This window comes from Martelella mediterranea (genome assembly GCF_021021415.1).
In the GTDB taxonomy this organism is placed as follows: Bacteria; Pseudomonadota; Alphaproteobacteria; order Rhizobiales; family Rhizobiaceae; genus Martelella; species Martelella mediterranea_C.
This window is the reverse complement of the sequence record NZ_JAINWJ010000054.1, coordinates 1-45,247: the sequence shown is the minus strand read 5'-3', so window position 1 is coordinate 45,247 and position 45,247 is coordinate 1. Positions and strand designations below refer to the sequence as shown.

Here is a 45,247-nt window from a genome sequence, read left to right as displayed (position 1 = left end):
TGTGCGAGCGATGCTCGACGCCAGGCATGATATCGCGCTTTGCCGCGCCATAGGCTTGCAACTTGTCGGTGATCATGACGCGAGGTGAATGCTCCTGTCTTTTCATAAGCTTTCGCATAAGGCGTTTGGCGACCTCATCAAGATACCATTTGTCGCCGAGCTTGCCGGCGGATCGCGTCCGGATATCATTGGCGAAATGCCTGCCGAATTTCTCCACCCAGAGACGCACGGTCTGGTGCGAAACGATGATCCCACGCGCCGCCAGCAAATCTTCGACCATACGCAGACTGAGCGGAAAACGAAGATAGAGCCACACGGCATGGGCAATTACTTCAGCTGGAAACCGATGGTGACGATAAAGGCGATCACGGGCGACTTGGGTCATGCTGAACGATCGCACAGGTCGATCGCCGACGGGTTAACATTACGGTTCCGCTTCTTCATAAGTCCGTCCTCAATGGGCCAGCCTCTAATCCAATCCGGAGGAAATTACTCGTGGCAGGTCAGTGTGACGGGACCGGCCGTCAAAGCGCCCCGGCCGCCCAGAGCAGGCCGCGGGTCAGGATCAGCCGCACATTGGGGATTTCAAGCTCGTCGGCTGTGTGTCCGAGGGAGGAATAGAACACCCGGCCTTCGCCATGAGTGGTGGTGAACACCACCGGCATGACGACGTTCTTGCGCCAGGGGTGGAATTCGCCGGAAAACGTGGTGGTCGCCAGCACCTCCACGGCCGGATCGTAGTTCAGGTAGTATTGTTCCGATGTATGTTCGAAGCGCTCGATCCCCTCCATGATCGGATGATCGGGCCGGGTGACGTCGACCTGATAGGTTATGATGTTCCCCGGATGGGAAACCCAGTAGCAGCTCGCGGCATAGCGGAAGGGCACGCTTGCCCGAAAGCTGGTCGCAAGCCCCATGTGGTAACCCGCCAGCCCCGTGCCCGCCCGCACCGCGGCGATCAACCGGGCCATCTTTTCCGGTTCGAGAACGCCATCCGTGATAACCGGAACCACGAGTGCATTGGAGCCGACGTCATCGGCGCCGAGCGCATCATAATCATCGGTCACATGGACCGCTAAGTCGTGCTCCTCCAGGATCTGGCGGACGACCTCGGCGCCTTCCCTGGGTGTATGCAGTTCCATTCCTCCGTAAACCACAAGCGCCTTTCGCTTCGTCATAGCGATCTTCTCCTCAATTCCTGATCATAGTCCGAGGCCCACAGCCTGCGTGCGATGGACGCCCTTCGGGACATAGTGGAAGACATCGTCGCGCTTCAAAAGCTTTGCCGCCAGATGGATGACCGAGAGCCACATTTCCGTGCCTTGCAGGCCGGGTTCCTGTCCATCGGCAAAGGCGAAGCCTTCCCCCTTCCGCCAGCGCGATGGCGCGCGGGCGATGATGGCGCGGGCGACGGCCTCGGCCTCGGCCCGGCGATGATCCGTGAGGTCGAGGCAGATCAGCAGCGGGTGGATGGTATCGAGCAGATTGCAGGCGGTATAGGTCAAACCGCAAAAACCGTCATGGTTGCGATAGTTGGCGAGCACGGAATTGATCGCGGCCTCGGGATGGGGCACAGGCAGGCCGAACTGCGCATAGGTGCCTCTCGTCAGGCGATAGAAACCATTGACCGGCAGCAGCAGGCCTTCCGAGGCCGTCGGCGCGCCCCACAGGCCGGTGCTCCTGTCGACATGAAGCGACAACCAGCCGAACAGCGTTTCCCGCACCCTGCCGGTCGAGAAGTAGCGCGCGTTGAAATAAAGGGCGGTCCCGATCGCATCAACGCAGGCTCCGGCCGACCACGCATTGGTCCGCCAGGGAAGGCTTTCCTGCCAGGCGCAGAGATCGGGAGCATCGAGCTCGACGGCGGCAATCCTGTGATCCGGGCGGTTGCCGAGCACTTCCAGCGCATAGCCAACTGCGAGGGTGTTGTAGAGCGCCAATCCGTCCTCGCGCAAGGGAAGGTCCGGCCGCGGCGGACGGCTGGGGTCGGGGAAAAGTCCCGTTTCGGGATCCTGTATCGCCTTCAGCGTCTTAATCGCGGCTGGAATGTCGAGCCCTTCCGGACGTTCATCGAGGCCCGCCGCGATTTCGATCGCATCGCAGAGGTGTCGGATGCTTGACCGCTCCTGGCCGTCGGCCTCGCGTGAGACATAGACCCCGTCGCGCAGGTTCCTCTGGAGGATCGTGCGCCATTCTGTCCTGATGCTCGCGCCCACGGATCGGAGGGCCGCTTCGATGTCGGTATTCGATTTCTCACCGCGCCGGCGGATCGGCTTTGCCGGCACGCCCCCGGCAATCGTGAAGGGCGGGACGTCGCGGGTGACCGTGGCGCCAGCGGCGATGACGGCGCCGCGTCCGATCCGTACGCCGTCAAGCACCACCGCATTGGCGCCGACCCACACGTCGTCCTCGATGACAATGCCCTGGGTGTCATGCGGCTGTCGCGCGATCGGGACATCGGGATCTTCATACCCATGGTTGAAGCCCATGATCTGGGCATGCGAGGCGATGCGAACATGATCGCCGCAGGTCACCTTGCCGGCAAGGCAGGCATAGGCATTGACCGTGCACTCGGCACCCAGGGTAACGTCGCCCCGGACGATGGCATAGCCGGCGATATAGGACTGAGCGCCCAAGACAAGCCTGTCGGTGAACACCGCGGCTTTTTCCGCGATATAGGCCGTGCCGTCGATTTCGGCATCCGAAGTTTCCGCCAGACGAGCACAGCGCGCCCGGTGGGTGGGTGAATCGATATCGTCCTGCGTCCGTTCCCACGTCAGGAACTGCAGCCGCGCCTCGCGGGCGGCCGTGCCGACGCCATCCTCAAGCGCTGAATTCATGCCGACCGCTCCAGCAGCTCGGGTTGGATTGCGTGTTCCAGCGGGTGACCGGAAATGAACCGTTCGATCTCGCTCACCGCCATCTCGCCCAGCCGCAGCCGCTCCAGCCCGCCGGCGCCTGCAACATGCGGGGTCAGAAACACATTGGGCAAAGTATAGAGAGGCGACCCGGTCTCGAGCATTTCGGGCGCCGTGACATCGAGAATCGCACTGATCCGACCACTTTCCAGTTCGCGGATCATTGCCTCATGATCGACCAGCATACCGCGCGCCGTATTGATGAAGGTGGCGCCATCCCGCATCCTGGAAAACTCGGCGGCGCCAATCATGTGCCGCGTCGCGGGCAAGGCGGGGGCATGCAGCGAAATCGTGTCCGATCCCCGCAGCAGACTGTCGAGATCGACGAGCGTGATCCGTTTGGCGATCGGATCGTCCGCGGTCACGTAGGGGTCATGGAGCAGGATTTCGACGTCCAGGATTTCGAGCAGTTCCGCCACGCGCCGGCCGATCCGCGAGGCGCCGATCAGTCCGACAGTGCGCCGGTAATTGCCGATCGGCCCGCTCATCAGCGGCCATGACGACGACCCGTCGCGGTCCCGGCGGTAGGCATCGCGCAGATCGAATACCTTCTTGTTGGCGAAGATGATCGCCGCCAACGTGTATTCGGCCACAGGCACGGCGTTCGCCGCCGCGGCGTTGGTAACGGCGATGCCGGCGGCATAGACCGCCTCGCCGATGGTATACTTCACCGTTCCGGCCGCGTGAGCGATCAGGCGCAATCGCGGCGCAAGCCGCAAAACATCCTCCCCGACAAAGGGGGAACCCCATCCGGTGACCAGAATATCGGTCTTAGCCAACAGATCCCGTGCCTGCTGTGTCGTGAAATCCTCCATCGGGGTTACGGAGAGGATCTCGCAGTGCCTGCCGAGCCGGTCGTACAGCCGTTCATCGAAGACATGCTGGGTCTTCTCTGCGGCCATGGCGAAACTCACACGTGGGCGCATCAGTATCTCTCCGCAATATCGATGGCGCTGACCGTGACACCGTCCCGCTTGAACAGCGCCTCCAGTTCACCGATGTCCGGCAGTGGCGGTGCCTCGCCCGGATCGATATCGCCAAGTGTTGCCGAAACAGCGGTCGCCAGCACGGTCGTGCCGGCCGGAATCTTGCCGAGGAGCTGGGGCACAAGGGTCCTGGAGACGACCAGATTGGTGTTCGGCAACGCCTTCTGCACCCGACCCTCCCGTTTCCCGCCAGACGAAAGATCGAGGATCTGGCTGAGGTCGGTGTGCGAGCGCGCGCGCGCGAGGCCATTCTCCTCATGACATTGGTCGACATCGAGATCGGCGCGTCCGATCGCGAAGCCGCCCTCGGTCGCATGCAGCGCGCGCGGCGTTTCGATCCGATGCACCCGCACATGCCAGTTCCCGGCCGGGACGAGCCAGGTTTCGACCGTCACGTCGTCCCAGGGTTTCCAACGCGAAAACAGCGTGTTCCCCGCGATTTGCGCCACTTCGTTATCCTCGCGGACGCGGTAGTGGCGCATATCGTCGGAAAGCGCCAGCATGCCGTCGAAGGCGCCGCGCTCATAGCCGCGCTCGTCGGCCTCGACCGAAAAGCCATAGCGCGAGGAATAGACAAACTTCGCGTATTTCTCGGCGCCGTGTCGCATCTGGTGGTTCTGCTGGCCGCTGGAAAGCGCGACGACATTGCCCTTTTGATGCTGCATCACCATGCCCGGGTGCCGGAGCGGAACCGGATCGCCATCGAAACCGGCCTCGGTCTCTTCCGCTTGCCAGAACGGGTGATCCGCGCCCAGCGCCAGTGGCAGGAAGGCCTTCAGCGCCCAGTAGGGGGAGCCCGCCGAATTGTAACTCTCGCTCATGAACAGGTTGGGATAGCCGTAACCGACCGACAGCACGCCGTCGCGGTCGGCAATCGGATAGCGCGACCACCACCTCAGTTGCCGCATGAAATGGCCCTTGATCTCGCCCCAGGGCAGCGCCTCGACATCGGCAAAGGCAAGCGCGCCCCAAAAGCCGCCGCAGGCGAAGCGGTAGGTGAGGCTTCGCCCGAAGGCGAGCGTGCCACCATCGTCATCGAACCAGTGGCGGATGTCCCTGGCAAACAGCGCCGCCCGCTCGCGATAGGCCTCTGCCCGCACATCTCCGGGTTCGGCGAGCTTCGCGTAGATCAAGCCGTAGAAATGCATGGCGAAGGGGATGTAGTGGTCGACGCGGCGGACATTGCCATCGCGATACCACCCGTCGCCCAGATAGAAACCGTCGAGCTCCTCCAGATATTGCTCCGTCAGTGTCCGGTCGAAATCGACGCCGACCCGCGTAAGCCCCATATCGACGAGAATGCGGAAAAACTTCCAGTTGTTGTTGGCATAGGCATAGCGGCGCAGCTGCTTCAGATAGGTGGCGATATTGTCCTTTGCCCTTCCCGGCAGCGGGTCCCACACCTTCTCCGGCACCATCCGCAGCGTGAAGCCGATTGCGGCCATTTCGACCATGCGTTGGTCTGTGCGCTCGACCGTGCCCCAGAATTCCGGGTGGTCGGGATCCATGCCGTTGGCAATGCCATCGCGGAAATAATCCCAGTAATCGAAGGAACCGCCGCCGGCCGCATAAGGTGTCAGTCCCCAGAGCGGACGTGCGAAGCCTTCGACATCGGCGGCGATGCGGTCGAAATGGGCGGCGTTTCCGCTCAGCCGGACGCGGGCGCGGCCTTCGGAGAAAAACGGCAGGAGCGGATTGAAAAGCGCGTGCAGCGCCTGCTCGACATCGCCTCTCGTCTTGAGCGGATTGCCGTAGAGCGGATTTGCGGTTGTGGGATCGTAGGTCATCTAGGCATAGGTTCCTGTAGCAGGGCTGTCCGAAAAGGCGCCCTTGAGTTCAATTGTCTCGGCAAAGTGACAGGCGGCCTCGCTCGGGCCGCCATTGATCGGCCTCAGCGCCGGCTTGTCCTTGCGGCAGCGGTCTTCGGCGAATTTGCAGCGCGTGTGAAACGGACAGCCCTCCAGGCGGTCGCCGAGGAAGGGGATCTCGCCCTTGACGGTGTCGTGCCGTTTTCCACGCCGGGTCGGGTCGGCGATCGGCAGCGCATCGAGCAGCACTTCCGTATAGGGATGGCGCGGCCGCTCGAACAAGGCCTCGGTCGGCGCGCTCTCGACCACATGGCCGAGATACATCACCACCACCCGGTCCGCGAGGTAGTTCACCACGCCGAGATCATGGCTGATGAAGATGTAAGTCAGGCCAAAATCGGCCTTCAGGTCCTCCAGAAGATTGAGGATCTGCGCCTGGATCGAGACGTCCAGCGCGGAGACCGCCTCGTCGGCGATCACCAGTTTCGGCTCGAGCACGAGCGCGCGGGCAATGCCGATTCTCTGGCGCTGGCCGCCGGAAAAGGCATGCGGGAAGCGCTGTAGCGCATCCCGTGGAAGGCCGACCTTTTCAAGCGTCGAGACCACTCGGTGTTCCAGCTCCGCGCCGCGGGCGGCCTTGTGGATGCGCAGCGGCTCGGCCACGAGGTCGAACACCCGCATATACGGATTGAGCGAGGACATCGGATCCTGGAAGATCATCCGGATATCGCGCCGCCATGGTTTCAACTGCCGCTTCGAAAGGCCGGAGAGTTCGACCGCGCTGCCCTCTTGCGGATGATAGGTCACGCGGCCACCCGAGGGATCGACGGCGCGCACGATGCAGCGGCCGAGCGTGGTCTTGCCGCATCCGCTCTCGCCGACAATGGCGAGCGTCTCCCCCTGACCAACCGTGATCGATACGTCGGAGAGCGCGGCAAGCGTGATCGGGTCTCCGAAAGGTCCTGCCCTCAAGGTAAACACCTTCGAAAGGTTTTCGACTTCGAGAAGTGCGGTCATGCGTGACCTCCATGGGCAATGCTCTCGCCGGCCATCGTCCCCTGTCTCAAACCCGACACGGCGGGGGCGTCATCATGTGTGAGCAGATGGCATCGCGCCCAATGCGCCTCGCCGGTCGTCGTGCGCTCGGGATAGTCCCCGGCGCAAGGGGCGAAGGCATGGGGGCAGCGCGAGGTGAAGGCGCAGCCTTTCGGCCGGTTGCGCGGCGACGGCACATTGCCTTCGATCGGCGCCAGCCGTTCGCGTTCCGCACGGCGGACCATGCGCGGAATGGAGTTCATCAGCGCCCGCGTATAGGGATGCTGCGGCGCGCGGAACACGTCGAAGACATTGCCCTGCTCGACGACATCGCCGAGATACATTACCGCGACCTCGTCGGCGATCTCGGCAACGACGCCGAGATCATGGGTGATGAACAGCATCGCCATGCCGTATTCTTCCTGCAATGCCCTCAAGAGATCGAGGATCTGCGCCTGGGTCGTGACGTCGAGCGCCGTCGTCGGCTCATCCGCGATCAAGAGGTCGGGCTTGCAGGCAAGCGCCATGGCGATCATGGCGCGCTGGCGCAGGCCGCCGGAAAGCTGGAACGGATAGGCATCCGCCCGCTGGCGCGCGCCCGGAATGCCGACCTGGTCGAGGAGATCGACCGTGCGGACCCGTGCCGCCTTCTGGTCGATCCGCTCATGAATCATGATCATTTCGTCGATCTGGTCGCCGATCGTGTGCACCGGCGACAGCGAGCTCATCGGCTCCTGAAAGATCATCGAGATCCGGTTGCCCCGGATCGCCCGCATCGCCGGGCTGTCGGGTTTCAGCGATACGATATCGACCGGCGCATTGCCCTCTGCCCGGAACAGGATGCGTCCGGTTCCGATCCGGGCGTTCCTGTCGAGCAGCCGCAGGATGGTGCGGGCGGTGACGGACTTGCCGCAGCCGCTTTCGCCGACGAGCGCCAGCGTCTTGCCGCGCGTGAGGGTGAAATCGACCTGGCGGACGGCTTCGATATCCGCCTCATCGGGCGAGGAGAACACGATGCTGACATTCTCCATCCTGAGCAGTTCTGCTTTATCGTCCATAGGGGTCTGCGGCATCACGAAGGCCGTCTCCTAGAAAGTTCATGGCAAGGATCGCGACGACAACGACGACACCCGGCGACAAAAGCCACGGCGCGCCTGCGAGTGTGCGGATGTTCTGGGCGTCCTGCAGCAGCGTGCCCCAACTGACGATCGGCGCCTGCAGGCCGAGGCCGAGGAAGGAGAGCGCCGTCTCCGCGAGGATCATCCCCGGAATGGCAAGCGTGGTTGCCGCGATGATGTGGCTGGTAAACGACGGCACCATGTGCTTGACGATCACCCGGTAGTCCGATGCCCCGTCAAGCTGCGCCGCGGTGACGAAATCCTCGGTGCGCAGCGCCAGGAACCGGCCGCGCACCACGCGGGCAAGTTCCGTCCAGCCCAGCATCGACAGGATGACGGTGATCGCGAAATAGGTCTGCAGCGGCCCCCAGTCGCGCGGGAAGGCGGCGGCAAGCCCGAGCCATAGCGGGATCGTCGGAAGCGAGCGGATGAACTCGATCGTCCGCTGCACGATGCCGTCGAAAAGGCCGCCGTAATAGCCCGAAAAGCCGCCGATGATTACGCCGAAGAACAGGCTGAGGATCACGCCGACCAGGCCGATCGACAGCGAAACCCGCGTGCCATAGACCAGCCGGCTGAGCTGGTCGCGCCCGAGCCTGTCGGCGCCGATCACGTAGAAGGGCGCGCGCGGTTCCAGCGTGCCAAAGAGCTTGCGGTTCATCGGGATGAAACCCATCAGCTTATAGGGCTCCGACGGCACAAAGAAGCCGACCGGATGACGGACCTCAGGGTCGATCGTGAACACCCGGCGCAGGGCCTCGGGATCGATCTCGGTCTTGTAGCCGTTCACATAGGGTCCGAACTGAAAGCCGCCGTCCGCATCGCGGGCGATGAAGTGGATACCCTGCGGGGGCGCATAGGTGTAGCGCGGATTGTAGGCGCCCGGCGAGGTCGGCGCGACGAACTCGGCGAAGATCGCAACCAGGTAGAACGCGATCACGATCCACAGCGAGACGAAGGCGAGCTGGTGCTGCTTGAAGCGGCGCCAGGTCATTTTCAACTGCGTTTCCCGCCCCGTCAGGGTGGCTTTCGCCGTTTTTCCAACCGCCGCCGGTTCGGACATGTCCGTGGTGATGGTCATGTCAGCGTCCTCCATAGCGGATGCGGGGATCGATCCACGCCAGGATCAGATCGGAAATCAGCGTGCCGATGACGGTGAGCACGCCGAGAAGCATGATGATGGCGCCGGCGAGATACATGTCCTGGGTGGTGAGCGAACGCAGAAGCAGCGGACCGGCCGTCGGCAGGTTCATCACCACCGAAACCACGACCGAACTCGACACCAGGGTCGGCAGCAGCCAGCCGATGGTCGAGACCAGCGGGTTGAGCGCCACGCGCACCGGATATTTCAGGATCGCCCGCCATTCCGGCAATCCTTTGGACCGGGCGGTCGTGACATAGGGTTTGGTCAGTTCGTCGAGCAGGTTGGCCCGCATCACGCGGATCAACTGCGCGGTTCCAGCGGTTGAAAGAACCAGGACCGGCGCCCAGGCATGCGCCAGGAAATCGAGAATGCGTTCAAGGTCCCACGGCGTACCCTGAAGATCGGGCGAATAGAGGCCGCCGAGCGTTTCGCCGAAATAGATGTACCAGAGATACATCAGCACCAGCGCGAACAGGAAGTTGGGAATGGCAAGCCCGACAAAGCCGCCGATGGTGGCGAGATAATCGCCGAGCGAATATTTGCGCACCGCCGCATAAATGCCGATCGGCAACGCCACGAGCCACATGACCAGCACGGCCAGACCCTCGACGAGTACGGAATTGCCGAGCCGTCCCCAGATCAGGTCGGTGACCGGCGCGCTCCATTCGAAGCTGTTGCCGAAATCGCCGTGCAGCACGCCGCCGATCCATTTGAAATACTGGACAATGAAGGGATCGCCGAGACCATATTGCCGGCGCAGCGCCTCGATGGTCGCCGGATCGATCCGGTCGCCGGCGGCACTTAGCTCCGCCATGTAGCTTGTCAGATAGTCGCCTGGCGGAAGCTGGATGATCGCGAACGAAACGAACGAAACCGCCCAGATCGTCAACACCATCGCAATCAGCCGCCGAACAATGAAACCGAGCATGAAACGTGCCCTTTCTGCAGGTTCCGGGCGGTTCCTCCGCGGCACGCGGGCCGCGGAGGAAGAGACACCCGGGAGGAGGCGTTCGGATGCTAGTCGAAGTACCACTGCTGCGGGTCGTAGGGCGCCGGCGTCGGAAACAGCCAGGCATGCTTCATCGGCTCGTAGACATTGCGCAAATTGTTCTTGGCGATGTAGTAGCCGTCCGGGGCCAGGCTGACACCGATGACCGGAAAGTTCTCCTTGGCGATGTCAAGGATCTGCCGCATCAGGGCTTTACGCTCTTCAGGGTCGGGTGAGGCCTTGAGCTGGCTATAGAGTTCCATCTGCTCCCTGGCCCAGTCCACCGGTTCGGAGGCGATTTCCGGGTCGGTTCCGTTGAACCATGACTGCCACTGGAAGGCCCAGGCGGACTCGGCATTGGCCGGGAAATAGTAGCGCGGCTCCTGAATGACATCGAGGCCGCCATCGCCCTGCCAGACCTGGGCGTCGAAATCGCCGCTCGGACGCTTGTCGTAGAACAGCGTGCGGTCGATATTGTTGATCTCGAGATCGATGCCGACCTCGCGCAACTGCAGCGACATCAGCTCCAGCATGTCGATCCATTCCGGGCGGAAGGCGGAGATCACATCGACGGTGATGACCGCCGGCTTGCCGTCGCTCATCAGCCGGATGCCCTGGCCATTCGTCTCGGTCAGTCCGGCTTTCTCGAGGTGCGCGATCGCGTCCTCGGGATCATACGCGGTATACTGCTTGGCCATCTCCTCGTCATAGAACTCGGATTCGGGACGCGGCGCCACCTGATAGGGTTCGCCCTGGCCGGTGAACACGGTGTCGATAATTTCCTGGCGGTTGATCGCCTCCGACAGCCCGATCCGGAAATCCTTGCTGTTATAGAGTTCCGCCTTGACCGGGTCGGAATGGTTGAGGTTGAGCTGGAGCACCAGGGTCGAGGACTGCGACGGCACATTGGCGCCGAGCCGGTAATCGCCCTGTTCCTGGCCGTCATAGAACAGCGGCCGGTTTGCCACCGTGGTGATATGACGGTCGGTGAAATCCATTTCGCCGTTGAGCGCCATCAGCGTCAGTTCTTCCGCACTTTCGCTGACCCGCATTTCGAGCCGATCTATGTAAGGAAGCTGATTGCCGTCAGGATCGGTCTTCCAGTAATAGGGGTTGCGTTCGAACACCACGCGGCTGGCATTCGCCGTCCACGGCTCGTCAATCACCCAGGCATTCATGAACGGCAGGTCGGGATTGCTCCACCGCTGGGTTTCCTGGCCGAAGGCGCATTTGTCCTCCATCATGAAGGCCCAGTTTTCATAGCCTTCGTCCTTGGCCAGTTGGTCGGCGTTTTCGTTCTCCGCCGGGTAAAACTGCCCGCAATAGGCCTTCTGCAGCGAGACCAGGGTGATTCCATTGACCCCGGCCAGCTCGTCGAGCAGCAGCCCGTTCGGCTCTTCGAAGGTGTAGGTGAAGGTCGTGTCGTCAACGACCTCAAGCGTGACCGGGTTGCCGGGATCGGTCAGGAACAGACCACCGACGGGATAGTCGGGGTCCTGGATGAGGTCGCTCGCGAAGGCGATATCGGCACTGGTGAACGGCGTGCCGTCAGACCACTTCAGACCCTCGCGCAGGTGAAACGTATATTGCCGCGCGTCCTCGCTGACCTCCCAGCTCTCGGCAAGATTGGGAATGATCTCATCCCATTCGCGATTATAGCGCACCAGCCCGTCATAATTCAGCGTGCGCGAAATCCAGGCGTTGTCGCCGCGCCCGCGCAGGCCGGAACGCCAGGTGCCGCCGTATTTGCCGATGCTATCGACCGGTTCCACCACCAGCGGATTTTCGGGCAGGCGCTCGTCCACCGGCGGCAGCGTGCCGTCTTCGACCAGCGGATCGAGCATCGGCGCCTGCTGCGCGGCGAGTGCTGCGCCTGAAAGCATCATTACAGCGGATGTCGCGAGCACGGAGTGCCTCACCGACCGCCGCACACGAATTGCATAAGCCATGTTCTTTTCTCCCTCGGGATCCCTCCCCGGACCCCGTCTCTTCTGGAACGGAGAAACCGTATTCGCAAAAACGCAAAATATCAACACCAATTCATTTATTTGCATTTTTTGCATAAATCGCGACAACGGTTCGCGACCACATTCTGCAAGTTGTTGTTATTCTGGGTATTTTCAGGATGAAGCCGCAAATGGCGAAGATGCGCACGGCGCTCGCTTGCCGCCATGACGACCTGTTGCGGAAATTTTCCGGCGTCCGCTCCCCGCGATAAAGCCGGTATCAGGCGATCACGTGAACCGTGCCGCCCACGACCAGAGAGACGCCGATTTCCATCTGCTGGATCGCCGTCTCGCCCTCGAGCTGATGCGAGAGCAGCCGGATTGCGCCGCGCCCGATCGCCTCGCGATCGACACGGATCGTGGTAAGGCGCGGTGAGGTCATGGCCGCAAGCGGCAGATCATCGAAACCGATGATCGAGAAACCCTGACCGGCCGAGGCAAGACCGCCCTTTATCCCCTCCATGATTTCCACCGCCGCAATGTCATTCCAGCAAAACAGCGCCGTGGCATCATGCTTCCGCCCGGCGATATCGCTCAGCAGTTCAAGATGTGTACGATCCTCGCCGCAAACCAGCACGGCCTCGCTGCCCGGCACATCCGCCATAGCCGTTAAAAAACCGCGCCGCCGCTCGAGAATGGTCGGCCGGTCGCCATAGGTATAATGCAGGATCTTTCTGTGGCCGGACGAAAGCAGGTGCTTTGTGGCCATATATGCCCCGTAGAAATTTGCAGGCGCCACCGAACTGATGCGCATGAGCGGATCGCTGCCGTTGACGAGCACGGCGTGGACATCCTGCTCCCGGCACCACACGGCCAGTTCATCGGTCGCATCGATCCCCGCCAGCAATACCGCGCCGGCGCCGGCCTCCTTTACGTGACGGTCTATGAGGTCCAGATTGACCGTTCGCTCGCTGATTACACGAACGTCGAGATCAAGCCCGCAGGCCCGCGCCTCGCTTCGCATGGCATCAAGAATGCTGACATAGAAGCTCGAAAGCCCTCCGGTGGCATTGGCAAAGGGAACGAGCGCGACCACGCGGCGATCCATCGCCCGCAGGCCCGGCATATGCTTGGATCGGTACCCCATCGTCCGCGCCATGCGCTGTACATCCCGCCGAACCGCTTCGGATATGCCCTCCTCATTCGCCAGCGCACGCGAGACCGTGCTGACGGAAACGCCGAGCCTGGCGGCGATGTCGGTCTGGTTGGGTCTGCGGGTGGTCGAGGCCATCTTTGCTCACTGTTGTCATTGTCTGATTATCAATTACGCAATTTTTGCATTTTTTGAAAGCCCCAATATGAATCGTCCAACGCTCTCCGTAGCCAGCGGTCGACTCGTCATTGGTGTTTAGAGCTTTTCAGCTCCACAGAAGCGTATCCCACATTTGCCAATAGTTTGAGCGCTCTCTGCGTTTGATGATCATGACAAGGCATCCGATGGTGCACCCATGCGTCGCGCGGTTCACCTCTGAACTATCCGCATCCAGAGCTTGAACTTGGCGAAAGCCTGCTCGATCGGATCGAGATTGGGGGATATCGCGACAGAAACGAGAGCCTTTCGCCTGCCACACTGCGGATGGGGCGGCGAGATGAAAAAACCTGACGTCACTCTTATACTGATCGCGTTTTGGCGGTCGCAGCATGTTCGGCTTGCAGCAGGGCTGGCATTGACCTCGGGCCTGAAAGATGAACCCTGGCACGAATAGGCGTGTAGTTGCCTGCCCGATATGGCTTTCGAGACAAACAATGACGAAAATGTCGAGATGAGAACAGCGGTGCAAAAGTCGGCCACGGAAGCGACGGAATAACTCGGTCGCGGGCGAAGTAAAATCCGGCCACCTATTTTCCTTCTGCAATGAGCGCAGGAGGGAGAGAGGATCTACACCGTGGAACTTTATCTGAAGGTTCGTCTGGCGGTCTCGGAAGGGATGAGCCGACGTCAGGCAGCCAAACACTTCAACATATCCCGCGACAGCGTAGCCAAGATGCTGTCGTATTCGACGCCTCCTGGCTATCAGCGACAATCACCAGTCCGGCGACCGAAGCTGGACGCGTTTGTTTCGACGATCGACCATTGGTTGGATGAAGACAGACAAGTACCTCGCAAGCAGCGCCATACGGCCAAGCGTGTGTTTGACCGGCTTCGCGACGAATGCGGGTTCACCGGCGGCTATACGATTATCAAGGACTATATCCGCGAACGGGAACAGCGCTGTCAGGAAGTGTTCGTGCCGCTTTCTCATCCGCCCGGCCATGCGCAGGCTGATTTCGGTGAGGCAATGGTCGTGATCGGCGGTGTCGAGCAGAAGGCCCGGTTCTTCGTGCTCGATCTTCCGCATAGCGACGGCTGCTACGTGCGGGCTTATCATGCTGCGGTGGCCGAGGTCTGGGTCGATGGCCACGTCCATGCGTTCGCCTTCTTCGGGGCCGTGCCGCAGTCGATCGTCTACGACAACGACCGCTGCCTTGTGGCGAGGATCCGGCCTGATGGCACGCGCAAGCGGGCGACGCTGTTCAGTGGGCCCACTACCTGATCCGGGATCGCTATGGCCGCCCCGGAAAGGGCAATGACAAGGGCAATGTCGAGGGCATCGTGGGCTATGCCCGGGGTAACTACATGGTCCCATCCCGCAGTTTGCGACCTGGGACGCGTTCAACGCCTTTCTGGAAGAACAGTGCCGGAAGCGCCAGCGCGACAGGTTGCGTGGTGAGAGCGAGACGATCGGTGAACGGCTGCAGCGCGATCTGGCTGCCATGCAGTCCTTGCCGGTGTCGCCCTTTGACGCCTGCGATCAGGCCAGCGCCAGGGTCACGGTCCAGTCTCTCGTTCGCTATCGGAACGATGCGCTCATTCAAAGTGCCGGATCGTCTCGTGCGCGCGGCGATTCGGTGACTATTCCGTGCCCGTCGCCTATGGCCACCAGGACGTTTGGGTCCGAGGCTATGTCGACAAGGTGGTGATCGGTTGCCGCGGCGAGGTCATCGCTCGCCATCCCCGAAGCTTTGATCGGGAGGATGTCATCTTCGAACCCGTGCATTACCTGCCGAGCACAACCGTCGAGACGACATCGGCGAAGGCGTAGATGGGCCTCCTGTCATCGGGGAAACTGAAGGAGCCGACGATGAAAACAGCAGTTATCACGGGAGGCGGGACCGGCATCGGTCTTGCAACGGGCACGCGCCTGATGGCGGAAGGCTATCGTGTGATCGCCGGCGGCCTGGATGCTGACGACGATATGACCGAAGGGATCGAGTTCATCCGCACGGACGTGACCTCACAAGCCGATCTTGCGGCATTGATGGACCGGGCCGACCGGATCGACGCGCTTGTCAATTGCGCCGGCATCATCCGCCAGTCCGCCGAATGGGAGCCAGAGGTTTTCCGCCAGGTTATGGAAATCAATGTGACGGCAAGCCTTGCGGCTGCGAATCTTGCCAAGGGTCCGCTCGAGGCGGCAGGCGGATCGGTGGTCAACATCGCGTCAATGTGGAGCTTCTTCGGCTCTGCAGGTTCGCCGGCCTATGCGTCTTCCAAGGGCGCGATCGTCTCCCTCACCCGGTCTCTGGCTGTCGCCTGGGGCAGGAACGGCGTACGCGTCAACGCCGTCGCACCAGGCTGGGTGACACTCGCATGGGCACAGGCGCGAAGAACGACCCGGAGCGCGAGCCCAGGATCACGGCACGGATCCCGCTCGGTCGCTGGGCGGAACCGATGGAGATCGCGAATGTGATCCATTTCCTGGTGTCAGACGAGGCGTCCTATGTCCACGGCGCGGTCCTGCCGATCGACGGCGGCTATTCGATCGCCTGATATAGCGAACACTCGGGATGCTGGAGTTGCTCGCATCCCGAGGTTTGAGGTTACGCGTTTCCCCGCTTCTTGATGCGGGTGACCTTGGCCTACGACGAAATGGTCATGCCGCAAGGTTGCAAATGTTCCTCCTTGGCTGGTTAAGTTCACAGACGCGTGTCTTATGAATAATTCGGCTTTCGCTACGCGGCGGTCAGTGGCGGTGGTCGGATCAGTACGGGCTTGGTCATGAACCGCAAGGAACATGGACCGTATTTGAGTGTGATCGGCCGCCGTCTTCGCTCGAGGCCTGAACGGAAACGCAGCAGCTTTTGGCTCTGCATGACAAGCATAGGACACGCGAAAATGATGAACGATAGGATCGGTATCGATATTTCAGAAAATCGGCTCGACGCCTCTCGCCTGAGTGACAAGGCTTTTAGCGGTTGAGGATATTGTAACCGGTCTTGCGGGATATCCCGAAATCTCGGCACAAATCGCTCATACCTTCTCCTTCCAGTAGGCGGGCAACAAATCGTAGGCGTTCTTCCACAACCGAACTTCTCCCCAAGGCATCGAGACCTTCCGCAAAGCGAAAAGTGTTACCCATGTCTCCGGTACAAAACGTCACCTATATCTTGGGTCGCTCAGGCCCCCTGACTCAGGGGTCGCCATTTTCCCGTTCTTCTATCTGCAGGACGTGAGATTCTGGATTCTGAAAGCCTGGTTCGATCCCGGGACGGGAAGCCATTCATCAAAACGCGCGGGAAAGGGCGGTGTTACACAAAGCCTGCCTGGGATGCACATTGCGGGTGCGGCCATGTAGCTGGACGGCATGGCCGAACCTCCGCTCACCTGCTCCCGAACCCTGAACTAGCCCGCCTACAACACGTCATTGCGGAAGCGTGGGTCGCTGACCTTCGATCCGTCGACATCACAGAAGTGCAGCACTCCGATTTCCAAGAACCCATTGGCGATGCATTTCAGGCTGACGGCAAAAGCACCATCCCAACGTTGACTGTACCGGCCAGCCGGTATAGTCAACGTTATGAAGGAGACGACCATTGGCACGAAACACCAAGAGAGAACTTCTGGAAGCCGCGGCCCGAGTCGCCACGAACAAGGGGATCCAGTCACTGACACTGGAGGCGGTCGCCAAGGAGGCCGGCATCAGCAAGGGCGGCCTTTTCTACCACTTTAAGACGAAAGAGGATCTGCTCTCGGCGATGGTCGAAGCTTTCGTCGAGGTGACTGAAAATAGGCTACCCCGTCCCGACGATCCGGATGCCGCTCCGGGCGCCTGGCCTCGCGGCTTTCTCGATGCCTGCCTCACCAAGAAAGATGCCGCTGTCGGCTCCTATAGCCGCTTGTCGGTCGCGGTAATGGCAGCCGTTGCCAACGATAAGGCGCTTCTCAAGCCGCTCAGCGACCGCCAGCCGGACTGGCGCGCCGCGCTCAACGATAGCGGCATCCCACCCGTCACAGCACACATCGTCCGACTTGCCGCCGACGGTCTCTGGATCAACGAAATCCTCTCGATCCCCATCCTCAGCGATGGAGAGCGAGAGGATGTGATCGCGGAGCTTCGACGCATGACCCATTCGAACGCGAAAAGAGAGGACAATTCTCATGAAGAACCGAACGACCGGTAGCTTCCGCAGCCTGGAGGTGAACGAAGGCGATGTCCTGCCGTCCCACCGTCAAACCTATCCCGCGATCCCTACCTTCTACCGCGGCATCGAGACCCAGTTTGTCGAGATGACAGTCGATCCCGAAGTGGCCGCCGCGCACGTTCCCAAGCCGCTTGTCGCCGATCCCAGCGGGGCCGCAATCGGTATCGCGCTGAAGATCCCGATGTCTTCATACGGCCCGTTCAACGAAGCCGGCATCCATCTCAAATGCACGCTCGACGGTGAGCCCGTCTGGTACAATTCGCACCTCTTCCTGAACAATGTGACCGCCATCTGCGCCGGCCGCGAGCGCTGGGGCGTCGCGAAGGAGTTCGCCGAGATCAGCTTTTCCGATCATGAGAACGTCCGCGTTTGTGAGGTCGTCAAGGAGGGCGCAACCCTTATGCGATTGTCCACGACCTGGGATGCTCTGGCCACGCCCGGTGAGCTTCCCGACATTACGCCGAACATGAACCTGAAGATCATTCCGCGCGCCGACGGCCCGGGCGCAGCGATCAAGCAACTCGTCGAGTATTGCTCGGAGGAAGTCGGAGAGTCGACGCAGATGTCCGGGCTCGGTCACGTGGAGTTTCGCAGCACCGCCAAAACAGACCTCGCTCCACTGAATCCGGTCGCGCTTGGGCGAGGCTTCTATCACCGCGGCGACCTCGCGGAACTGCACGGCAAGATCCGTCTCGACTATCTCGCCAACGGATGAAGGATTATACCATGAAGATCAAACTATTAAGCATGTCCGCAGCCGCCCTGCTGGCGCCTCAGATCGCCGCCGCGCAGATCGCCGATGCCTGCACGAACATCACGATCGCCGACGGCGGATGGACCGACAACGCGGCGCAGAATGGGTTTGTCACGAATGTTCTGAAGGGCCTTGGCTATGAGCCCGAAATCGAATTTCTATCGCTCGGTGTACTTTTGGAGGGCATGCAAGGCGGAAGTGTCGACGTCTTTCTTGCAAGCTGGACGCCGAACTCCGACGCAACCCTGAACCCGTACATCGAGTCTGGCGCAATCATGAATGTCGGGTACAACCTCGTCGGAGCTCAGTACGCCCTCGCCGTTCCGCAATACACCTATGAAGCCGGCTTGCAGAACTTCGCCGACATCGAGGATTTCTACGACGAGCTCGACGGAAACATCTACGCACTGGAACCCGGCAACGATAGCAACAACGTTATCGTCCAGATGCAGAAAGAGGGTGCATTCGGTTTCGACAGGTTCAATCTGGTGGAATCGAGCGAGAGCGCAATGCTGTCCGCCGTGGAACGCGCCGTACGGCGAAACGAGCCCATCGTATTCGTCGGGTGGTCGCCGCATCCGATGAATACACGTTTCGACATGGAATATTTGGGGGGCGGAGATGATTATTTCGGTCCAAATTACGGTAGCGCCAAGGTCTGGACCGGGCTGCGCCCCGGCTATGTCGAGCAATGCCCGAACGCCACCCGCTTCTTCAAGCAGTTGCGATTCACCGTGGAGAGCCTCAGCGTCGTCATGAGTGAAATTCTCGACAATGACGCCAATCCTGAAGTTGCCGCGCGTACTTGGCTGCAGGAGAACCCGGAAATTCTCGATAGCTGGCTTGATGGGGTCCAGACCGTCGACGGTCAACCCGGCCTGGAAGCCGTTCGGGCCAGCCTTACCGAATAATCAGTAATCAGACTCGGCAAGATAAAACACCAAGGGCGGCGACGGCCGCCCTTCTACCCACACCTCCGTTCTGGCTCTAAGGCCTCAGTCGAATATCGGCAAGTATGACTCCTTGCAGTCGATCGCTGCGGATGACACGAAGGCCCACTGTGGGCCGAGAGTGCCGCCGCACGCAATGTAGGTCAATGTCCGCTTTGCCGTCTGGCCATTCGGAAATCTGCCTGACGGGTTACGCCCTCCATGCCCGATGTTTTGGAGCCAACTTCTTGTCGAAACTAGAAAATCGATGCCGCTATAGCTGTTAAACGATGGGGTCGTAGGCTCATATCCCTTCAAGACCTTTCGGGTGGGTACTATTCTGCCATTATTCCGTCACCCTCTCACGAGAGTGGGTCAGGACAGATGCAGTGGCCGTCTTGGAAACGACGCCGTTCATTCCCTGCATGGTGCCTTGGGCGGCCACCTCTGCATCCACGGTCATGGTTTCCTCGAATCAGGAGATAGTCGATCAGGCGAACAGTGTCGAACCAGCCGAGCCTCTGACCGGCCTCGACAAGCACATGATGCGGCCAAGCGTGCTGGCGCGAACAGATCGGAAATCCAGTCCGATGCTTAGATCAACGCACCCTCCTTGCCATGCAGATCGGCCAGCTTGTTTCATTTTGATGTCAACCATCGACCTTTAAGTCGGGCGTTGAGGGATCAAAGGCGTTCTGGGCGGGGGCATCCTGTCGGTTGGCTGCCCGCTCTCTTTCTTGCTCCTTTTCTCCATCACGGTGCGATTTGATTGAGAAGAAGATTGTCGCGCCCAGCACGCCAATCTTGAATATCATGAGGACTATAGGAACCCAGTTCATCGTTTTTGACCCTTTCACTTTTTGTGTTGTTTTACGACGTCGATTGCGAGATTGTGCGGCCTCGGGCGACCTGGCGGGCATTGCCTCACCACACCGTGACGCGCTGTGTGCTGCCATCCGGCCTGTGGCGCAGTGCTGCCGGGAAAGCGCCCGCGATGCGTTCGAACTCCGCGAATGCCCTGTATCGTCCCTCAGGTTTCAGCTCTGAGAGCAGGGCCTGAAACGTGTCATCGTGATTCACCAACCTGCGCTGCGGGGCCATGTTCCAACTGTCGGCGGGATGCTCGTGGAGCCATACAATTTTCTGAAGCGTAGTTCGCGTATGCGCCTATTACAACCAATTTCACCCATACAATTCCCAAAATGACATACAAGCCGATTTATAGAAAGTCAATTTATATAGCGCGTACATAGTATTACGGCGCAATCTGGTAGATTCTTATCATGTTTTCTTTACACGTAAAGCCATACAATATAATAATTTGTATGGCTTTTGGAGTTTGAGGCGATGTGGACACCGCGACTGATCGAAGGCGCCCGGATGAAGGCAGTCGCGATCCAGAAGGCGCTTTCAATCGCGCCGCTGGCCATGGACAGCGAGGCCTGACGTCTCGCAGGGCGCGATCGCCTCGATGAAACGGCTGAGCGCCAGGAAAACTCCGAAGACACCGGATAGACCGCGACTTCGCGCAGGAGCGGATGCGACCGGATTGCATTCTCGACTTCAAACGCCGATATGTTCTTTCCGCGACCGCGGATGACGTCGTTTGCCAGGGCTGGTTCGGAATTGAACGGAGAGGATTGCTTTGTCAGATTGGGAGCCGGATATCCGCACCTTGAGGTGTTTCGTCACTGTCGCCGAGGAGCGGAATATCACGCGCGCGGCCAGTCGCCTGAACATCGCTCAGCCGGCGCTTAGCCGAAAGATCGCCAGCCTTGAGAATGACCTGAAGGTAACGCTGTTCGAGCGATCTGTCAGAGGCGTGGAAGTCACGCCCGCAGGAAAGGTCCTGCTCGACCGTGCCTATACATTGTTCGGTCAGCTTGCCCAAACGTATCATGATCTGACGGCAAGTTCGGAGAGACCGGCCGGCACTGTCGTTGTCGGAATGCCGCCTACACCGGGCGAGTTTATCTGTCCTCCTTTGCTTGAGCGGATAAAGGAACGGTTTCCGGATATCGTGCTGCGCTTTCAAGAAGGCTTCAGCCGGGAGCTGGAAGACCTGTTGCTCAATGGCCAGATCAGCCTGGCGGTGATGCATAATCCGCCCGAACGTACCGATATTTCCAGCCAGGAGTTGCTTGTCGAAAAACTTCACCTGATCGGATGCACGGGATCGCTCGAGAGGCCCTCATACACATTGGCTGAGGCGGCGGCGCTCCCCCTGATCATGCCCTCACGCTCCAACTACCTGAGGCTGCTGGCTGATCAGCATGCGGAGAAAATCGGAACCGCGCTGAATGTCGTTCAGCGTGTTGACGGCATATGGCATCTCAAGGCGCTCGTGCGGGGCGGACACGGTTACACGCTATTGACTTTCGGCGGCGTCCTGACGGAATTTCACCTCGGGACGCTGTCAGCAGTGCCCATTGTTGCGCCGGAAATCGAATGGAGGTTATGCACGGCGATCAAAACCGATCGGCGACACAACCTCGCCGTCAGCGCGGTCGAGGCCGTCATAGCCGAAATCGTCCGGGAGCTTGTTGAGCGTAATATCTGGCACTAATCATGCCCCACCAGCATGGAAAGCATGCGGAATTGGCATTTTCGGCATGCCTTGCGATTCATTAGTATTTCTCCTGAACAGTGGTTAGAGGAACCACTGAGTTGGGAGGGAACCAAATGAAGCTACTCATTTCCATTGCTGCCGTTGCCAGCATTATGGCAAGCGATGCGCTTGCCGACACCTACAAGTGGGTTACCTACAAGCCGCAAGGCGCCGGCGACGCCCAGGCGATCACAACGCAATGGTTTGCCGACCAGTTCGCCGAACGCACAGGCGGCAAACATGAAATCGAGATATTCTGGGGCGGCTCCGTCGCCAAGACGCGCGAAATTCCCGAAACGCTGGCCGCAGGGGTCGGTGACTTCGGTGACGTGGTGACGCCTTATTTCCCGGACCTCCTGCCACTCAACAACGCCATTGGTTTCTACATTCCGCAGCCGATGGATTCTCTGGGCGTCGGCGAGGCGATGGAGGAGTGGCATGCACGGTATCCGCAGTTCAGCGAGGAGCTTGCCGAGCAGAATCTGCACGCCGTCGGCTTCCGGCCGTTGGAAAGCTATGGTCTTCTCTGCACGAAGCCGGTTCGCTCGCTGGACGATATGAAAGGGTTGCGCATCCGCTCTTACGGTTTCGCCTATCCTGCGCTGATCGAGGCGATGGGCGCCATTCCGGTGTCGATTTCGACCGCCGACGCATACGAAGCGCTTCAGCGCTCGGTGATTGATTGCACGCCAATCGGCCCGGCACTGGCGCGGGGATGGAAATATGACGAAGTTGCCAAATACTACATCGAAGCGCCGTTCGGCGCCTCCTTCGGCCATATCATCGCAATGAACCTTGATAGCTACAACGCGATGGACGATGAGACCCGCGCTGTGATCGATCAACTGGGACATGACTACCTTCTGGAATACAGCCGCGAGCTCGACGAGGATGCCACGCGTGTTCGTGAACTCTGGAAGGGCGATCTCGGCGTGGAGGTCATGGAGTTTCCGGCAGGAGAGCTCGAAGCTTTGGTTGCCGATGAAAGAGTTCAGGCTGTCCGGGAAGAATGGATCGAAAAGGCCGAGGCCCGGGACGTGCCGGTCGATGACATCGTCGAGAAACTGACATTCTGAAAACCGAATGTTGGCGCGGGCACTTCCCGCGCCAAAGTCTCAGGAGAGATCCGATGCAATTCATAACGAGCGTACGCGCCGGCTTCGGACGCGTGCTGAACCTATGCGGCCTTATTGCCGGCGCTGCACTGATGGCCGTCATGTTGCTGGTCGTGGCAAATGTGCTGTTGCGCTATCTCTTCAACATGCCGGTCGGGGGCACCTTGGAACTGACGGAAGGGGCGCTTCCGTTCATTATTTTCCTGTCCCTTGCGATGACGCAATACGAAGGCGGGCACATCAAGGTTGTCCTGCTGACCCGCAAACTGCCGGAACGCTTGCAGCGAGCTCTTCTCGTTCTGGCGATGCTGGCCGGCGCAGCACTGTTTGCCTGGGCAACCTATGCCGGCTGGAAATTAACGGCGAAATCAATTGCCATAGGTGAAATCGAGCGCGGCTCGATCCGCTATCCATTGTGGCCGGTAAAAGGCGTGATTGCCTTTGGCATGGCGCTTCTGACCGTACAATTTTTGATCGATGCGGCTGCGGCCGCGCTCGGCGGCGCGCTTCCCGATACAGACCCGGAGGAAATCGAATGAGCAATATAGCTATTGGGCTTCTGGGAACCCTGTGCCTCTTTGCCGGCATTCTGCTCGGAATTAACGTTATGGTGGTGTTGGGGCTTGTGGGCGCACTGGGTCTTGCGGCACTGGTGGGGTTCAACGCATCGACCGCGATCCTGTCCACGGTGTTCTTCGACACCACGCATTCCTTTCACTTCTCCGTCATTCCGCTATTCCTTCTGATGGGCTTTTTCGCCATGCGGGCAGGCTTGGGCGAAGACCTTTTCGAAGCCGCTTCAAAATGGCTGGGCGGCCTGCGAGGCGGTCTCGCCATCTCGACCACGCTCGGTGCAGCGGCTTTCGGGGCGGCCTCCGGTTCGTCAGTGGGTACCGCAACAGTATTCACCAAGCTCGCGCTGCCGCAAATGCTCAACCGCGGCTACGACAAAAGACTGGCCTCCGCATCCATCGCCATCGCCGGCACTCTGGCGGTGATGATTCCGCCTTCGGCGCTGGTCGTGGTTTACGGCATCCTGACCGACAGTTCGATCGGCGCGCTTCTAATCGCCGGCTTCATCCCCGGCATCCTCTTCGCCCTGATCCTGTGCCTGTCGATCTGGCTTCAGGTGCGAATGAACCCGGAACTGGCGCCGATGGACACCCAGACCTACTCGCTTCGCGAAAAGGTTCTGGCGCTGCGCATGGCAGGCCCGCTTGTGCTGATTATCGTGGCGATCGTGTCGGGACTGTATCTGGGGATATTCACGCCAACCGAAGCAGGTGGCGTCGGAGCCATGCTGACGCTTGTTCTGGCGCTGATCAGGCATCGCGGTTTCAAGGGCATCGCCCTGAAAGAGACGCTGATGGAAACGATGCGCACCACGGCCATGATCTTTGCCATTCTGATGTGTGCGCTGGTGTTCTCGAAGTTCCTCGCCCTTTCCGGCGTCACCAACGTCGTCGGCGGCTTCCTGACCGGGCTTGAAGTCAATCGCTGGATCATCGTGGCGTTCGTCGCTGTCATCTACCTTGCTCTGGGCATGTTGATGGATGCGCCCGCGCTGCTGGCAATCACGCTGCCGATCACGCACCCGGTGATGATGAACCTTGGTTTTGATCCCGTCTGGTTCGGCATCTTCGTCGTGCTGCTGGTGGAAATCGGCGCGGTCACGCCTCCGGTCGGCATCAACTGCTTTGTGGTGCAGTCCGCCTCCGAAGGCCGGGTGCAGCTTGAAGAAGTGTTCCGCGGCCTCCTGCCTTTTGTCATTGCCGGTCTGGCGATGCTGGTCTTGCTGTGTATCTTCCCGCAGATCGCCCTGTTCTTGCCGGAGCGGATGCAATGAACGCAATCGCGTCATATTGGGGGAGACCAGCGGATAAGATCGTGCTCCGCAGCACCAAAACCTCGCCATTCGGACGCAAGGTGCGCATGGCGTTGATCGCTCTCGGACTGGAGGAGCGGGTGCATCTGCAATCCGCCGACACAATGGACGAGGATGACAGTCTGCGGCAACAGAACCCTTTGGGAAAGCTACCCTGCCTGATGATCGGAGGCGAGGCGTTCTACGACAGCCACGTCATCCTCGAAATGCTCGATGCGGTGGCCGGGGGCGGTCGCCTGTTACCCCGGGCCGGGCTGGAGCGGTTCCGGGCGCTGACCCGGGCGCGGCTGGCGGACGGGATCACCGACGCCGCACTGCTGGTCAGTTACGAAAACCGGTTCCGCGAGCCCGGTCAGACCTCCGAGCGTTGGCTGGCGCATCAGCGCGGCAAGATCACACGCGCCCTCGCCGCCTTTGAACCGGACCTTCCGGATCCCCGTCGCGCGGAGCTGGTGCAAATCACCCTTGCGGCGGCGTTGGGCTATCTGGACTGGCGTCAGCCGCTGGAATGGCGCGCCGATCATCCCGCGCTGGAAAACTGGCTTGACACCTTCGGGCGCAGCCACTGCTTTTGGAGCGAAACCGAAAGGACAAGAGAATGAGCCGATGGCCCGAACAACGCCTGCCTGCCCCCGATCCCAGCACTTACAATGAGCGCCAGCAGGAAATACACGACGCCATCGCCAGCGGGCCCCGCGGGGGCGTCCGCGGTCCTCTGGCCGTTTGGCTTCACCGCCCCGAACTGGCCGCAAAGGCACAGGATCTCGGCCGTTACTGCCGCTACGATACGGTTCTTGACCCCAAACTCTCCGAGCTCGCCATTCTGGTGACGGGCCGGGTGTTCGGATCGGAATATGAATGGCAGATCCACAAGGGCCACGCGCTCAAGGCTGGTCTGTCGGCGGAGATTATCGAGGAAATCCGGCTAAACCGCCGGCCGGACTTCAACGATGCGATGGAAGCGGTGGTCTACGACGTGTCGCGTGCGGCGCATGAGACGCGCAACATCGATGATGCGCTTTATGCCCGCGCCATCGATACTCTGGGAGAGCAGGCACTCGTCGATCTCGTTGGAATGCTCGGCTACTACACCCTGATATCGCTGACCATCAATATCTTCAGAGTGCCGCCGATGGGAGACAACCCGACGCCGGAGTTGTCCGATGAATGAACGACCGGTGACCTGGAAACGCGATCCGCAAACGACGCAGGCGCACCTGCCGGGCGGCGCGGCAGATTGCCATTGCCACGTATTCGGTCCCCGAGACCGGTTTCCGTACTCGAAGACCAATAGCTACAAACCCGCCGACGCCCCCAAGGAGGCGCTTTTCGCGCTGCACGACCAGATGGGGATCGACCGCTGCGTGATCGTTCAGTCGGCGGTGCATGGGCATGACAACGCGGCCGTCATCGATGCCATGCAGGCCCGTCCGGGACGCTATCTGGGCATTGCCCTCACGCCGCCCGACGCAGGCGATGCAATGCTGGACACCTTGGCGAGCCAAGGCTTTCGCGGCGTGCGTTTCAACTACATGGCGCATCTCGCGCCCGGCGCCGGGCCGGAGGAGTTGCGCGCGCTCGCCCCGCGTCTCGCCGAGCGGGAGATGCATTTGCAGGTGCATATGGCGCCAGACCTGATCGAAACGCTATCGCCGCTGCTGATCGAACTGCCGGTAACGGTCGTGGTCGACCACATCGGCCGGATTGACGCCTCTCTGGGCCTCGCGCAGCCCGCGTTTCAGGCACTGCTGCGTTTGCTCGACCACAAGAACCTGTGGTGCAAGGTGTCAGGCTGCGAGCGCGCATCGCGCCAGGAGCCGCCCTACGCCGATGCGGTGCCCTTCGCCCGCGCCGTGGTGGAGCGGTTTGGCGACCGGGTGGTGTGGGGGACGGATTGGCCGCACCCGAACTACCGCACCGTTCCGCCGGATGACGGCGATCTGTTCGACCTTCTGCCGCAGATCGCACCGAACGCGGCAGCGTTGCAGGCGCTGCTGGTCGACAATCCCACAAGACTTTATCGTTTCGAGGAGAACTGAGATGGCTGGACGGCTGGAAGGAAAAATCGCAATCGTGACCGGGGCTGGCTGCGTCGGTCCTGGCTGGGGGAACGGCCGCGCCACCTGCGTGCGTTTTGCCGAGGAAGGCGCCAGGATCTTTGCTGTCGACCTGCGCAGTGACACCATGGAGGAGACGCTGGAACGGGTTCGCGCCGCCGGAGGAGAGATCGAGCCCTATCTCTGCGACGTGACGGACCGCGCTTCGGTCGAGGCGATGGTTGCCGCCTGTATCGACAGGTTCGGCACGATCGACCTGCTCGTAAACAATGTCGGCGGATCGGCCAAAGGCGGCCCGACCGACCTGGACGAGGCCGGCTGGGACCGGCAGATGGATTTCAATCTCAAGAGCGTCTACCTGACCTGCCGCGCGGTGCTGCCGCACATGGCCGAAAAGGGCGCCGGAGCCATCGTCAACACCTCCTCCACCTCTGGCACCCGCTTCACCGGCTCGCCGCAGATCGCTTATGCCTCGGCCAAGGCGGCGATCATCCACTTCTCCAAGGTGACGGCGGTGGAGTTCGCGCCCAAGGGCGTGCGGGTCAACACGGTGGTGCCGGGACAACTCCACACGCCGATGGTCGAGTCGCGGCTTGCCGGTCAGCGCATGGGCGGCGATGTGGAAGCGCTGCTGCAATCACGCGTCAGGCGTATTCCGCTGGGATGGATGGGAGACGGCCGCGACACCGCCAATGCCGCGCTGTTCCTCTGCTCCGACGAGGCGAGGTTCGTCACCGGAACCGAGATCGTGGTTGATGGCGGCATGAGCGCGCGCTGCGACTGATGCATTGATGAGCAAAGCGCCGGCATAGGCCGACATTCTGTCCGGCGTGCGGGGAAGAGGCTTGCCCTGAAGTCGATATGCGCGAGGCGTTCATCCGCGTTTAGTGCCCATCAGCTGCCGCAGCAAAGCGTTAGGCTGACCGGAGGTTATGCAATCACCACATCCGGTCACTTTTCTGACCATCCTTTTGGCTTGATAAAGGCATCGCGGGTGATCGTGCACCTGCGTGTGCTATTCGAGAAGGAGCCTACCCCGTGACATCCGGACTCACGCCTGAAGAGATGGAGCTTGCGCAAGCCGTCCGCCGTTTTGCCGATGGCGAACTCGCGGCAGGTGCGCTCGAGCGCGCTCATTCCAGTGACTACCCCTGGGACGTCGCGCGGAAGCTCGCCGAAATGGGGATGCTGGGGATCACCTTCCCGGAAGAAAACGGTGGCGTTGGCGGAACCCTTATGGATGCGGTCATAACCATCCAGGAACTGGCGATGGTCTGCCCGAAAAGCGCGGATGTTGTTCAGGCCGGCAATTTCGGTCCGATCCGGACCTTCGCCGAATTCGCAACTCCCGCGCAGAAGGAGCGGTGGATGCCCGATCTGCTGGCCGGGAAAAAACTGATCTCGCTCGGCATGAGCGAGCCCGACGCCGGATCCGCCGTCACCGAGCTCAAGACGTCGGCGCGCGAGGACGGGGACGGCTATATCATCAATGGCTCGAAAGTCTTCTCGACCCACAGCCCCCATGCGGATCTGTTCCTGATCTATGTCCGTTTCGGTCCGGGCACCAATGGCATTGGATCGGTGCTCGTCGAGCGCGGCACGCCGGGCTTTACCATCGGTCAGCCGGCACCCTTCATGAGCGGAGAAGAATGGTGCCCGCTCTATTTCGAAGACTGCCGGATTCCGGCGGAAAACCTGCTGCTCGGACCGGGCGGTTTCAAAAAGCAGATCTCGGGTTTCAATGTCGAACGGATCGGCAATGCCTCGCGCGCGCTGGCGCTGGGCCGCCACGCCTATGAGGTGGCGCGCCGACATGTGACTGAGCGTAGCCAGTTCGGCCGCCCGCTCTGTGAATTCCAGGGGTTGCAGTGGAAGTTCGCCGATATGGTCGTCAAGCTGGAAAGCGCCCAGATGTTGCTCTATCGCGCGGCGCGCGATGGCGATGCCAACGGTCTGCCCTCGGCTTTCAATACCGCGGTTGCGAAGCTCGCCTGCAACGAGGCCGGGTTCGACGTGGCTAACGAAGCGCTTCAGACGATGGGAGCCTATGGTTACTCGACCGAAAGCCTGGTGGAGTATTGCGTCAAGCGGACCCGGGGCTGGCAGATTGCAGGCGGCTCTTTGGAAATGCTCAAGAACCGCATCGCCGAACATGTCTTCGAGCGCCGTTTCAGCCAAAGGCCGTCCTGATGACGGCGAAAGGATGGCAAAAGGCACTGCTGCGCCCCGACACGATCGCGCTTGTCGGGGTGTCCGATGATCCCCTCAAGACCTCCGGCCGCCCGCTGAAATTTCTGCGGGCGGCCGGATATGCCGGAAAGGTCTATTCGATCAACCCCAACCGCGACACCGTGCAGGGCGAGGCGGCCTATCGCTCGCTTTCCGATCTGCCGGAAGTCCCGGAACACGCTTTCATCCTCACCGGCGCACAATTCGCGCTTGATGCGCTGGAGGAGTGCGAACGGCTCGGCGTGCCGGTGGCAACCGTTCTGGCCACCGGCTTTGCCGAGGCAGGCGCTGCGGGGGCGGAGAATCTCGCCCGACTTTCGGCTCTGACCGGTCGGGGCAAATTGCGGGTTCTGGGTCCATCCTCCATCGGCCTGGCGAACCTGCATCATGGCATGACGCTGACCGCGAACGCCGCCTTTGCCGAGTCCGATCTGCCGAAGGGCGGACTGTTTGTCGCCTCGCACAGCGGCAGCCTTATCGGGGCGCTGATGTCGCGGGGCAAGCGCAAGGGGCTGGGTTTTGCCGGGCTGGTCTCCGTCGGCGGCGAGGGCGATCTAGCCATCGGCGATGTCTGCATGGCCGCGCTCGACGATCCCGATGTAACCGGCTTTCTGTTGTTTCTCGAACATATGGGACATGCCGACCGGCTGGAGCGCTTCGCCAAGGAGGCGGCACGGCGCGGCAAACCGGTCGCTGTCTTCAAGCTTGGCCGTTCCGACGAGGCGGCAGAGCTTGCGCAGTCGCACACCGGTTCGCTGGCCGGCGCCGACGAGGTGGCGGATGTGTTTCTCCGCGCCTGCGGCATGGCCCGCGTCGATTCCTTCGAGGGCCTGCTTGAGGCGGCGCCGCTTCTGGCCCGTGTGCCGGCGGCTTCAGCGCCCCGGCGCGGGCACGTCGGGGTGATCACCACCACCGGCGGCGGCGCGGCGATGGCCGTCGACCAGCTTGCCGGACGGGGCGTCGAGATCGTTCCGGCCAGCGAGGAAACCCGCGCGCGGCTGCGCGCGGCGGGGATCGATCCCGGCAATAACCGCATCCTCGATCTGACGCTTGCCGGCACCCGCTATGATATAATGCGTTCGGCGATCGAAATCCTGCGTTCGGCGCCGGAGTTCGACCTTGTTCTGGTCAGCGTCGGGTCTTCGGCCCGCTTCAACCCGGACCTTGCCGTGCAACCGGCGATCGATCTGATCGACGCGCCCGGCCATCCCTTCGCGGTCTTCCTGGTGCCCGATGCGCCGGATGCCAGCCGCAGGCTTGCGGGCGCGGGCGTGCCGGCCTTCGAGGACCCGGAAACCTGTGCCGATGCCGTGGCCGCGGCACTTCACCGCCAGACGCCGTCATTGCCGGAGCGCGGCGCAAAGACACCGCGCGGCGAAGGACGCACCCTCGACGAGGCCGAGGCCTATGGCCGCCTGGCGGGATTGCCGGTGGCCGACTGGGTGGCCCTGGACGCAGACGTGCCGGTTCCCGCCCTGCCCTTTCCCTATCCGGTGGTGGCAAAAGTTCTGGACGCGGAAATCCCGCATAAGAGCGATGCCGGCGGCGTTGTCGTCGGCATCGATGGCGCCGCCGCCCTGGCCAAGGCGGTGGCGTCGATCCGCGCCAATGTAGAGGCACATCTGCCCGGCCACAGGGTTGCGCGGATTCTCGTCCAGCAGATGCGCGCGGGCGTTGGCGAGGTGCTGGTCGGCATGCGCCGCGACCCGGAAGTCGGTCCCGTGGTCGTTCTTGCAGCAGGCGGGATCTTTACCGAGATCTATCGTGATGCGGTGATGCGGCTGGCGCCGATCGATATCGCCGGGGCGAAGGAAATGATCGCCGGGCTGAAGGCGACGCAGATCCTCGATGGCGCGCGTGGCCGTCAGAAAGGCGATCTCGACGCACTGGCCGAAGCGATCGTTGCAGTCTCGCGGCTTGCTTTGGCGGGCGACGTCATCGAAGCCGAGGTTAACCCGCTAATGGTTCTGCCCAAAGGACAGGGCGTCGCGGCGGTGGATGCGCTAATGCGCGTGGAGGCGGAATGACGGGACAGGTTCATCTGCAACGCGACGGCGATATCGCCGTCGTGATCATCGACAACCCGCCGGTCAACGCCGGTTCCCACGACATCCGCAAGGGGCTTCTTGCTGCAATCGACGAGGTCGAGAGGGATGAGCGACTGGCGGGCGGCGTCCTGGTCGGCGCGGGCCGGAGCTTCATCTCCGGCTCGGATATCCGTGAATTCGACCTGCCGCTCGCGCCGCCGCAAATGCCGCAGGTCATCGCGGCCATCGAAAGCGCGTCGAAACCCTATGTCGCCGCGTTGCACGGCGCGGCCCTCGGCGGCGGATACGAGCTGGCGCTGGGATGCGACGCACGCATCGCGGCGCCCGGAACCATGGTCGGCCTGCCCGAGACCGCGCTGGGGATCATTCCCGGCGCCGGCGGCACGCAAAAACTGCCGCGCCTTGTGGGCCAGGCAGAGGCGATCCGTCTGATCGCCGGGGCTGTGCGCGTCGAGGCCCGCGAAGCGCTGGCCCTCGGTATGGTCGACGCGATCGCAGAGGGCGATCTGCGCGAAGAGGCGGTCAAAATGGCACGCGGCCTTGCCGGAACCAAAAGGCGGGTGATCGACCGCCCTGTGCCCGAGCGCGGCGATGCCGAAGCGGCCGCCCAGCGCGCAAGCCGCCGCGCGCGTCCGCATGTGCTGGAGGCGATCCGCCATATCAGGAAGGCAGGCGCGGTATCGGCGGAGGACGGTCTTGCCGCTGAACGGCAGACATTTCAGGAACTCCGGGTGGCACCTGAGGCGAAGGCCCTGCGCCATATCTTTTTCGCCGAGCGCGAAGCGCTGCGCGGCAAGCCCGACCGCAAGGCCAAGCCGCTTTCGGTGACGCGTTTCGGCGTCATCGGCAGCGGCACGATGGGCGCCGGGATCGCCACCGCAATCCTGCAGGCCGGCAAGCCGGTCGTGCTGATCGACACCAATGTCGAGGCACTGGCCCGCGGCATCGAACGCATCGAACAGGCCCTCGACGGCGCGGTCGCGCGCGGTCGCATGAGCGCGGACGAGGCCCGGGAGGCCAAAGCGCGGCTGACGCCGCAAACCGAGCTTGCCGCACTGGCCGCATGCGAGCTGGTGATAGAGGCGGTCTTCGAAGACCAGGAGGTAAAGCGCGCGCTGTTCCGGTCGCTGGATGCGGTGCTGCCCGCCAACACGATCATAGCCACCAATACATCTTATCTGGATATCGACCGGATGGCGGCGGAAACGGCTCATCCCGAAAATGTCATCGGCCTGCACTTCTTCAGCCCCGCCCATATCATGAAACTGCTCGAAATCGTGCGTGCTGAAAAAAGCAGCGACGTCGCGATGGCAACCGGGCTGGCGGTGGCAAGAATGCTTGGCAAACAGCCGGTCGAGGCGGCCAACGCCTTCGGCTTCATCGGCAACCGGATCTATGCGGCCTATCGCGCCTCCTGCGAATTCATGCTGGAGGATGGAGCGCTCCCGCATGAGGTGGACGCGGCGCTCGAAGCCTTTGGCTTTTCCATGGGACCGTTTGCCGTGGCCGACCTGTCCGGGCTGGACATCGCCTGGAACATGCGCAGACAGAAAGCGGCGGACCGAAATCCGGCCGATCGCTATGTGCACATCCCCGACCGGCTCTGCGAAGCCGGGCGTTTCGGGCGCAAGACCGGAGAAGGCTACTATCGTTACGGCGACAGCGGCAAGCGCGAGCGCGACCCCAAGGTCGAAGCGCTGATCCTCGCCGCATCCGCGGAAAAGGGGATTTCCCGCAAAGACCTGTCCGCCCCCGAAATTCAGTTGCGCGCGCTTTCTGCCATCGTCAATGAAGCGGCGCTGGTGGTCGAGGAAGGGGTCACGCTGCGCCCCGGCGACGTCGATGTGGTTCTGGTCAATGGCTACGGTTTTCCGCGCTGGATCGGCGGGCCGGTCCACTGGGCGCGTCAACAAAATCCGGAAACGCTGCGGGCCGCCTGCGCCCGCTTTGCGGATATCTCCGGTCCGTCTCGTAAACTCGGAGATCTGCGCCTGCTCGGTGTGGATCGGGAAGGAAAAGAATGAACACTTTCAACAGCCCGCTCGATGCTCTCTGGGCCCCCGAAAGCGTCGCGATCGTCGGCGCCTCGGCAGATCCGAAGAAGACCGGCGGCCGCCCGGTCGCCTACCTGCTGAAACACGGGTTCGAGGGCGATATCTGGCCGATCAACCCCCGCGCGGACGAAGTCGCCGGGCTGCCGTGCTTTGCCAGCGTGGCCGATTTGCCAGGCGCGCCGGATGTCGCCATCGTCTTGCTGGGCGTCGACCGCGCCGAAGCGGCGGTCCGCGACCTGGCCGCGAAGGGTTGCAAGCTCGCCATCGTACTCGCCAGCGGTTACAGCGAAGCCGGCGAGGAAGGCCGAAACCGCCAGCAGGCGCTGCGCGCGGCCGCGGGCGATATGCGGCTGCTCGGCCCCAACACGATCGGCGCGATGGATCTTTCGCGCGGCATCGTATTGTCGGCGAGCGGAGCGCTGGAAGGCGACGATATCCACAAGGGCGGCATTTCGGTCGCTTCGCAGAGCGGCGGCATTCTGGGCGCGCTGCTGTCGCGCGGCGCGGCGCGCGGCATCGGCTTCTGCAAGCTGGCCTCGACCGGCAACGAGGCGGACCTCGATATTTCCGACCTGATCGAAGCCTACGCCCATGACGATGCAACCACCGTGATCGCCGCCTATATCGAAGGCATCCGTTCGGTCGAGAAGTTCCGCCGCGCCGCAATCGCCGCGCGCGCGGCCGGCAAGCCGCTCGTGGTCTACAAGGTCGGCCGGTCGGAGTCCGGCGCACGTGCCGCCGTCTCGCATACCGGCGCCATGGCGGGCGAGGACAGGACCTATGACGCGCTGTTCCACCAGGTGGGCGCGATCCGGGCCGAGACCTTCAGCGATCTTCTGGATCTGCCCGCAATGCTGGCGAGCGGCCGCAAGATGGCTGGCGAGCGGGTGGCGATCCTGACCTCCACCGGCGGGGCAGGCAGCCTGGTTGCCGATAATTGCGGTCTGCTGGGACTGGACGTGCCCGAGATCGATGCGGCCACAGCCAAGACACTGGCGGATCTGCTGGGCCAGGACGCGCCGATGACCTCCAACCCCGTGGATCTGACGCTTGCGGGTGTCGAGCCGGCGATCATGACCGCCGCAACGCAGGCATTGCTAGCCTCTGACGGGATCGACGGCGTGGTGGTGGTGGTCGGGTCTTCGGCGCTCGCCCGTCCCGACGTCGCCGTCGGCGCGATCCGCGCCGGGGCACGGGCCAGCGAAAAGCCGCTGATCGCCTATGTCAGCCCGCACGCGCCGCATATCGTCGAGCTGCTGAACCGTGAGGGCGTGCCGGCATTCGCCGCGCCCGAGACCTGTGCGACGGTGCTCAAGGCGGCGCTGCCGCAGCCCGAAGCTGGCGCTCCGCTCAAGGCGAAGCCCGCAACGGCGCTGCCCGAGGCGCTGCCCGGCGGCGCGCTGAACGAGGCCGAGGCGCGGGACCTGTTCGACGCATTCGGCCTGACCGGCGCCAAGAGCTTTGTGGTGCAGACCGCCGAAGAGGCCCTCAAGGCAGCAACGAAGCTCGGCGGCCCCGTCGTGCTCAAGGTGCTGTCGCGTGAGATCGCGCATAAATCCGACGTCGGCGGCGTGCGCGTCGGTCTAGCGCCCGAGGCCGTCGGACCGGCGCTGACCGAGATGGCCGGGACGCTTGCCAAGCAAGGGCTGCCCGAGCCCGAGGGCTATCTCGTCCAGGACATGGTGCGGGGCGGTATCGAGATGATCCTGGGTCTGCGCCGCGATCCCCAGCTTGGGCCGCTCATCCTTCTGGGCGCAGGCGGCGTGCAGGCCGAACTGTCGGGCGACAGCACACTGCGCCTTCTGCCGTTGCGCGAAGGCGATGCGCGCGGAATGATCGAGGATCTGAAGGTCAAGCGCCTGCTCGACGGCTATCGCGGAGCGCCCGCCTACGACACTGATGCGTTGATTGCTGCAATCGAGGCGCTGGCCCGGATGGGCGACGCTCTGGGCGAACGCCTCGAAGAAGCGGAGATCAATCCGCTGTTCGTTCTGCAGAATGGACAAGGCGTTGCGGCGGCCGATGGTCTCGTGGTGTTGAAGGACTGAATATCCGATGCGCCCGATCCGTCGGGCGCATCCCTGGCCACCGGGCAGTCGGCTTCAGCTTTTGCTGTGCGAGACGCGCCAGACGCCCTGGGCGGATAGGACCGGGTTATCTGCAACAGAGGCAATGGCGGACATAAAGACCATCCGCGAGGACATTTTGGTGACACATGGCGTCATTTCAACAAAATCGCCGATCTTTACGGGGGCGAGAAACTGGTGATTCAGACTGATCGTGGCGCCGCGCACGGCACCCGCCGACAGTCTCGCCGTTTGTCCGAGGCCCCTGTCCATGAATGTCATGAGCATTCCGCCATGCACCCACCCGTTGCGGTTTGCGTGAATCGGCAGAGCGACGAACGCGAACTGTGGCTGGCCGTCAAGCGTACGGTGCCAGAGACCGCCAACGTGGCCGATAAAACCGTCGTCCGGTTCCAGGCTCCATCCTGCTTTTACGAGATCATGTTCCATACGAAAACTCTTAAACGCCGAGCCCGGACACGCAAGCTATCCATCCAATACTTAGCCTAACCAAATGTAAGGCTCGCCCCAGCTTTAGCCTATTGCTTAACTCTTTGGAAGGCTGAACACTCCGTCAAACTGACGCGCTGGACCACAGGGAGGGGTAAAGTGCTTGATCGAGACTACAGAGACATTTTTACAGGTTTGGCGTTGGCGCTGATCGGAGGGTTCGCTGCCCTTTATGCGGCACAGCACTATTCTCTGGGAACAGTCAGCAGGATGGGGCCGGCCATGGTGCCGGTGTCCCTGGGCGTTATTCTCGCGGGGTTTGGTCTCTCCATCGCCATTCCGGGATTCCTCAAAAAAGGCGACGCTATCGTTCTGCCTTTCCGTCCCTTTCTGGTGATATCAGGCAGCATCCTGACTTTTGCATTCACGATCGAGACGCTGGGGCTCGTCCCCGCTGTATTCCTGACGGTCGTGATCGCAACTTTCGCTGAAAAGCGCGTCCCGCTGGTGCGCGCCCTTCTTCTCGGAGCGTCAATGGCTTTCTTGACCTGGGCGATCTTTGTCCTCGGCCTCGGTCTGCCCATCCATTCCTTTGATTGGCCCTTCTGATGGAACTGCTCGCAAATTTCGCCCTCGGGCTAGAAACGGCGATCACGCCGGCAAACCTGATGTACTGTTTTGCCGGCGTGTTCCTTGGAACCTTTGTCGGGGTGATTCCCGGCGTTGGGCCGCTCGCCGCGATCTCGATGCTGTTCCCGATCACGTTCTATCTCGATCCGACGGCCGCGTTGATCATGCTAGCGGGGATTTATTACGGCACGACCTATGGCGGCTCGACGGCCTCTATCCTGCTGAATATTCCCGGCGCCACGTCTTCCGCAGTCACCTGTCTTGACGGCTATCCCATGGCACAGCAGGGTCGCGCTGGCGTCGCTCTGTTCATGACGACCATTGCATCCTTCGTGGGCGGGTCGATCGGCATCATCATCCTCAGCCTGTTCTCGCCCCTGATTGCGGAGTATGCGCTTACCTTTGGTCCGGCAGAATACTTCTCGCTCATGGTGCTCGGCCTTGTTGCCGCATCCACGATCGCAAACGCCTCGCCGTCGAAGGGGCTCGCAATGGTGGTGTTCGGCATGCTGATCGCCACTGTCGGCACCGACAGCCAAAGCGGCGTCGGCCGCTTCACCTTCGGGTCCATGAGCCTTCTTGAAGGCTTCGGGATCAGCGCGATGGCCATGGGCCTCTTCGGGGTCGGCGAGATCCTGTCTTCCATCGGCGCCACGCGGAGCGCCAAGATCGACAAATCCAGCGCCAAACTGCTGAACATGCTTCCCACCAGGGAAGACTGGCGTCGCTCCTGGATGCCGGGCCTGCGCGGCTCGTCGATCGGATCGTTCTTCGGCGCGCTTCCGGGGACTGGACCCTCGATCGCGGCCTTCATGGCGTATGCCGTCGAAAAGCACATGTCCAAGCATCCGGAAAAATTCGGGACCGGGGTGATCGAGGGCGTCGTCGCCCCCGAAACCGCAAACAACGCGGCCGACCAGACCGCCTTCATTCCGACGCTGACGCTTGGCATTCCCGGAAGCGCCACAATGGCGCTCATGCTCGGGGCGTTGATGATCCACGGCATTCAGCCGGGGCCCACGCTGATCGTCGAACAACCGTCCCTGTTCTGGGGCCTGGTCATGAGCTTCTGGATCGGAAACCTGTTGCTGCTGGTCCTGAACCTCCCTCTTATCGGCATCTGGGTGCGGCTGCTGTTGATCCCGTATCACTACCTCTACCCCGCAATCATCGTGTTCCTGTGCATTGGCTCCTACAGCGTGCGTTCGAACCCCGCCGATGTCTTCATGGTTCTCGGCTTCGGGATAATCGGCTTTGCAATGCGCATCGCGAGACTGCCTGCAGCCCCTCTATTGCTCGGTTTCGTGCTTGGCCCGCTGGTCGAGATGCAGTTCCGCCGCGCCATGGTGCTGGCCCGTGGCGATGTGATCTCTCTGGTTGAACGGCCAATCTCAGGCACAGTTCTGGGCATCTCGCTTGCCCTTCTGGTCTGGACCCTGATCAGCGCGGTGCGCAAGCGCAAGCGCGATCGGATGTACAAGACCGAACAAACCTCGGTCGGAGGCTAGTTTTGAAATTGCCATAGGACCAACAGCCGGCCCCGTGGCGGGTCGCCAGGCGATCCGGAAAATACGCAGTTGCAGGAATCGAAACAGTTCAATCAAGGAGGAGAATATAATGAAAACGTTTCTAGGAGCAGTGATCGCACTGACGCTCGGCGCGACCGTCGCCAGCGCACAGGAAGATTTCCCGAGCGGGCCCGTGACGATTATCGTCCCCTATGGCACCGGCGGATCCACTGATACGACCGCGCGCCCGCTGGCCATCGAGCTGGAGAAGATCTGGGGACAGCCGGTAGTGGTCGTGAACAAGCCCGGCGCCGGTTCGATGATCGGCACGACCGAAATGACGCAGGCCGCCCCCGATGGCCAAACCCTGCTGATCAATACCGCGGCCATCTCCACGGCCCCGGCTCTTCAAAAGGACCTCCAATACGATCCCGAGACGGATGTCACGCCGATTTCCCTGTTGATCACCAGTCCCTATGTCTTGGTGGGGGGAGCCAAGGTCGAATCCGACGATTTCGCCGGTCTTCTGAAGGAAGCGGAAGAACGTCCTCTGTTCATGTCAACCGCCGGTCCCGGCAGTTCCAGCCATTTCATGTCCGAACTGGTGATCGATGCGGCCGACCTTCCCGCAGATGTCGTCCATTTCAATGGCGGCGGGGAAGCGGCAACCAATCTGATGGGCGGACATGCGGACACTTACATCTCGACCACCGCGAGCGTGATGCCCTATGTCAATGACGGGCGTCTCAAGGCCCTGGCGGTGCTAGCGCCGGAACGCTTCGAACTGTTGCCCGATGTTCCATCGAGCGGTGAGGCCGGCGTCTCCGGTGTCGACATCAATGGCTGGGTTGCAATGTTCGGTCCCGCTGGCATGGATCCGGCTCTGGTGGAAAAGATCAATGCTGATCTGGCGAAGGCAATGGCCTCGGACACCATGAAAGAGCAGCTCGAACAGAACTTCGCAGTCGCGGGCAAGCTGAAGCCTGACGAGTTCAAGGACGTCTACCTGCGTGATCTGAAGACCTGGAAGAATCTGGCCGAAAAGCGCGGCATCGGTCAGTAAAGCGATCTTCCAACCTGGTTCGCAGCCGGCCTCGCCAGGGGCCGGCTGTTTTCGTTCCGGCAGTCAGAAGACAGGACGTTCGCTCAACCAGGCGTCGAGATTGTCCACGGTCTCCGCATAGAACCGCTCGAAAGTTTCGCGCACGGAATATCCCAGGTGGGGGGTGAGCAGTGCATTCGGTTCCTTGCGGATCGGGTGGGACGCAGCCAGAGGTTCGCCATCGTACACATCGATGCCCGCGCCCCGAATGCGGCGGGTCTGCAGGGCTTCGAGCAACGCCTCGCCATCCACCAGAGGCCCGCGGGCGGTGTTGATCAGGATCGCCTCGGGTCGCATGCGCCCCAGATCTCCGGCGCCGACGATTCCCCTGGTCGTCGGGCCGAGGACGAGATGCAGCGATACGATGTCGGCCGAGCGGAACAGCGTCTCCTTGTCGACATAGTCGGCGCCCCCTTCCCGCGCCCTTTCCGCTGTCAGGTTTGGGCTCCAGGCAATCACGTTCATGCCGAAGGCTTTCGCCACCAGCGCCATGCGTGTCCCCAGCTTGCCGAGGCCCACAAGCCCGAGGGTCTTGCCGTAAAGCGCATTGCCGAGGCGCGATTGCCAGGCGCCTTCACGCATCGCGCCTGCCTCCTCGGGTATATGGCGCATCAATCCGATGATCAGCCCCCAGGCCAGTTCGACAGTCGCGTAGATGCCATCGCCGCTGCCCGATGTTGACATGACGGCGATGCCGAGTTCGGCTGCCGCGTCGACGTCGAGCGTGCGCGTCCGACGGCCTGTCCTGGCTATTGCCTTTAAGTTCGGCAGGGCGCGCAGCAGTTCGGCTGGCAGATCGGTGCGCTCGCGCATCAGACAAATGGCGTCGAAGTCCGCCAGCTCTTCGGCGACGCGCTCCGGCGGGATTGCGTGGCGGAAAAAAGTTAGTTCGGCACGGTCTTCCAGACGCGACCAATCGGCCAGATCCCGCGCCACGCCCATATAGTCGTCCAGAATAGCAACGCGTGCCATCCGTCCGGCGGGCAGCTGTCTCAGAGGTGTCATGAGGTTTTATCTCCAAGGTCGTTCCGTTGATCGTAGCGCAGCAATCCCTTCACGATCCATGGGATGCTGGGCATGAAGATGAAAATGCGCACGATGTGAAAGGTGGTAATCAGCACCACGTTTTCCTCCAGGAACTTCGCCGTCAGTGCCATTTCCACGGCGCCGCCGGGCGCCGCGCCCAGAACCACCGCTTTCCAGTCCAAGCCGGAGATGGCAGCGATGGCGATCGCGCAAAGCGAACAGAGCAACAGCAGAAGCATCGATGAGGCGATGGCCATCACCGACATGCCAAGCGCCGTGGTCAGAACCTCCCGTCGGAACTGCGCGCCAAGCCAGCTGCCCAGCACGATCTGTGCCGCCGCGATCATCAGCAACGGGTACGGCGTCAACGCGATCCCCGCCACGGAAAGGACGGCGGCAAAGGTCATCGGCCCCAGGAAATTCGGATTCGGCACGCCAAGGCGGCGAAAAATCATGGCGCCTGCGATACCAAGGACCACCAGAAGCACGATATCCGCTTGGAAGCCAAATTCGAAGGTCACCGGAGGACGACTCGCATCCGGCCAGCCCTCGATGGCGTAAAGGGCGAAGGGCACCACCAGAACGACGGCCGCAAGTCTGACGGTTTGCGAAAAAATCACCGGCACCGGATTGAGCCCGGCGGCGGCAGCCATGGTCGCCGCTTCCACCGGACTGGTCGGGGCGGAAGACAGAAAACTTTGCGCCACGCTCTGCCGTGTGAGCCGCGCGAATAAAAACGCGACGGCCATAATGCACATTCCGCTTGCGAGCGCCGTGCCAATAATCACCGGCGCAAGTTCCAGCAGCATGCCAAGCGCGGCGGGCGAAAACGCCAGTCCGACCTGAGTTGCAACCACGACCTGTCCTCCCGGACGCAGACGATCGGGCACACTCATTGACGGCGCAAGGACCATGAAAACCAACGAGGTCAGCACCAAAGGCCCGATCATCCACGGCAGAGGGGCGCCGATGCGTTGGAACCCCCAGCCCGCGAGCGCGGACGCAAGAAGAAGCAGAACGACCTTGAAAAAGCGTAGCGGGCCGGAGTCAGAATGGCGCGCGACCGGAGCAGGCGCGTGAGGGTTTTGAGGCATGAGCACAACTTTATTCTGGCCAGAGATCCGCCGCAGACTTGACCCCTTATCACGCTGAAGCTTAACCTAACTAAAACGGGCAATAACTGCCCGTTAGTACGCCATGGTTAACCTTAGCTTATGCAACGCCGCCGTATTAGCCTTCCCTTGAACCCGCTGCGCTCTTTCGCGGTCGCCTCGCGTCACAAGACCTTCACCGCCGCAGCCAGGGAACTGGGCGTGAGTCAGGTGGCGATCAGCCGCCAGATTTCGATTCTCGAGGACTACTTGAATGTCAGCCTGTTTGAACGTGGTGTTCGATCGGCAAAACTGACCGAAGCCGGACGTGCTTTTGGTCTTGAAATTGCGGCGCTCTTCGATGACCTGGAGCGCGCGACCCAGCGCATGATCAGCCACGAGACGGAAGGCACCGTCAACCTGCGCGTCCATCCAACCGTTGCCCACCATTGGCTCATGCCAAAGCTTATGGATTTCAGACATCGGCATACCGATATCCGCATTCGTTTTGACACGACGGTCGAACCTCTGGACTTTCGCGGCACCCATCTTGATGTTGCGCTTCAACTTGGCAAGGGCGATTGGCGGGATACGCGCAGCCGCAAGCTCTGGGATGAAGAGGTCGATGTCGTCTGCAGCCAGTCCTATCTCGATTCGATCGGAGGACTGCACGCGCCCGAGGAGGTGAGCAAGGGTGAACTTCTGCATTCACGCTACCGCCGGCGCGCATGGGAGTTTTGGGCAAACGCTGTCGAGGTCGATCTGGACGTCAACTCCGGAACGGATTTCGAAACATCGCTCCTGACCTACTCCGCCGCTCAGCAAGGCTTTGGTCTTGCCATCGGCCAGCTCGGCCTGCTTGACGATGTGATTGCCGCAGGTCGGTTGGTCCGGCCTCTGGAGATGCGGATACCCACCGGCGCGGCGTTTTACGTGATCTGGCCAACCACCGCGTCGGTCAGCCTGAAAACCAGGCGCTTTATCGACTGGTTGCTCGATCAGGTGGGCCAGCCGCGCGAATTCTTCAAATCAGGCGCACCCGGCCGCGACTGAAACGGTCAGACCCGCGATTTGCCGATCCTAACATCTAGTCAGGTCCGCCCCAGAGTTCTCACTGCTAGACTGACCTGAACTTCGGGAAGGATCTGGTCCATCATGAGTGGAAGACTGAGCGGCAAAATTGCGATCATAACCGGCGCCGGGCAGCAGCCCGGGTCGACCCCCGGAAACGGCCGCGCAACAGCGATCCGGTTCGCCCAGGAGGGTGCAAGCTGCGTTCTGGTGGATATCAACCGGGATTTCGCCGAGGAAACCCGTGAGATGATCGGTGAGGACAAGGCACTGGTCCTTGCCGCGGACGTGACCGAAGAGGCAGCGTGCCGGAACATCGTACGCGAGACCCTGGACACGTTCGGCCGCATCGACATCCTGCACAACAATGTCGGCATGTCGAAAGGCGATCGCGCGACGACGGATCTCGACGCCGATATCTGGGATCGCATCATGACGCTTAACCTGAAGAGCATGTTCATGCTCTGCAAGGCGGCCGTGCCCTCGATGCGCGCGCGCAAATCCGGCTCCATCATCAACATTTCGTCGACGTCGTCGCTGTCGATGCGGCCGACGGTTGCCTACAAGACCTCGAAAGGCGCGATCAATACCTTCACCCAGCACATCGCCGCGGAGAACGCGCGCTTTGGCGTGCGGGCGAATGTTATCGTGCCGGGCCTGATCGACACGCCCATGGCCATCGAGCGCCGGGCCGCCGAAACCGGGCGGACGCGCGAGGACATTCGCGCCGAGCGCGATGCCATGGTGCCGATGGGACACATGGGCGAAGCCTTTGATGTCGCGAACGCGGCCGTTTTCCTGGCCTCGGACGAAGCCAAATACATCACTGGCGTGCTGCTTCCCGTCGATGGCGGCCTGTTGCTGAAAAGGGGGTAGACGCATGTCCGGCAATCCATTGACGATCCTGGCGCAGGCCGCCGAAACGTGGCAGACGCGCCCGCTGACCGACGCGGTCGAACACGACACACGCCGTGCGGTTCTGGACTGGTTCGCGGCCCTGCTGCCCGGTTGCGCCGAAGGCCCCGCCCTGGCGTTGTCGCGCGCGCTCGCCACCGAGCGAGGCGCCGGCGAAGCGGCGTCCTATGTGGAGGGGCAGCGGGTTTGCGCTCGCCATGCGGCGATCATGAACGGCACCGCCAGCCATACGGTCGAGTTCGATGATATCTTCCGCGACGGGGGCTATCATCCGGGCAGTCCGACAATCGCCGCCGCGCTGGCCGTGGCACAGGCGGAAGGCGCCAGCGCCGAGGCTTTTCACCGCGCGGTCATCGGCGGCTACGAAGTCGGTTGCCGGATTGCAATGGCGCTGCAGCCCAGCCACTACCGCAATTGGCACATCACCGCGACCGTCGGCACCATGGGGGCCGCCGTTTCGACCGCAATGCTCAAGGGCTGCAATGCCGAACAGATCGCCCATGCCATCGCGATTTCCAGCAGCTTCGCAGGTGGCCATCAGGAAAATCTTCAGGGTCAAGGTCAGACCAAGCCCATGCATTGCGGCCATGCCGCCGACGCGGGCGTGCTTGCCGGGCTTGCCGCCGCAGAAGGTGTGACCGGTTCTCCGGGCAGTCTCGACGCGGCGCATGGCTATGCCGCCGCCACAAGCGACGGCACCGGGAACTGGGAAGCAGGTCTCGCCGGACTGGGCGACTGGACCCCGATCTCGCACATGACCTTCAAGAATCACGGCTGCTGCGGACACATCTTCCCGACCCTCGACGGCATCCGGGCGATGCAGGTCAAACAGCCGTTCGGCCCCGAAGATGTCGAGCGGATCGAGGTGAGCGGCTACGGCCCAACCGTTTCGATCTGCGACCGGATGGACGTCAACACCGCTCGGGATGCCCGGTTCAGCGTGCAGTACTGCACCGCTGCCCTTCTGCATCTGGGTGGCGTGCGTCTGGCGGCCTTTACGCCGGAAGCGCTGAACCGCGCGGATCTGCGCGCCTTCATGTCCAGGGTCTCGGTCACCGAGGATGCGGAAATCGCCGCGGCCTATCCGGTCAAGCGTCAGGCGCGGCTGAAGATCATCCTGAAATCGGGGCAGGCGCTGGAGCACTTCCAGCCGACGCGCAAGGGCGACCCGGACGATCCGCTGACCGATGCCGAACTGATCGAGAAATATGACGAGCTGGCGCGGGAGGTTCTGCCGCCCGAAACCGCCGACGACCTGCGCAAGATCATCATGACCTCCGACGACCTGCCCGGGCTTCTCGCCGTGACGCCTGTGCGGCGTTCCATCGCATAAACGAACAATTCAAGGACCAATGTCACCATGAATGATCACAGCACACCCGCCCTTTCGTCGGCGGAATTCATCGAGGTGGAAATCCGCGACGCCGTGGCGATCATCCGGCTCAATCGCCCCGACGTGCGTAACGCGATCAACGATCAGATGAGGGCCGAGATGATCGCCGCATTCGAATGGGCCGACCGCTCGTCAGAGATCCGGGCGGTCATCCTGACGGGAGCCGGCAAGGGCTTCTGTTCGGGCGGCGACATTGGCGGCATGCGCGAGCGCCTGAACGCGCCACAGGGCGACGTCGCCTTCAACGGCTGGACGCGTCAGAAGCAGACGCACCGGAGCGTCGCCGTCATTCATGGCTGCACCAAGCCGGTGATTGCGGCGGTGAACGGCGCGGCCGTCGGTCTTGGCCTCGACATGGCAATGGCCTGCGACTTCATCGTCGCCGTCGAGGGCGCCAAAATGTCGATGAGCTTCCTCAAGCGCGGGCTGGTGTCCGACGGCGGCGGTATGTATTTCCTGCCGCGCCGCGTTGGCCTTGTCCGCGCCAAGGAGCTGATCCTGTCCGGCCGTATCGTACTGGCCGAAGAAGGCCTTTCGATCGGCCTGGTCGACCGTGTCACCTCCGCTGACGACCTGCTCGACAGCGCGTGCGCCTGGGCCAGGGAACTGACCCAGGGGTCCCCGGCGGCGATCGCCTTGACCAAGTCGATCCTGGACAAGACCTTCGAAAGCTCGGACGACGAGGTCTTCTCGCTCGGCCGCCAGGCCCAGGCGATGTGTTACACCACCAAGGAGCACCGCGCCTCGATTGAGGCCTTCCTGGACAAGACAAGCACCTGATCAGGACGAGTTTTCTTTTGAACTCGTCCAACAGAGGTGGCTCGGTTTGTCTGAACAGTTTGGGGCGTTT

At 61.8% G+C, this 45,247-nt stretch carries 37 protein-coding genes and 3 pseudogenes; 24 read left to right on the top strand and 16 right to left on the bottom strand.

Annotated features, from left to right (window positions below):
- From K7H91_RS22540 to K7H91_RS22490, 11 genes are all read right to left on the bottom strand, one after another.
- Positions 1 to 385, bottom strand: a 385-nt coding sequence (locus tag K7H91_RS22540; protein WP_419197516.1) for an IS6 family transposase, incomplete at its 3' end; no start/stop codon positions are given.
- 139 nt (positions 386 to 524) lie between these two features.
- Positions 525 to 1,178 (bottom strand): ThuA domain-containing protein, encoded by a 654-nt coding sequence (locus K7H91_RS22535; protein ID WP_230722439.1) that lies wholly within the window; start codon positions 1,176 to 1,178, stop codon positions 525 to 527.
- A gap of 24 nt (positions 1,179 to 1,202) precedes the next feature.
- A complete protein-coding gene (locus tag K7H91_RS22530; RefSeq protein WP_230722438.1) occupies positions 1,203 to 2,840 on the bottom strand; it encodes an acyltransferase in 1,638 nt (545 codons plus the stop codon).
- Positions 2,837 to 3,847, bottom strand: coding sequence for a hydroxyacid dehydrogenase (locus K7H91_RS22525; RefSeq protein WP_230722446.1), 1,011 nt, complete (start codon positions 3,845 to 3,847; stop codon positions 2,837 to 2,839). Before K7H91_RS22525 ends, K7H91_RS22530 begins: the two co-directional genes overlap by 4 nt.
- Complete coding sequence (locus K7H91_RS22520; protein WP_230722437.1) at positions 3,844 to 5,691, bottom strand: DUF2264 domain-containing protein; 1,848 nt, start codon at positions 5,689 to 5,691, stop codon at positions 3,844 to 3,846. Before K7H91_RS22520 ends, K7H91_RS22525 begins: the two co-directional genes overlap by 4 nt.
- Entirely contained in the window at positions 5,692 to 6,729 is a 1,038-nt protein-coding gene (locus K7H91_RS22515; protein ID WP_230722436.1) for an ABC transporter ATP-binding protein, read from the bottom strand.
- A complete protein-coding gene (locus tag K7H91_RS22510; protein ID WP_230722435.1) occupies positions 6,726 to 7,805 on the bottom strand; it encodes an ABC transporter ATP-binding protein in 1,080 nt (359 codons plus the stop codon). The genes K7H91_RS22515 and K7H91_RS22510 overlap by 4 nt, the downstream gene beginning before the upstream one ends.
- Entirely contained in the window at positions 7,795 to 8,928 is a 1,134-nt protein-coding gene (locus K7H91_RS22505) for an ABC transporter permease (protein WP_230722445.1), read from the bottom strand. The genes K7H91_RS22510 and K7H91_RS22505 overlap by 11 nt, the downstream gene beginning before the upstream one ends.
- A 19-nt stretch (positions 8,929 to 8,947) precedes the next feature.
- Positions 8,948 to 9,937 carry an ABC transporter permease gene (locus K7H91_RS22500; RefSeq protein ID WP_230722434.1) on the bottom strand — a complete coding sequence of 330 codons (990 nt, stop codon included), beginning with the start codon at positions 9,935 to 9,937 and terminating at the stop codon, positions 8,948 to 8,950.
- Between the two features lie 89 nt (positions 9,938 to 10,026).
- Positions 10,027 to 11,946, bottom strand: coding sequence for an ABC transporter substrate-binding protein (locus tag K7H91_RS22495; RefSeq protein ID WP_330166037.1), 1,920 nt, complete (start codon positions 11,944 to 11,946; stop codon positions 10,027 to 10,029).
- Positions 11,947 to 12,223: 277 nt separating this feature from the next.
- Complete coding sequence (locus K7H91_RS22490; RefSeq protein ID WP_230722433.1) at positions 12,224 to 13,234, bottom strand: LacI family DNA-binding transcriptional regulator; 1,011 nt, start codon at positions 13,232 to 13,234, stop codon at positions 12,224 to 12,226.
- 655 nt (positions 13,235 to 13,889) lie between these two features.
- On the opposite strand from K7H91_RS22490, the pseudogene istA reads away from it, so the two are divergent.
- Both istA and K7H91_RS22480 read left to right on the top strand, forming a co-directional pair.
- Positions 13,890 to 15,050, top strand: a pseudogene (gene istA / locus K7H91_RS22485) (IS21 family transposase); the annotation flags it as partial.
- Between the two features lie 36 nt (positions 15,051 to 15,086).
- Positions 15,087 to 15,814, top strand: a pseudogene (locus K7H91_RS22480) (SDR family NAD(P)-dependent oxidoreductase).
- Between the two features lie 421 nt (positions 15,815 to 16,235).
- On the opposite strand, the pseudogene K7H91_RS25770 reads toward K7H91_RS22480, so the two are convergent.
- Positions 16,236 to 16,369: pseudogene (locus K7H91_RS25770) on the bottom strand (helix-turn-helix domain-containing protein); the annotation flags it as partial.
- Positions 16,370 to 16,857: 488 nt separating this feature from the next.
- Here K7H91_RS25770 and K7H91_RS22465 point away from each other — a divergent pair.
- The 3 genes from K7H91_RS22465 to K7H91_RS22455 are packed head-to-tail and all read left to right on the top strand — an operon-like array spanning position 16,858 to position 19,131.
- Entirely contained in the window at positions 16,858 to 17,445 is a 588-nt protein-coding gene (locus K7H91_RS22465) for a TetR/AcrR family transcriptional regulator (protein ID WP_230722431.1), read from the top strand.
- Positions 17,423 to 18,181 carry an acetoacetate decarboxylase family protein gene (locus K7H91_RS22460; protein ID WP_230722430.1) on the top strand — a complete coding sequence of 253 codons (759 nt, stop codon included), beginning with the start codon at positions 17,423 to 17,425 and terminating at the stop codon, positions 18,179 to 18,181. Before K7H91_RS22465 ends, K7H91_RS22460 begins: the two co-directional genes overlap by 23 nt.
- A gap of 11 nt (positions 18,182 to 18,192) precedes the next feature.
- A complete protein-coding gene (locus tag K7H91_RS22455; protein WP_230722429.1) occupies positions 18,193 to 19,131 on the top strand; it encodes a glycine betaine ABC transporter substrate-binding protein in 939 nt (312 codons plus the stop codon).
- Between the two features lie 668 nt (positions 19,132 to 19,799).
- On the opposite strand, the gene K7H91_RS22450 is transcribed toward K7H91_RS22455, so the two are convergent.
- Positions 19,800 to 20,069: a hypothetical protein gene (locus tag K7H91_RS22450; protein ID WP_230722428.1), complete on the bottom strand. Its 270-nt coding sequence runs from the start codon at positions 20,067 to 20,069 to the stop codon at positions 19,800 to 19,802.
- 725 nt (positions 20,070 to 20,794) lie between these two features.
- Here K7H91_RS22450 and K7H91_RS22445 point away from each other — a divergent pair.
- The 12 genes from K7H91_RS22445 (at position 20,795) to K7H91_RS22390 (ending at position 35,193) form a co-directional block, all read left to right on the top strand.
- A complete protein-coding gene (locus K7H91_RS22445) occupies positions 20,795 to 21,715 on the top strand; it encodes a LysR family transcriptional regulator (RefSeq protein ID WP_230722427.1) in 921 nt (306 codons plus the stop codon).
- A gap of 116 nt (positions 21,716 to 21,831) precedes the next feature.
- On the top strand, positions 21,832 to 22,833 hold the full coding sequence (locus K7H91_RS22440) for a C4-dicarboxylate TRAP transporter substrate-binding protein (protein ID WP_230722426.1): 1,002 nt from the start codon (positions 21,832 to 21,834) through the stop codon (positions 22,831 to 22,833).
- A gap of 131 nt (positions 22,834 to 22,964) precedes the next feature.
- On the top strand, positions 22,965 to 23,411 hold the full coding sequence (locus K7H91_RS22435; protein ID WP_230722425.1) for a TRAP transporter small permease subunit: 447 nt from the start codon (positions 22,965 to 22,967) through the stop codon (positions 23,409 to 23,411).
- Complete coding sequence (locus K7H91_RS22430) at positions 23,408 to 24,718, top strand: TRAP transporter large permease (protein ID WP_018067264.1); 1,311 nt, start codon at positions 23,408 to 23,410, stop codon at positions 24,716 to 24,718. Before K7H91_RS22435 ends, K7H91_RS22430 begins: the two co-directional genes overlap by 4 nt.
- Before the next feature lie 41 nt (positions 24,719 to 24,759).
- Positions 24,760 to 25,359, top strand: coding sequence for a glutathione S-transferase family protein (locus K7H91_RS22425; protein WP_330166036.1), 600 nt, complete (start codon positions 24,760 to 24,762; stop codon positions 25,357 to 25,359).
- Complete coding sequence (locus K7H91_RS22420; protein WP_230722424.1) at positions 25,356 to 25,928, top strand: carboxymuconolactone decarboxylase family protein; 573 nt, start codon at positions 25,356 to 25,358, stop codon at positions 25,926 to 25,928. The genes K7H91_RS22425 and K7H91_RS22420 overlap by 4 nt, the downstream gene beginning before the upstream one ends.
- Entirely contained in the window at positions 25,921 to 26,796 is an 876-nt protein-coding gene (locus tag K7H91_RS22415; protein WP_230722423.1) for an amidohydrolase family protein, read from the top strand. Before K7H91_RS22420 ends, K7H91_RS22415 begins: the two co-directional genes overlap by 8 nt.
- 1 nt (position 26,797) lies before the next feature.
- Positions 26,798 to 27,598 carry an SDR family NAD(P)-dependent oxidoreductase gene (locus tag K7H91_RS22410; RefSeq protein WP_018067268.1) on the top strand — a complete coding sequence of 267 codons (801 nt, stop codon included), beginning with the start codon at positions 26,798 to 26,800 and terminating at the stop codon, positions 27,596 to 27,598.
- A gap of 254 nt (positions 27,599 to 27,852) precedes the next feature.
- On the top strand, positions 27,853 to 29,004 hold the full coding sequence (locus tag K7H91_RS22405; protein ID WP_230722422.1) for an acyl-CoA dehydrogenase family protein: 1,152 nt from the start codon (positions 27,853 to 27,855) through the stop codon (positions 29,002 to 29,004).
- Positions 29,004 to 31,070 carry an acetate--CoA ligase family protein gene (locus K7H91_RS22400; RefSeq protein WP_230722421.1) on the top strand — a complete coding sequence of 689 codons (2,067 nt, stop codon included), beginning with the start codon at positions 29,004 to 29,006 and terminating at the stop codon, positions 31,068 to 31,070. The genes K7H91_RS22405 and K7H91_RS22400 overlap by 1 nt, the downstream gene beginning before the upstream one ends.
- On the top strand, positions 31,067 to 33,115 hold the full coding sequence (locus tag K7H91_RS22395) for a 3-hydroxyacyl-CoA dehydrogenase NAD-binding domain-containing protein (RefSeq protein WP_230722420.1): 2,049 nt from the start codon (positions 31,067 to 31,069) through the stop codon (positions 33,113 to 33,115). Before K7H91_RS22400 ends, K7H91_RS22395 begins: the two co-directional genes overlap by 4 nt.
- Positions 33,112 to 35,193 carry an acetate--CoA ligase family protein gene (locus tag K7H91_RS22390; protein ID WP_230722419.1) on the top strand — a complete coding sequence of 694 codons (2,082 nt, stop codon included), beginning with the start codon at positions 33,112 to 33,114 and terminating at the stop codon, positions 35,191 to 35,193. The genes K7H91_RS22395 and K7H91_RS22390 overlap by 4 nt, the downstream gene beginning before the upstream one ends.
- A 54-nt stretch (positions 35,194 to 35,247) precedes the next feature.
- Here K7H91_RS22390 and K7H91_RS22385 read toward each other — a convergent pair whose 3' ends face one another.
- The gene (locus tag K7H91_RS22385) at positions 35,248 to 35,661 is read right to left on the bottom strand and encodes a PaaI family thioesterase (protein ID WP_230722418.1); all 414 of its coding nucleotides are present in this window, start codon (positions 35,659 to 35,661) and stop codon (positions 35,248 to 35,250) included.
- Positions 35,662 to 35,820: 159 nt separating this feature from the next.
- Here K7H91_RS22385 and K7H91_RS22380 point away from each other — a divergent pair, with 159 nt between their 5' ends.
- From K7H91_RS22380 to K7H91_RS22370, 3 genes are read left to right on the top strand one after another with little or no spacing between them, the layout of a single operon-like run.
- Positions 35,821 to 36,270, top strand: coding sequence for a tripartite tricarboxylate transporter TctB family protein (locus K7H91_RS22380; RefSeq protein WP_230722417.1), 450 nt, complete (start codon positions 35,821 to 35,823; stop codon positions 36,268 to 36,270).
- Entirely contained in the window at positions 36,270 to 37,799 is a 1,530-nt protein-coding gene (locus K7H91_RS22375; protein ID WP_230722416.1) for a tripartite tricarboxylate transporter permease, read from the top strand. Before K7H91_RS22380 ends, K7H91_RS22375 begins: the two co-directional genes overlap by 1 nt.
- A gap of 34 nt (positions 37,800 to 37,833) precedes the next feature.
- Complete coding sequence (locus K7H91_RS22370; RefSeq protein WP_230722415.1) at positions 37,834 to 38,862, top strand: Bug family tripartite tricarboxylate transporter substrate binding protein; 1,029 nt, start codon at positions 37,834 to 37,836, stop codon at positions 38,860 to 38,862.
- 63 nt (positions 38,863 to 38,925) lie between these two features.
- On the opposite strand, the gene K7H91_RS22365 is transcribed toward K7H91_RS22370, so the two are convergent.
- Positions 38,926 to 39,906, bottom strand: a complete 981-nt coding sequence (locus K7H91_RS22365) for a D-2-hydroxyacid dehydrogenase family protein (RefSeq protein WP_419197515.1) — start codon at positions 39,904 to 39,906, stop codon at positions 38,926 to 38,928.
- Positions 39,903 to 41,021 carry an AbrB family transcriptional regulator gene (locus tag K7H91_RS22360; RefSeq protein ID WP_230722414.1) on the bottom strand — a complete coding sequence of 373 codons (1,119 nt, stop codon included), beginning with the start codon at positions 41,019 to 41,021 and terminating at the stop codon, positions 39,903 to 39,905. The genes K7H91_RS22365 and K7H91_RS22360 overlap by 4 nt, the downstream gene beginning before the upstream one ends.
- Positions 41,022 to 41,141: 120 nt before the next feature.
- On the opposite strand from K7H91_RS22360, the gene K7H91_RS22355 reads away from it, so the two are divergent.
- From K7H91_RS22355 to K7H91_RS22340, 4 genes are all read left to right on the top strand, one after another.
- Entirely contained in the window at positions 41,142 to 42,071 is a 930-nt protein-coding gene (locus tag K7H91_RS22355) for a LysR substrate-binding domain-containing protein (RefSeq protein WP_230722413.1), read from the top strand.
- A 102-nt stretch (positions 42,072 to 42,173) separates the two neighbouring features.
- Positions 42,174 to 42,965 (top strand): SDR family NAD(P)-dependent oxidoreductase, encoded by a 792-nt coding sequence (locus K7H91_RS22350; RefSeq protein ID WP_230722412.1) that lies wholly within the window; start codon positions 42,174 to 42,176, stop codon positions 42,963 to 42,965.
- 4 nt (positions 42,966 to 42,969) lie between these two features.
- Positions 42,970 to 44,337 carry an MmgE/PrpD family protein gene (locus tag K7H91_RS22345; RefSeq protein ID WP_230722411.1) on the top strand — a complete coding sequence of 456 codons (1,368 nt, stop codon included), beginning with the start codon at positions 42,970 to 42,972 and terminating at the stop codon, positions 44,335 to 44,337.
- A 27-nt stretch (positions 44,338 to 44,364) separates the two neighbouring features.
- Entirely contained in the window at positions 44,365 to 45,177 is an 813-nt protein-coding gene (locus tag K7H91_RS22340; RefSeq protein WP_230722410.1) for an enoyl-CoA hydratase/isomerase family protein, read from the top strand.
- Positions 45,178 to 45,247 lie beyond the last annotated feature (70 nt).

Bases quoted from the DNA above. Each gene is read 5' to 3' on its own strand.
- K7H91_RS22495 (WP_330166037.1), bottom strand. From the start codon at position 11,946: ATGGCTTATGCAATTCGTGTGCGGCGGTCGGTGAGGCACTCCGTGCTC.
- K7H91_RS22435 (WP_230722425.1), top strand. From the start codon at position 22,965: ATGGCCGTCATGTTGCTGGTCGTGGCAAATGTGCTGTTGCGCTATCTC.
- K7H91_RS22385 (WP_230722418.1), bottom strand. From the start codon at position 35,661: ATGGAACATGATCTCGTAAAAGCAGGATGGAGCCTGGAACCGGACGAC.
- K7H91_RS22395 (WP_230722420.1), top strand. From the start codon at position 31,067: ATGACGGGACAGGTTCATCTGCAACGCGACGGCGATATCGCCGTCGTG.
- K7H91_RS22530 (WP_230722438.1), bottom strand. From the start codon at position 2,840: ATGAATTCAGCGCTTGAGGATGGCGTCGGCACGGCCGCCCGCGAGGCG.
- K7H91_RS22350 (WP_230722412.1), top strand. From the start codon at position 42,174: ATGAGTGGAAGACTGAGCGGCAAAATTGCGATCATAACCGGCGCCGGG.
- K7H91_RS22410 (WP_018067268.1), top strand. From the start codon at position 26,798: ATGGCTGGACGGCTGGAAGGAAAAATCGCAATCGTGACCGGGGCTGGC.
- K7H91_RS22355 (WP_230722413.1), top strand. From the start codon at position 41,142: ATGCAACGCCGCCGTATTAGCCTTCCCTTGAACCCGCTGCGCTCTTTC.
- K7H91_RS22430 (WP_018067264.1), top strand. From the start codon at position 23,408: ATGAGCAATATAGCTATTGGGCTTCTGGGAACCCTGTGCCTCTTTGCC.
- K7H91_RS22515 (WP_230722436.1), bottom strand. From the start codon at position 6,729: ATGACCGCACTTCTCGAAGTCGAAAACCTTTCGAAGGTGTTTACCTTG.
- K7H91_RS22460 (WP_230722430.1), top strand. From the start codon at position 17,423: ATGAAGAACCGAACGACCGGTAGCTTCCGCAGCCTGGAGGTGAACGAA.
- K7H91_RS22510 (WP_230722435.1), bottom strand. From the start codon at position 7,805: ATGGACGATAAAGCAGAACTGCTCAGGATGGAGAATGTCAGCATCGTG.
- K7H91_RS22390 (WP_230722419.1), top strand. From the start codon at position 33,112: ATGAACACTTTCAACAGCCCGCTCGATGCTCTCTGGGCCCCCGAAAGC.
- K7H91_RS22440 (WP_230722426.1), top strand. From the start codon at position 21,832: ATGAAGCTACTCATTTCCATTGCTGCCGTTGCCAGCATTATGGCAAGC.
- K7H91_RS22360 (WP_230722414.1), bottom strand. From the start codon at position 41,021: ATGCCTCAAAACCCTCACGCGCCTGCTCCGGTCGCGCGCCATTCTGAC.
- K7H91_RS22400 (WP_230722421.1), top strand. From the start codon at position 29,004: ATGACGGCGAAAGGATGGCAAAAGGCACTGCTGCGCCCCGACACGATC.
- K7H91_RS22500 (WP_230722434.1), bottom strand. From the start codon at position 9,937: ATGCTCGGTTTCATTGTTCGGCGGCTGATTGCGATGGTGTTGACGATC.
- K7H91_RS22415 (WP_230722423.1), top strand. From the start codon at position 25,921: ATGAATGAACGACCGGTGACCTGGAAACGCGATCCGCAAACGACGCAG.
- K7H91_RS22520 (WP_230722437.1), bottom strand. From the start codon at position 5,691: ATGACCTACGATCCCACAACCGCAAATCCGCTCTACGGCAATCCGCTC.
- K7H91_RS22420 (WP_230722424.1), top strand. From the start codon at position 25,356: ATGAGCCGATGGCCCGAACAACGCCTGCCTGCCCCCGATCCCAGCACT.
- K7H91_RS22365 (WP_419197515.1), bottom strand. From the start codon at position 39,906: ATGACACCTCTGAGACAGCTGCCCGCCGGACGGATGGCACGCGTTGCT.
- K7H91_RS22345 (WP_230722411.1), top strand. From the start codon at position 42,970: ATGTCCGGCAATCCATTGACGATCCTGGCGCAGGCCGCCGAAACGTGG.
- K7H91_RS22490 (WP_230722433.1), bottom strand. From the start codon at position 13,234: ATGGCCTCGACCACCCGCAGACCCAACCAGACCGACATCGCCGCCAGG.
- K7H91_RS22450 (WP_230722428.1), bottom strand. From the start codon at position 20,069: ATGCCCGCCAGGTCGCCCGAGGCCGCACAATCTCGCAATCGACGTCGT.
- K7H91_RS22455 (WP_230722429.1), top strand. From the start codon at position 18,193: ATGAAGATCAAACTATTAAGCATGTCCGCAGCCGCCCTGCTGGCGCCT.
- K7H91_RS22340 (WP_230722410.1), top strand. From the start codon at position 44,365: ATGAATGATCACAGCACACCCGCCCTTTCGTCGGCGGAATTCATCGAG.
- K7H91_RS22535 (WP_230722439.1), bottom strand. From the start codon at position 1,178: ATGACGAAGCGAAAGGCGCTTGTGGTTTACGGAGGAATGGAACTGCAT.
- K7H91_RS22505 (WP_230722445.1), bottom strand. From the start codon at position 8,928: ATGTCCGAACCGGCGGCGGTTGGAAAAACGGCGAAAGCCACCCTGACG.
- K7H91_RS22375 (WP_230722416.1), top strand. From the start codon at position 36,270: ATGGAACTGCTCGCAAATTTCGCCCTCGGGCTAGAAACGGCGATCACG.